This is a genomic window from Streptomyces sp. Da 82-17, assembly GCF_046098215.1.
Lineage (GTDB): Bacteria > Actinomycetota > Actinomycetes > Streptomycetales > Streptomycetaceae > Streptomyces.
The window spans coordinates 227,795-278,969 of the sequence record NZ_JBJURH010000010.1; the positions used below are offsets into that span (position 1 = coordinate 227,795).

The window sequence follows — 51,175 nt, forward strand, 5'->3', positions numbered from 1 at the left end:
GCCGCGCTCGCCCGCCGACAGCTTGCCGTGCAGCGTGAGCAGCCCGTCCAGCAGCAGCCCCTTGTCGGTGAAGCCGCTGAGCTGCTTGTACGCCGGGTCGCCCTCGGGGACCTTGACGTACTTGCCGTCCAGCTTGTCGGCCGCCACCTCGTCCGCCGAGTCGGGCGCGCCCTGCTCGCCGCGGCCGCCCTGCGAGGCCCAGAAGTCGGCGTCGGCCTTCAGATACAGCTGCCCGCCGACCCGCAGCAGCTCGAACGTCCGGTCCTTGGACCGCACTTCACCGCTGCCGCCGTCCTCGGTCAGCTTCATGTCCAGCTTGTACGTGGCGCCCTTGCTGACCACCGAGCCGGCGAGCCGTACGGAGTTCGCGCTCTTCGCCGCGGCCTGCGCCTTGCGCTGGATCTTCGCGGCGGACAGCTTGCCGACCCCGTTGGTCCCGGCGTCCGGGTCCTCCTCGGCGCCGCACCCGACGAGCCCCGTCATCCCCGCGACCAGGCCGATGCAGACGGCGCCGGCGAGTGCGGTGCGGCGGGCTCGGCCCAGGGCGGTAGCGGTCACGTGCGGGGCTGCCTCTCGTGTGGGGTTCGGAGCGACAGTACGGCAGAGTACCCGGGCCGTGAGCACCGCCCGGCAGAGAGCCTTCTGGACCGCCCACCAGGGCGCATCCGACCGGGACGGGCTAGCCTGAAGCCCGCAAACCGTCAGATGTGCGTACGAAAACCGACAGCGGCACCGGACATGCGGGCGAAGGAGGCGGGCGATGGCGGCGGCTTCCCGGATCTTCGTCTCCCATCTCTCCGGCACGGCCGTCTTCGACCCGAACGGCGACCAGGTGGGCCGGGTCCGCGACCTCGTCGCGATGCTCCGCGTCGGCCGGCGCCCGCCGCGGCTGCTCGGCCTGGTCGTCGAACTCTCCACGCGGCGCCGCATCTTCCTGCCCATGACCCGGGTCACCGGCATCGAGTCCGGCCAGGTCATCACCACCGGCGTGCTGAACGTGCGGCGGTTCGAGCAGCGGCCCACGGAGCGGCTCGTCCTCGGCGAGCTGCTCGACCGGCGCGTCACCCTCGTCGAGACCGGCGAGGAGGTCACCGTCCTCGACATCTCCGTGCAGCAGCTCCCGGCCCGCCGCGACTGGGAGATCGACCGGGTCTTCGTCCGCAAGGGCAAGGGCGGGGCGCTCCGACGCAAGGGGGAGACGCTGACCGTGGAGTGGTCGGCGGTCACCGGGTTCTCCCTGGAGGAGCACGGCCAGGGCGCCGAGTCCCTGCTCGCCTCGTTCGAGCAGCTGCGCCCGGCCGACCTCGCCAATGTGCTGCACCACTTCTCCCCCAAGCGCCGGGCCGAGGTCGCGGCCGCGCTCGACGACGACCGGCTCGCCGACGTACTCGAAGAGCTCCCCGAGGACGACCAGATCGAGATCCTCGGCAAGCTGAAGGAGGAGCGCGCCGCCGACGTCCTTGAGGCCATGGACCCGGACGACGCCGCCGACCTCCTCGCCGAGCTCCCCGAGGACGACCAGGAGCGCCTGCTCGGCCTGATGGAGCCCGCCGACGCGGCGGACATGCGGCGCCTCATGCAGTACGAGGAGTCCACCGCCGGCGGCATGATGACGACCGAGCCGATCGTGCTCCAGCCGGACGCCACGGTCGCCGACGCCCTCGCCCGCGTCCGCCAGCAGGACCTCTCCCCCGCCCTCGCCGCGCAGGTCTACGTCTGCCGCCCGCCCGACCAGACGCCCACCGGCAAGTACCTGGGCCTGGTGCACTTCCAACGACTGCTCCGCGACCCGCCGTTCACCCTCGTCGGCACCGTCATCGACCAGGACCTGCAGAGCCTCCGTCCGGACACCCCGCTGCCCGCGGTCACCAGCTTCTTCGCCACGTACGACATGGTCGCGGCGCCCGTCGTCGACGAGAGCGGCTCGCTGCTCGGCGCCGTCACCGTCGACGACGTACTGGACCACCTGCTGCCCGACGACTGGCGCGAGACCGAGTTCCATCTGGCCGGGGAGGTGAACCCGGGTGGTGAGTGACCGCGACCGGGAGCGCGAGCGGGAACGCGAACGCGAGCTGGCCAGGACCGAGCCGGGCCGCCCCCGGATCCGCCTCGACCAGCCGCGCCCGCCCCGCCGCCGGCTGCTGCCCGAGTACGACCCGGAGGCCTTCGGCCGGCTCTCCGAGAAGATCGCCCGCTTCCTCGGCACCGGCCGGTTCATCGTCTGGATGACGGTCCTGATCATCGTGTGGGTGCTGTGGAACGTGGCGGGCCCCACGCACCTGCGCTTCGACGAGTACCCGTTCATCTTCCTGACCCTGATGCTCTCCCTGCAGGCCTCGTACGCGGCCCCGCTGATCCTGCTCGCGCAGAACCGGCAGGACGACCGGGACCGGGTCAACCTGGAGCAGGACCGCAAGCAGAACGAGCGGTCCATGTCGGACACCGAGTACCTGACCCGGGAGATCGCCGCGCTGCGGATGGGCCTCGGGGAGGTCGCGACCCGGGACTGGATCCGCTCGGAACTCCAGGACCTGGTCAAGGACATGGACGAGCGGCTCGACGAACGATTCGACGTGGTCCCGGCCGAGAAAGCCCTGCTGCGTGACGAAGGCGACCGCCGATAGCCCTTCCCTCACCTGCACCGGCCCGCCGTACCATTCCCGTATGGCTACCGACACGTATCCGACCGAAGAAGCGATCCGCGAGGCGCTCGCCACGGTCAACGACCCCGAGATCAACCGGCCGATCACCGAGCTCGGCATGGTCAAATCGGTCGACATCGGGGCCGACGGAGCGGTGGCCGTCACCGTCTACCTCACGGTCTCCGGCTGCCCGATGCGCGACACCATCACGAACCGCGTGACCGAGGCGGTCTCCGCCGTCCAGGGCGTCACGTCCGTGGACGTCACGCTCGACGTGATGAGCGACGAGCAGCGCCGCGAGCTCGCCGAGGCCCTGCGCGGCGGCACCGCCGAGCGCGAGGTCCCCTTCGCCAAGCCCGGCTCCCTGACCCGGGTGTACGCGGTGGCCTCCGGCAAGGGCGGCGTCGGCAAGTCCTCGGTGACGGTGAACCTCGCCGCCGCGATGGCCGCCGACGGCCTGAAGGTCGGCGTGGTCGACGCGGACATCTACGGCCACAGCGTGCCCCGCATGCTCGGCGCGGACGGCCGCCCCACCCAGGTCGAGAACATGATCATGCCGCCCGCGGCGAACGGCGTGAAGGTCATCTCCATCGGGATGTTCACGCCGGGCAACGCCCCGGTGGTGTGGCGCGGCCCCATGCTGCACCGCGCCCTGCAGCAGTTCCTCGCCGACGTGTACTGGGGCGACCTGGACGTCCTGCTCCTGGACCTGCCGCCCGGCACCGGTGACATCGCGATCTCGGTGGCCCAGCTGGTGCCGAACGCCGAGATCCTCGTCGTGACGACCCCGCAGCAGGCCGCGGCCGAGGTCGCCGAGCGGGCCGGCTCCATCGCCGTGCAGACCCACCAGAAGATCGTCGGCGTCGTCGAGAACATGTCGGGCCTGCCCTGCCCGCACTGCGACGAGATGGTGGACGTCTTCGGCACCGGCGGCGGCGAGAAGGTCGCCGAGGGCCTCACGAAGACCACCGGCACCCAGGTGCCCGTCCTCGGCGCCATCCCGATCGACGTCCGCCTGCGCGAGGGCGGCGACGAGGGCAAGCCGGTCGTCCTCACGGACCCGGACTCCCCCGCGGGCTCGGCGCTCCGCGCCATCGCGGGCAAGCTGGGCGGCCGCCAGCGCGGCCTGTCGGGCATGTCGCTCGGCATCACGCCGAAGAACAAGTTCTGAGTTCTGCCTGTACGTAGAAGGGGGCGCCGTCATTCGCTGACGGCGCCCCCTTCCGCGTATCCGCGCTACCGGCCGTCGTACTCGGCGATGTCCTTGATCGCCGAGAAGCCCAGCCCGTACGCGCTCATGCCGCGGCCGTACGCGCCGAGGTGGGCGCCGCCCTGCGTGGAGCCCGCGAGGACCCAGCCGAACTCGGACTCGCGGTAGTGGAACGGGGTGGGCACGCCGTCGACCGGCAGCGTCAGCGTCGTCCACGGCTCGCTGTCCAGGTCGTCCGCGAGCACCCAGGCGGTCTCGGTCTGCTGGTCCAGCCAGTCGTCGCGCAGCGCGTGGTCGAGCTGCTGGGGCCAGGTGCGGGTGAGCAGGCCGACGCCCGCCAGCCAGGCCGCCGACGACACCGATGTGGCCTCCAGGACGCCCGTGCCGTCGCCGCTGCGGCGGACCGGGTTGGCCGCCACGGTCACGACCACGGCGAACCGCTCCTTGGCCCCGGCGTCCTCGGCGCGCGGCGTGGGCTCGTCGCCGTGCCCGATGGAGCCGTGCTCGACCGTCCCGTCCGCGCCCGCGCCGACCTGCATCAGCCAGCGCGGTCCCGTGAAGGCCTCGTCCAGGCCGTACCACGGGAACGACGCCAGCAAGTAGCCGTCGACCGCGCGCGCTCCTGTGTGACTCGTCGTCTCCATGTACCCGGCCGCCTCCTCGTTCTTCGCCGGTCCGGAGCGGCCCGCCCCCCTCGGGCGTCCTGAGTCCGGACAACAACAGAGGAGAATAGCCACCCCGCTTCGCCGAGCCGGACTTCACCGGGGCGCGCGGGTCGCACCCGGGCCGGGGCACCGGCGCACGCGTACGGGCGCGCCTGCTTCGTCGTACGCCCCGTCAGGTCGCGTCGGAGTCGAACGGCGGGCGCTCGTCCTTGGCCAGGCTCTGCGGCTTCTTCTGCAGGTCGGGGCTGCCGCCGCCCTTGCTCAGGTCCGGGCCGGAGCCGGACGCGACCGGCTCGGCCTCGTGGCCGTTCACGGCGTCGGTGACGTCGGTGATCTCCTTGCGGAGGTCGAAGCCGTTGCGGATCTCCTTGAGCCCCAGGTCGTCGTTGTCCAGCTGCTTGCGGATGAACGTCTTGGGGTTGAGGTCCTCGAACTCGAAGTCCTTGAACTCCGGGCCGAGCTCCTCGCGGATGTCCCGCTTGGCGCTGTCCGAGAACGCGCGGATCTTACGGATGAAGCCGGAGACGTCCTGGATGACCTTGGGCAGCTTGTCCGGGCCGAAGATGAGCACGGCAAGGACCACGAGCGTCACCAGCTCAAGTGCGCCTATGTCATTGAACACCTTGCAGCTCCTTGCGCTGTCCGCGGCCCGGGACAGGAGAGACGGAATCCGGGGTACGGGCCGCAACCACGGTACCCGGCGTTCCTGTACTGCCGGTACTGTCCCGGGGCGGTTCGGTGGCCGTTGCACGTGCACGGGATGAAGCGGCGCCCGCGCAGGGCGGGCCCGCCCGCGGCCCGGCGGGTCAGCCGCCCGCCGCGCCCAGTTCCAGTGACAGCGTGCGCTCCTCGCCGTCGCGTTCCAGGGTGAGCTCGAGACGGTCGCCGGGGCGGTGGGCGCGGATCTTGACGATCAACTCCTCGCCGGAGTGCACCCGTTGGCCGTCCACCTCGGTGATCACGTCGCCGGGCTCGATGCCTGCCTTGGCGCCGGGCCCGCCGGGGGCGACCGCCGGGCCGCCGTTCGCGCCCTGCTTGGCGACGCGCGCGCCGTCGCCCGTGTACCGCGTGTCCAGCGTGACCTCGATCACCGGATGCGTGGCCTTGCCGGTGTTGATCAGCTCCTCGGCGACCCGCTTCGCCTGGTTGATCGGGATGGCGAAGCCGAGGCCTATCGAGCCGGACTGCCCGCCGTCCAGCTCCGAGCCGCTGCCGGCCGAGCGGATCGCGCTGTTGATGCCGATGACGCGTGCCTTGTGGTCGACCAGCGGACCGCCCGAGTTGCCCGGGTTGATCGGGGCGTCGGTCTGCAGCGCGTCCACGTACGACACGTCGCTGCCGTCGCCCTCCTCGCCGCCCGCGGTGATCGGCCGCTCCTTGGCGCTGATGATCCCGGAGGTCACCGTGTTGGACAGGTCGAAGGGCGCGCCGATGGCCACCACCGGGTCGCCGACCTGCACGTCGTCGGAGTTGCCGAGCGGCAGCGGCTTGAGCCCGCTCACCCCGGACACCTTGACCACCGCGAGGTCGTACCCGGAGTCCCGTCCGACGACCCGGCCCTTGGCCACCTCGCCGCCGCTGAACGTCACGGACACCTCGCCGCCGTCGCCCGCGGGCTCCACGACGTGGTTGTTGGTGAGGATGTGGCCCTTGTCGTCGAGCACGAAGCCCGTGCCGGTGCCCTGCGCGCTGCCGCCGCTGACGTGCAGGGTGACCACGCTGGGCAGGGCGCTCGCCGCGATCCCGGCCACGCTGTCCGGCGGCCGCTGCTTCGCATCGGTGTCCGCCTGCGGGAGTTCCACGGTCGTGATGCCGCCGTGCCGCTCCAGGTACGCGCCGATGCCGCCGCCGACACCGCCCGCGACCAGCGCGAGCACGAGCGCGGCGACGAACAGCCGCCCCCGCCGCGGCGCCTTCGCGGGCGCGGGGCCGTCCGCCAACACCAACGGCTGCTGCCCCTGCGGCGCCCGCCACGGGTCGTACTGCTGCCACTGCCCCTGCGGGTGCGGCTGGGCTTGAGGCTGCGGGTGGGCCTGGGGCTGCGGCTGCGGCTGGTGCGGGGTGCCGTTGGCGGTCGTCCCGTGCGGGGGCGTTCCCTGCGCGGGTGCCGCGGCCGCCGCCGGTGCCGGGGTCGGTGCCGGGGTCGTCTGGGCGTGCTGCGTCGGCGGCACCGCGTACGCCGGTACGGAGGTGCCCTGCGCCGGCGTGCCCTGCGGGGCCGGAGGCTGAACTGCCGTTCCCTGCGCGGGAGTCGGGACGGGGCGCTGCACGGGCGGCGCGGGCGCCCAGGGCCCGGGCTCACCGTAGGGCGGCGTGCCGTACGGGTCGGGGTCGTGCAACGGCTTGGGCCGCGCCTCCTGCGTACCGGAAGCCGCGCCCTTGGCGATCGTCACCCCGGTCTTGGCCTTGGGCGCGGACGCGGGCGTCGCAGCGGCAGCGCCCTCGGAGGCGGCCCCGGAGTTCTCCGAGTCCTGCGAGCCCTCCGCCGCCTGGGCGGGCTGGGCGGACTGCGTGGTCTGCCCGGCCTGCGTGGTCTGCGAACTTGCCTCTGCGGAAGGGGACTTGGAGTCGTCCCCCGTCTCCTCCCGCGCGCCCCGGTCCTCGGATGTCTCGCCGTCCGGGACCCGCTCACGGTCCTCGGACGTGCGCTCGGCCGGGCGGCTCCACCACTTCGCCTTCGGTCCGGTGGGCTTGCCCTCGTCCATGCTCTCCCCACACCTGGTCCGCGGCAGGGCCCGCGGGCAGCCACGCGGCGCTGTGCCGCTCGATCAGAGTCCTCGGCGTCCGCCCGCCCGCGAGGGCGGTACGAACACCGAGGATTCAACCAGGTTTGCGAACGGTCGTGCAGGCGACCGCTTCAGCGCCGGGTGGAAAGCGCCGTACCGGATCCCGGCGGGGCCTCCGCCGAGGCGGTGGCGGTGGCCTCGCGGACCCCGTCCGCCTCCCGCGCCTGCTCCCGCTCCTGCCGCTCGCCCTGCTGTGTGCCGTTCGGCCTGGCCGGGTACTGCGGGAACCCGGAGGCCGGTCGGCGTATCAGCGGGGAGAGCGCCGAGGAGCCGGTGAGCATCGGTGTGGCCACCCAGTCCTGCAGGGCACGGGGCCGATGCGGCGCGAGCGGCACTCCCGGCACGTCCGGCGCGGCCACTCCCGTGGCGGCCATCGGCGCCGCGAGCGCCCCGGGTCTGCCGCCCTGCTGGGGGCCGGCGGGGTGGCTGCCGCGTCTGCGCTGGGTGTCGCGGGCGCTGTTGCCGTTCGCCCCCTGCGTACGCATCGGGCCGGCCTTGGAGCCGCGGGCCTCCGCCGACGTGTCGGTCGGGACGGGCGCGCCCGCGGACACCCCGCCGAGCGCGATCGCCGCGAGCGAGACGGCACCCGCCGCCGCGAAGGCGAACCGGCGCCCGCGCGAGGCGGCCGTACGCTCCTGCAGGGAACGGCCCACGTCATGGATCCGGAAGCCACGCTCCGCCGAACCGTCGGACAACGGCCCGTCGGACAACGGCCCGTCGGACAAGGGCCGGTCGGACAACGGCCCGTCCGTCCGCGGCCCGTCGGCCGGCGGGGGCCCGTCGGACAGCGGCCTCTCCGGCAGCGGCCCGCCCGGCCCCTCGTACCCGAAGGGGTCCGCGCCCGCGCCGAAGGCTCCGTCGGCGCGCATGCCGAAGAGCGGCCCGGTGACGGGGCCGCCGCCGAACCCGCCCCGGTCGCCGTCACCCCCCGCCGGTAGTCCCTGCAGGCGGGCCAGGAAGGTCTCGGAGGGGGGCGGGGGCGCCGTGGACGCGAAGTACGACTTCAGGCTGCGCTGGGCATCGGCCTCCGCCTTGCACTTGGCGCAGGTCGCGAGGTGCGCGAGGACGCGCTCGCGGCTGTCGTGTCCCAGCTCGCCGTCCACCAGGGCGGCCAGCCGGTCTCCCAGATGCTGCTCGGCGAGATGACGCTCGGCCGGGTTTCGCCGTGATCCGCTCACGCCGTCGCGCCCCCTCCTCCCAGCACGGGCACACCCGTGACCGCGAGCGAGCGGCGCTCGGCGCGGGCCTCGGGCGACCGGTGCTTGAGGGCCTTGCGGAGCTGGGACCGGCCGCGGTGGATCCGGCTGCGGACGGTGCCGAGCTTCACGCCGAGGGTCGCGGCGATCTCCTCGTACGACAGGCCCTCGATGTCGCAGAGGACGACCGCGGCGCGGAACTCGGGGGCGAGGGTGTCGAGCGCCTGCTGGACGTCGGCGTCGAAGTGCGTGTCGTTGAAGACCTGCTGCGGGGAGGGCTCGCGGCTGGGCAGGCGCTCCGCGGCGTCGTCCCCGAGGGCGTCGAAGCGGATGCGCTGCTTGCGGCGCACCATGTCGAGGAAGAGGTTCGTGGTGATGCGGTGCAGCCAGCCCTCGAACGTGCCCGGCGTGTACGTCGACAGCGAGCGGAAGACACGGACGAAGACCTCCTGCGTGAGGTCCTCGGCGTCGTGCTGGTTGCCGGTCAGGCGATACGCCAGGCGGTACACCCGGCCGCTGTGGGTGCTGACGATCTCCTCCCAGGTGGGCGGAGTCCACGCCTGCGATTCCGCTTCGGCGGCGAAGGTCGCGGTCTGCACGGAGTCGGCGGCGCGGGATCGGTCAGCGTTGTTGGTCACGGATTTCGGCTCGACCTCCGGTCTGAGGAAGCGGCGCCGCAGTCGCGACATCCTTCCCCTGCCCTCGGCCGCAGCCGCACCTCCCCTGTCGGCTCTGGTGGTGTCCAGTGGAGCCCCTACCATAGCCACCTCGCCCGTTAGCTCCGGATAAGCGTTTTTACGCGAATTTGGAAGTCGGGCCGCATGCCCCGGCTTTCCTCTTCACCCCCTCTTAACGCCCGGTCCCATCTGCGGGTTCCCGGCCCCAACGGATACAGTCACCGGCAGGCCGAAGGCCGTCGACAACGGGGACAGGAGAGGGCGATTACCGGCAACCGTCAGCCGACCTTGGCGTTCGTGGACGCCTTCGTCGTCGAGGACGAAGCGCTGCACTGGGCCCGCGAGCGGGCCCGGGAGACGGGGCTCCGCGCCGTGACGCCCGGCACCGGCACCGCGTTGCGGATGCTCGCCGCGACCGCGGGCGCCAAGGCGGTCGCCGAGATCGGCACCGGAACCGGAGTCTCCGGTATTCATCTGCTCCACGGCATGCGGCCCGACGGCGTCCTCACCACCGTCGACCCCGAGCCGGAGCGGCAGCAGTTCGCCCGCCAGGCCTTCCGCGCGGCCGGCTTCGCCAGCAACCGCGCCCGTTTCATCCCCGGCCGCGCCCTCGACGTACTGCCGCGGCTCGCGGACAGCGGATACGACCTGGTGTTCTGCGACGGCGATCGCACGGAGTACCTGGAGTACCTAGCTGAATCGTTGCGCCTGCTGCGGCCCGGCGGTCTGGTCTGCTTCGAGGGCGTCTTCGCCGACGGCCGCACGGTCGACTCCGGTCCGCAGCCCGCGGAGGTCGTGAAGCTGCGCGAACTGCTGCGCGCGGTGCGGGAGAGCAACGACCTGGTGCCCGCCGTGCTGCCGACGGGCGACGGCCTGCTGTGCGCCGTCCGACGCTGAGCCGCGCCCCGGTACGCGGCCGCTGACCTGCGCGTTCGGCCCCCGATACGACACCGCCCCGGCACGCTGTTAGTGTGCCGGGGCAGTTGAAAAGTGGTGAGCGCTTCCGCGTCAGCCGACGACCTTCGTCAGTTCGTCGCCGAGGGCTTGCGCCTCGTCGGGCGTCAGCTCGACCACGAGCCGACCGCCGCCTTCGAGCGGAACGCGCATGACGATGCCCCGCCCCTCCTTGGTCACCTCGAGCGGGCCGTCGCCCGTCCGCGGCTTCATGGCCGCCATGCTCGTTCCCCTTCCTGAAACCAGCTCATCGCAGCCGGCGGCCCCATGACAGGCGCTGTGTCACCGGCATCGAACACATTGCTTCCCGGCCATTATCCCGCATCGCAGGACCCGATGACCAACATCGGTAGGCATCGCTTGCGCAACGCACTTGGCCAAAACCACCCAATTCGGCGATGTGGCTGCGATACTGCGCCGCTTCGCGCGCCCCGCCGCTCGCCGATTGTTTGACGCAGGTCACATGCCGGGGCACATGTCGGGCCGAGATGATCTCCGCCATGCTGTGCTTGGACGACGACCGGCAGACCGCGCCCACGGCCGTGAACGCCCGCGGGCCGCACCGATGGAGGGGACCGACATGGCCGACACCGTGCTCTACGAGGTGAGCGACGGGCTCGCGACGATCACGCTGAACCGCCCGGACGCGATGAACGCCATGAACACGGACGCCAAGGTCGCCCTCCGGGACGCCCTCCAGGCGGCCGCCGCCGACACCGCCGTACGGGCCGTGCTGCTCACCGCGACCGGGCGGGCCTTCTGCGTCGGGCAGGACCTCAAGGAGCACATCGGCAAGCTCGCCGCGGACCGGGAGTCCGGCTCCGACGACACGATGAGCACGGTGCGCGAGCACTACAACCCGATCGTGCGCGCCCTCACCGGCATGCCCAAGCCGGTCGTCGCGGGAGTGAACGGCGTGGCCGCCGGCGCGGGCTTCGGCTTCGCGCTGGCCGCGGACTACCGCGTCGTCGCCGACACCGCCTCGTTCAACACGTCCTTCGCCGGGGTCGCCCTGACCGCCGACTCGGGCGTCTCGTGGACGCTGCCCCGCCTGATCGGCCAGAGCCGCGCCGCCGACCTGCTGTTCTTCCCGCGCAGCATCAAGGCGCAGGAGGCGTACGACCTGGGCATCGCCAACAAGCTGGTGCCGGCCGACGAGCTGGCCGCCGAGGCGGAGCGCACGGCCCGCGCCCTGGCCTCCGGCCCGACCCTGGCGTACGCGGCGCTGAAGGAGTCCCTCGCGTACGGGGCCGGGCACTCGCTCGACGAGGCGCTGGAGAAGGAGGACGAGCTGCAGTCGAAGGCGGGCTCGTCGGCGGACCACCACATCGCGGTGGAGGCGTTCATCGCCAAGGAGCAGCCGAAGTACCTGGGCCGCTGACCCCGGCGGCGCGTCACGCGCGGCGGGCCAGGCAGTCCTGCAGGTGGTCGTCGACCAGGCCGCAGGCCTGCATCAGGGCGTACGCCGTCGTGGGGCCGACGAAGCGGAGGCCGCGCTTCTTCAACTCCTTGGAGAGCGCGGTCGATTCGGGCGTGATCGCGGCCACGTCGGCGAGCGTGCGCGGCACCGGGCGGCCCGCCGGGTCCGGGGCGAACGACCAGATGAGCGCGTCCAGTTCGCCCGGCGACCAGGTGTCGAGGACCTTGGCGTTGGCGAGCGTCGCGGAGATCTTGGCGCGGTTGCGGATGATGCCCGGGTCGGCGAGGAGACGCTCGGCGTCGGCGTCCGTGAAGGCGGCGACCGCGGAGATCTTGAAGTCGGCGAACGCGCGCCGGAATCCCTCGCGGCGGCGCAGGATCGTGATCCACGACAGGCCGGACTGGAACGCCTCCAGGCAGAGGCGTTCGTACAGCGCGTCGTCCCCGTGGACCGGGCGGCCCCACTCCTCGTCGTGGTACGCCACGTAGTCCTCGGTGGAGAGGGCCCAGGGGCAGCGCAGCGCGCCGTCCGGGCCGGGCCTGGCGGTGCCTTCGGTCATCGCTGCGGCTCCTCGGGGGCGTCGGGTGAGGCGGTGGGCAGGGTCTTCGGCGGGCCGTCCTGAGGCTCGGGGCGCTCAGGGTGCTCGGGGCCTCCCGGGTGCTCGGCGCCGGTGGCGTCGGTGGCGTCCGGCGTCACCGGGGGCTGCTGCCCCGCCTCGTCGACGAGGCCGCGGCCCGCGCCGACCGCCATCGCCTGGGCGCCCGCGAGGGTGGCCTCCAGCTCGGCGATCCGGGCGTCCCGCTCGGCGAGTTCGGCGCCGAGGCGGCTCAGGGCGTCGTCGACGTCCAGCATCCGGTACCCCCGCAGGGCCAGGGGGAAGCGGAGCGCCTCGACGTCGGCGCGGTGCACGGGGCGCGTCACCGGCAGCGGGTCGGCGAGCCGCTCGGGCTCCGCATCGGGCAGCGCGGTGGACTCGCCGCCGCCCACGACGGCGAGGGTGACCGCGGCGACCACCACGACCAGCGCGATGAGCAGGAACCAGAACACGAACAACTCCCGGTGGGGGCGCGCCGGACGGGCCGTCGGGCGCGCGCAGAGTGCGGACTGACAGAGTCTTCCTGGGCAGGACGCCGGGGAGGCTCACCACGTCCGATCGTGCCATGCGGCACCGACAGTTAGGGTCGCAGGCGACCGATGCGAGGAGGAATCAGGGGATGGGCAGCCCGCTGCGGCTCGGACGGCGCGAGTTCGGCGCACACGAGCCAGTGATCATGGCGATCGTCAACAGGACTCCGGACTCCTTCTACGACCAGGGCGCCACGTTCCAGGACGAGCCCGCCCTCGCGCGCGTGGAGCAGGCCGTGGCCGACGGCGCCGCGATCATCGACATCGGCGGGGTCAAGGCCGGACCCGGCGAGGAGGTCACGGCCGCGGAGGAGGCCCGGCGCACCGTCGGCTTCGTGGCCGAGGTCCGCCGCCGCTTCCCGGACGTGGTGATCAGCGTCGACACCTGGCGCCACGAGGTCGGCGAGGCGGTCTGCGAGGCGGGCGCCGATCTGCTCAACGACGCCTGGGGCGGGGTCGACCCGAAGCTCGCCGAGGTCGCCGCGCGGTACGGCGCGGGCCTGGTCTGCACGCACGCGGGCGGCGCCGAACCGCGCACCCGCCCGCACCGGACCGCGTACGAGGACGTGATGGCGGACATCCTGCGGGTGACCGTCGAACTGGCCGAGCGGGCCGTGGAGTTGGGGGTGCCGAGGGAGTCGGTGCTGATCGACCCGGGGCACGACTTCGGCAAGAACACCCGGCACTCCCTGGAGGCCACCCGGCGGCTCGGGGAGATGGTGGACACGGGCTGGCCGGTGCTGGTCTCGCTGTCCAACAAGGACTTCGTGGGCGAGACCCTGGACCGCCCGGTGAAGGAGCGGGTCATCGGCACGCTGGCGACGACGGCGGTGTCGGCGTGGCTGGGCGCGCAGGTGTACCGGGTGCACGAAGTCGCCGAGACGCGGCAGGTGTTGGACATGGTGGCGACGATCGCGGGCCACCGGGCACCTGCGGTGGCTCGGCGGGGTCTGGCCTGAGCGGTCGGCACCGTCGTACGGTGCTCGGCGATCTGGGGCTGCCGCCCCGGACCCTGCTCCCACGCGCCCGCCCGGCTTCCCGCCGTCGTGGTCGCTCGCGCCGTTCCCCGCGCCCCTTTTCGGGGCGCGGGGGTGGAGCCCCTACCGCCCGACCTCCTTGCTCACCAGCGCCACCGCCTCCTCCACGTCGTCCGTGACGTGGAACAGCTGCAGGTCGTGCTCCGAGGCCTTGCCGCCGGCGATCATCGTCTTGCGGAGCCAGTCCACGAGGCCGTTCCAGTACTCCGAGCCGAACAGCACGATCGGGAAGCGGGTGACCTTGCGGGTCTGGACGAGGGTGAGGGCCTCGAACAGCTCGTCCAGGGTGCCGAAGCCGCCGGGCAGGACCACGAAGCCCTGCGCGTACTTCACGAACATCGTCTTGCGGACGAAGAAGTAGCGGAAGTTCACGCCGATGTCGACGTGCGGGTTGAGGCCCTGCTCGAAGGGCAGCTCGATGCCGAGGCCGACCGAGACGCCCTTGGCCTCGCGCGCGCCCTTGTTGGCCGCCTCCATCGCGCCCGGGCCGCCGCCGGTGATCACCGCGAAGCCGGCCTCGACCAGCGCCCGGCCGAGGCTCACCCCGGCCTCGTACTCGGGAGTGCCGACCGGGGTGCGGGCCGAGCCGAACACGCTGATCGCGGGCGGGAGTTCGGCCAGGGCGCCGAAGCCCTCGACGAACTCGGACTGGATGCGCATGACCCGCCAGGGGTCGGTGTGCACCCACTCCGAGTCGCCCTCGGAGTCGAGGAGCCGCTGGTCGGTGGTGCCGGGCGTGACCTGGCCACGGCGTCGCACGACCGGCCCGAGGTACTGCTCCTCCAGCGGACCCTGTGCTTCCGGATTGCTCATGAAGATCCCCTTCCACCGACGGCGTTGCTGCCTCAGCGTAGGCAGAGAGCTGTGACCGACAACGTCATAACGGGCAAGATCGATATGAACAGCCGCGACGTCAGGACGCCAGCCAGGCGCGCAGCCGCTCCTCCGCGTGCAGGATCTCGGCGGTCTGGACGCGCTCGTCGACCTTGTGCGCGAGCAGCTGCGCCCCGGGCCCGTAGTTGACGGCGGGCACGCCGAGCGCGCTGAACCGGGAGACGTCCGTCCAGCCGTACTTGGGCCGGGCCTCGCCGCCGACCGACGCCATGAACGCGGCCGCCGCCGGGTGGTCGAGCCCGGGCCTGGCCCCGCCGGTGTGGTCGTCGACGACGAACTCCTCGACGCCGCAGTCCGCGAAGTAGTCCCGTACGAACTGCTCGGCCTCCGCCATGCTGCGGTCCGGGGCGTAGCGGAAGTTGACGACCACGGTGCAGGCGTCGGGGATAACGTTGGTGGCGACGCCGCCCTCGATCCGGACGGCGTTGAGGCCCTCGTGGTACTGGAGGCCGTCCACGTACGGCTTGCGCGGCTCGTACTCCGCGAGGCGGGCCAGGATCGGGGCGGCCTTGTGGATCGCGTTGTCGCCCATCCAGGCGCGCGCGGAGTGCGCGCGCTCCCCCGACAGCTTCAGGAAGACCCGCAGCGTGCCCTGGCAGCCGCCCTCGACCTGGCCGTCGGTGGGCTCCAGGAGGATCGCGAAGTCGCCCTCCAGCCAGTCCGGGTGGGCGTCCGCCACATGTCCGAGGCCGTTGAGGTGGGCGGCGACCTCCTCGTTGTCGTAGAAGACGAACGTGAGGTCGCGGTTGGGCTCGGTGACCGTCTGCGCGATGCGCAGCTGGACGGCGACGCCGGACTTCATGTCGCAGGTGCCGCAGCCCCACAGGACGCCGTCCTCGTCGAGCCGGGACGGGACGTTGTCCGCGATCGGCACGGTGTCGATGTGCCCGGCGAGCACGACGCGTTCGGCGCGGCCGAGGTTCGTACGGGCCACCACGTTGTTGCCGTACCGGTCCACCGTGAGGTGCGGCAGGGCGCGCAGCGCGGTCTCGATGGCGTCGGCCAGGGGCTTCTCGGTGCCGCTCTCCGACGGGAAGTCGACGAGCTGCGCGGTCAGCTTCGCCGCGTCCAGGGTGAGGTCAAGTGCGGTTTCGGACATGCCATGGACCCTACGCTTTCCGTTCCCCAGGGCGTCGTGCGAGCCGCATCCCGGACTCCAGTACGGTTGGCGCGTGCCCGAGCAGCCCCCCACCCGATTCCGGCGCGGCCGCCTCCTACGCGCCGCCGCGGCCTTCGCCGTGCTGCTCGCCCTCGCCGGCTATCTGCTCCTGCAGTACGAGGGCGGCGGCAGGCCCGCCCCCGGCTGCCGGGTCGTCTCGGCGGCGGGTGACGGCGGTACGTACGAGCTGAGCACCGAGCAGGCCGTGAACGCCGCGACGATCTCGGCGGTCGGCACCTCGCGCGGCATGCCCGAGCGGGCCGTGACGATCGCGCTCGCGACGGCCCTGCAGGAGTCGGCCCTGCGCAACATCGACCACGGCGACCGGGACTCCCTCGGCCTGTTCCAGCAGCGCCCCTCGCAGGGCTGGGGGAACACCGAGCAGATCATGGACCCGGTGTACTCGGCGGGGAAGTTCTACGAGCACCTGGACAAGGTCCCCGGCTACTCGCGGCTGCCGCTCACCGTGGCCGCCCAGCGCGTGCAGCGCAGCGGCTTCCCGCAGGCGTACGCGAAGCACGAGCCGGACGCCGCGCTGCTCTCCGCGGCGCTGACCGGCCGGGCCGCGGCGACCCTGACGTGCGGCACGGAACCGGCGCGTGAGCCCGGCGACCCGGAGCGGGTGCGGCAGGCGCTGGTCCGGGACTTCGGCAAGGACGTGCTGCCGCGGCCCGAGTCCGCGGGCGCCACCCCGGCGCAGGACGGCAAGGCGAAGGACGGCAAGGCGAAGGCGGCCGGGACGACGCTGCGGGTGCCGGTGCCGAAGGCGGTGTCGGCGCGCGGCGGCGACGACAGGCGGGGCTGGGAGCTGGCGCACTGGGCGGTGGCCCAGGCGTCCGCGCTGCGCATCGAGCGGGTCTCGTACGCGGGCCGCGAGTGGAACGCCGCCGATCCCGGGCACGAGTGGCGCACGGCCTCCGGGGGCTCGGGCGGCACGTCCGGGCAGGCCGCGGGCGGCTCGGGCGGGGCGAGCGGTGCCGCGAACGAGGTAGTGATCATCACCGCCCAGTAGTGCGGGCCCTCACCCGATCGAGGGAGCCGGGTCAGTTCGCGGCGACGCCGCACGCCCCTCGGTGCGCGGCCTTGAGCGGGACCGCTGCGGGGCCCTCAAATCCCTTGCGCATCAAGCGAAGTGAGGATTCTGCAGGGCGGCCGCCGGAGACACCTTTTGCTCGTTGTTTGTCCGGTTTTAGCCGCAGCCGATAATGCGACGCATTACCAACTCTTTACGTTGCCGTCCCGCAACCTTCGAGGGCTTCGAGCGGTAGTCACGGCGTCCGCGGCCGGTCAGGCCGGAGTCACCACGCGGACACGCCAACTGTCTTCTGTCACACAAGGAGCACCATGTCCCTCCCCCTGACCCGCCGGATCGCCCGTGCCGCGCTGCTCAGCGCAGCGGGAGCAGTTTCCGTGGTCGGTGCGGCCGGCTCCGCGAGCGCCGCCGATCTGCCGGGCACGCCCGCTGTCGGCGCCCTGACCGCCCCGGACGGCGTGGGCGAGACCGTCGACGGTGCGACCGGCAAGGTCACCGGGCTCGCCGGCGACAAGGCCACGGGCAAGACCGTCAAGAAGGCGGGCAAGACCGTCGACCAGACGGGCAAGAAGGTCGGCAAGACCGGCAAGAGCACCGCCCCGAAGGCGAAGAAGGCGGCGGGCGGCCTGGTCGGCGGCGCGACGAAGGCGCTCGGCGACACCGCGGGCAGCGCGACCCAGAACAAGCTCCCGGTGGAGACCCTCCCGACGGGCGGCCTGCCGGCCCTCGGCTGAGCGACACACGGACACGGAAGGGCCCGGGGAGCGTCAACTCCCCGGGCCCTTCCGTGCGTTCACGGCCGTACGTACGTGGCCGAGTGGCGCTAGGCCAGCCGCTTGACCGCCTCCGCGACGCGTTCGTCCGTGGCCGTGAAGGCGACGCGGACGTGGCGTCCGCCGGCGCGGCCGTAGAAGTCGCCGGGGGCGACCAGGACGCCGAGGCCCGCGAGGTGGGCGACCGTCGACCAGCAGTCCTCGTCGCGGGTGGCCCACAGGTAGAGGCTCGCCTCGCTGTGCTCGATGCGGAAGCCGTGGCCGAGCAGGGCCTCGCGCAGGGCCGTGCGGCGGGCCGCGTACCGGGCGCGCTGCTCGGTGACGTGGGTGTCGTCGCCGAGCGCCGCGATCGTGGCCGCCTGGACCGGCGCGGGCGTCATCATGCCGCCGTGCTTGCGGATCTGCAGGAGCTCGCCGAGGACCGCCTCGTCACCGGCGAGGAACGCCGACCGGTAGCCCGCCAGGTTGGAGCGCTTGGAGAGCGAGTGGACGGCGACGAGGCCCTCGTGGGAGCCGCCGCACACGTCCGGGTGCAGGACCGAGACCGGCTCCGCCTCCCAGCCGAGTTCGAGGTAGCACTCGTCGGAGACGAGCAGCACGCCGTGCTCGCGCGCCCAGGCCACCGTGCGGGTCAGCTCGTCCTTGGTCAGGACCCGACCGGTCGGGTTGGAGGGCGAGTTGAGCCAGAGCAGCTTCAGGCCGGCCGGGTCGAGCTGCGTCGGGTCGTCGTACGCCACGTACTCGGCGCGGGCCAGGCGGGCGCCGACCTCGTACGTCGGGTAGGCGAGGCGCGGGTAGGCGACCTTGTCACCCGGGCCGAGGCCCAGCTGGGTGGGGAGCCAGGCGACGAGTTCCTTGGAGCCGACGACCGGCAGCACCCCGCGGTGCGTCATCCCGCGTGCGCCGAGGCGGCGTTCGCACCAGCCGGTGATCGCGTCGCGCAGCTCGGGGGTGCCCCAGACCGTCGGATAGCCCGGGCTGTCGCTGGCGGCCGTGAGGGCGCATCGGATCAGCTCGGGCACCGGGTCGACCGGCGTGCCGACGGACAGGTCGACGATGCCGCCCGGGTGCGCCGCGGCCGTCGCCTTGTACGGCTCCAGCTTGTCCCAGGGGAAGACGGGAAGGCGCGAAGAGACCGCGCCCACGCTTGGACTCACGGGGCTGCTCACTTTCTCGTACGTGCTGCGCGGCGCCGCGGCCGTACCGCGCAAACACCACGGTCCCGTGCGGCAGTCGAGGCCGTACGGGACCGGGGCGAGGCGCTGGACCGCGGGCCGCTTACTGGTTCTGCGGCGGCAGTGCGGCGATGAAGGGGTGGTCGCGCTCGATCAGGCCGAGCTTGCTGGCGCCGCCCGGCGAGCCGAGCTCGTCGAAGAACTCGACGTTCGCCTTGTAGTAGTCCTTCCACTCCTCCGGAGTGTCGTCCTCGTAGAAGATCGCCTCGACCGGGCACACCGGCTCGCAGGCTCCACAGTCGACGCATTCATCCGGGTGGATGTACAAGGACCGGGAGCCCTCGTAGATGCAGTCGACCGGGCACTCCTCGATGCACGCCTTGTCCTTGACGTCGACACAAGGCTGCGCGATGACGTAAGTCACGCTGTCGTTCCTCCTCGATAGGGCGCTGGCGGGCCTCCTCAGGCTCCGCCGCCTGGCGCGCGGGAGCGCGGCGTCGTCGATGCCCGCACCTAGTATCTCCGTTCCGGGTCATGATCCGAACAGGAGGGGCGGACTGAGCTGTGGAAATCATCGGAGGCGGGCTCCTCGAAGTCCACATCAAGCCTACTGACGTGGGAAAACGCGTGTCGGTACGGTGCTTGAGCGGGGCCGGAATCCCGGGTGAGAAGTTCACCGACACGGTCGGAGTTCTCACTTCGTGGACCGAGGGTGTGCTGCTCATCACACGGCGCGACGGGGAGTCTGTCCGCATCGCGGAATCCACGCTGGTCGCCGGAAAAGTCGTCCCGGCCGCCCCGGCGCGTCGCCGCGGCCCCGCCGCCTCCTTCGCCGAGCTGGCCCGGGTGACCGCCCGCGCCTGGGAGCCGGTCGAGAGCGAGCAGCTCGGCGACTGGACGCTCAGAGCGGCCTCCGGGTTCACGCGGCGGGCCAACTCCGTGCTGCCGCTCGGTGATCCGGGCCGCCCGCTCGACGAGGCGCTCGCGTACGTGCGGGACTGGTACGCGCGCCGCGGGCTGCCCGCGTACGCGCAGCTCGCGACCGGCGCCGAGGGCACGCAGGAGCTGCTCGCCGCGGAGTTGGAGCGGCGCGGCTGGGTGCGCGAGGTGAGCGCACAGGTGTGGACCGGCGGCCTGGCCCCGCTCGGCGACCTGGACGCGGACACCGCACGGGTGCGGCTCGACCGCGCGTACGACGAGGGCTGGCTGCGGCGCTATCAGCGGTTCGGGACGCCGGGGCCGCACGTGGCCCGGGTGCTGAGCAGCGGCCCGTCGACGTGGTTCGCGTCCGTGCCGGGTACGGGCGAGGTGCCGGCGGCGATCGGGCGGTGCGTGGTGGACGGGCGCTGGGCCGGGTTCCTGGCCGTGGAGGTCGACCCGGAGCAGCGGCGGCAGGGCCTCGCCACGGCCGTGATGGCGGCGCTCGCGCGGCGGGCCCTGGACGAGGGCGCGTCGGCGGCGTGGCTGCAGGTCGAGGACGACAACGAGGCGGCCCGGGCGATGTACACCGGCCTGGGCTTCGCCCCGCACCACAGCTACCACCACTACCGGGCGGCCGAGGGGGAAGCCCCCTGACCGGGGACGGGGCGGCCATGGAACCGGAGCCGACACAACGGCGGGCGCAGTTCGCGCGGGAGGCACGGGCGGAGCGGCCCGACCTGGCGCTGCTCTGCCTGCTGCTCGCGGCCGAGGCGGACCCGCAGCTCGACGAGGCGGGCGTCGACGCCGCGCAGATGGAGCTGGACCGGCTTGCCGGGCTGTTGCCGTACAAGCCGGGCGGTCCGCGCGCCTGGGCCGCCGCGGTCGCCGAACTCCTCGGCGGGCGCTGCGCGTTCCGCGGCTCGCAGGCCGACTACCGGCGTCTGGAGTCGTCGCTGCTGCACGAGGTGCTGCGGCGTAGGCGCGGGCTGCCGATCCTGCTGTCGGTGGTGTGGACGGAGGTCGCGCGCCGCGCGGGCGCCCCGGTGTACGGGGTGGCGCTGCCGGGGCACTTCGTGGTCGGCTTCGGGCCGCCCGAGGATCAGGTGCTCGCCGACCCGTTCGACGGCGGCCGGGTGCTGACGGGCACGGACGCCGAGCTGCTCGTGTCGGGTGCGACGGGCGGGCCGCTGGACCCGTCGATGCTGCGCCCGGCCGACCCGCTGGACATCGTCGTCCGCATCCTGAACAACATCCGCGCCTGGGCGGCCGTCCGGCCCGAGCGGTCCGACGTGGCGCTCTGGGCCCTCGACCTGTCCCTGCTGCTGCCCTCGCACCCGGCCAGGCTGCGCTACGAGCGGGCGCAACTCCTCGTGCAGCGGGGCGAGTTCCGTACGGGGGCTGCGGCGCTCGACGAGTACGCGGAGGTCGTGGAGGCCGTCGACGGGCAGGCCGCCGAACGGATCCGCCGCGACGCCCGCATCGCCCGCTCCCGCCTGAACTGACCCGCCCCCGCATACGCGTACGGCACGACCTTCGCGGGTCGTGCCGTACGCGAACTGCTGCTGCGGACCGGTCAGTTCTGCTGCTGCGGGCCGATCTGGACGATGCGCTCCGCCGGGGTCGCCCCGACGAGGGCGCGGTTGACGGCCTGCGCCACGAGCTGCGGCGTGACCGGCTTCTTCGTGCCGTCGGCCATGGTCAGCCGCACGTCGTCGAAGGCGCCGCCGTACAGCTCCTTGAGGGCCGCGAGGTCGTACTTCGGGACGAGCTTGCCCCGGGCGCCCGGCTGGACGCTCACGAACTTGTAGATCGACTTCTCCGGGCTGAACGACACCGTGTGGGCCGCGTCCGTGCGGACCGTGATGAGTCCGGACATCGCCGGGGTGGCGAACTCCTTCATCATGCGGTCGACTTCGGCCTTCGGGATGTTCGGGTCGGCCGCGGAGACCGGCAGCTGGACCGGGGTCTTCGAGCCGGTCTCGATCTGCGTGCGGTAGGCCGCCTCGACGGCCGCGACCGAGCCCTCCGGGTTGAGCGTCTTGCCGGACTTGCCGTACGACGGGACGGCCTTGCCGGGCAGGAACTTGATGGTCGCCTCGGCGGCCGAGCCGGAGGTGCCCGCGACCCGCTCCAGGGCGTCCCGCAGCTTCTCCTTGTCGGTCGGCATCACCGGGTCGACGACGCGCTCGGCGCCGAAGAGGGAGCCGATGACGGTGACCGGGTTGTAGTCGCTGCCGGAGGCCTGGCGGACCGTCTCCTGGGTGTCGACGGTCAGTCCGGCGCGGGCAGGGTCGAGGGTGGCCTTGTCGCCGTCGATGGCGAGCTGCAGGGGCTGCGTGGCGCGCTCGGCCATCGCCGCGTCCAGCTTCTTCACGGCCTCGTCGCTGGTGCCGCCGCCGATGTCGACGCCGAGCACCGTGGTGCCCTTCGGGACGTCGGAGTGGTTCATCAACAGGCCCGCGCCGTACGCGACTCCGACGAGCACGACCACGCCGGCGCCGATCAGGACCAGCTTGTTGCGGCCCTTCTTGGCCCTCTTCGCCTTCTTGCCGGACACGGCGGTCGGCTCGTCCGCGTAGTCGTCGTACGCGTCCCGGTCGTCGTCCGTCTGGCGGCCGCGCGGGGCGGGCGGGTCCGGGAGCACCGGCGGGGTGTGCCGGGACTGCGGGGCGGACGGGCCGGGGAAACCGGCGCCGGCCTGCGGGCTCGACGGCACGACGGGGATGCCGCTGGTCAGCGTGTCACCGGAGACGTGCCGGCCGCCGGGCGGGGGCCCGTCGCCGGTCTGCGGGGTGAGCAGGGCGGTGTCGTCGGCGGCGGGGCCGGACGGGCCGGCGCTGATGCCGTTGCCGACGCCGCCGCTCTTCTGGAACGCGGCGGGCAGCACGGGGCCGTCGCCCGTGGCGGGGCCGCCGGTCGGGCCGGACGGGGCGGCGAGGCCGGAGGGCGTCGGCCCGCTCTGGCCGGGGCCGAACAGGCTGTTGCGCGCGAGGGGGTTGTCGGTGCCCTGGTCGCCCGCGGCGACGGCGCCGCCGATGCCGGGCGCACCGCCAATCCCCGGAGCGCTTCCGCCGCCGGGGCCACGACCGGCGCCGGGAGCGCCGCCCGGGCCGCCGGAGGGGGCGCCGGAACCGCCGCGTCCGCCCGGGCCGCCACCAGGACCGCCTTGGCCGCCCTGGCCACCCTGGCCGCCCGGTGCGGACTGGCCGCGTCCCGGGCCGCCGTCGCCGGACTCCGCGAAGAACGGCAGGTCTCCGCGCGTACCGCTCTGCGCGCCCGGGCCTCCGGGACCACCCGGTCCGCCGGGGGCACCCTGGGCGCCCTGAGCGCCGGGCCCGCCCGGGCCGCCGGAAACGCCCGGTGCGCCCGAACTGCCGGGTGCGCCCGAACTGCTCGTCGGCTGCGAGGGCTTGCGCGGGGCGAACCAGTCGCTGGTCTTCTCTGCGGGCGCGTCCGCGCCGGATGCGCCCTGCTGCGCGGCCGTACCGCCCGCACCGGCGCCGGAAGCCGCAGCACCGGCACCGGCGGGTCCGCGGCTGGCGGCTCCCGTACCGGACTGCTTGCGGCCGCCGATCGGCGACGAGGGGCCGGCGGCGTCCGCGCTGTCGCCGTCGCCCACCGGCGTACGCATCACGACGGGCGGGATGGGCCGCGAACCGGGGATGTTGATCCGGACGCGGGTGGTCAGCGTGGTCTGCGTCTCCGGTCCGTCCGCTGCGGGCTCCTCGGCCTCGGGCTCGGCGCCCTGCTGCCAGGGCGCGCCCTGCGGAGTGCGGTCGGCGCCTCCGCTGCGGTCGCCGCCGGGCGGTCCGTACGGCGGGGTCCCCGAGGGGTACGCGGCTCCACCGCGCCCCTGGGGCCCGGAGGACGAACTGTCAGTTTCACGACTCAAGGCAGGTTCTCCCGATCGGCTCCGCCGCCCGCCGATCCTCTAGCGGAATAAGCACGGTGCCAGCGCGGGCAGCTCGGCGGCGCGCACCACCATACTGGCCGCGCCCGCCGGCCAGCGGGCGACCGCAGCCAATCCCATGCGCCCGGGGGTTCATACGGGGACTCACTTGCCAAGTCGGCCGCTGGATGGCATGGGTTGCGAAGGCACCGCTACCGTGGCGCACATCACAGCGACGGCCATACCGCCCAACAAGTAGACATACGAGCCAAGTCCGGCACCGAACACGAAGTCACCTTCGGGCCTGCTCGACGTCAGCAGGATCACGGCGACCAGCCAGCCGGCGCCCGCCGCGAAGCCGCCGCCCCTGCTGCCCGTGGCCCGCCCCCCGCCGTAGCAGACGCCGGCCGCGCCGAGCAGCGCGAGCAGCAACCCGCCCGGGAACCAGGCGGCTTGGATGAGCGCGCCCGCCGCGCCCGCGACCGCGCCGATGGCGAGCAGCAGCACGTACGCGACGAGCCGGGCGGGCCTCAGCGGCTGGGCCATGAAGCCGCCGGGGGCGTTCCCCTGCGCTCGTGCGCGTGGCGTGCCTGGAGTGCCTTGCGTGCTCACGTGCCGGTCACCGTTCCTCGGTCGTGCTGTGGGGTCGTGCCGTCGTCCTGCGGCCGGGTCGTGCCGTCGTCCTGCCGTCGCGTGGTGGGCAGGCCCGCGAAAAGGTCGGTCTCGCGCTCGCCGGGTGCGGCGCCGGAGCGGCCGCGGACCAGCTCGTAGAACTCGGTGTCGAACAGCGGCTGCGCCAGGTCGTTGGAGAGCGCGAACCAGGGTTCGGAGACGGCGATCTGGGTCGCGTGGGCGCGCATCGCGGCGGCCTTGCGGGCGACTTGGGGGCGGCCGTCGATCACGGTCGTGATGCGGTCGTCGTCCACCACGCCCGGCACGTCCGCCAGCTGCGCGGCCGCCCACGGCAGTTCGGCGACGGCGTGCTCGCGCAGCTCGGCGAAGAGGCGCTCGCCGAGGGAGCGCGGGACCCGGTTCCAGTAGATCTTGGCGATCTCGTGGGCGGGCCCGAGGTCCGGGCGGAAGCCGGGCTCGGCGGCGAGGTCGGCGGCGCGCATGGCGACGCGGTGCGCCTGGATGTGGTCCGGGTGCCCGTACCCCCCGTCCGGGTCGTACGTGACGAGGACCTGGGGGCGCACCTCCCGGATCACCTCGACGAGGAACGCGGCCGCCTCGTCCACGTCGGCGGACCAGAAGGCGCCGGGGCGGTGGTTCTGCTCGACGCCCATCATCCCGGAGTCGCGGAACCGGCCGGGCCCGCCGAGGAAGCGGTGGTCCGTGACGCCGAGCTCCTTCATCGCCGCGGCCAGTTCCTCGGCGCGGTGGGCGCCGAGGCTGTCCTCGTGCTCGGCCGCGAGGTGGGCGAGGGCAGGCGGAATCACCTCGCCCTCCTCGCCGAGGGTGCAGGTCACGAGCGCGACATGGGCGCCTTGCGCGGCATAGGTGGCCATGGTCGCGCCGTTGTTGATCGACTCGTCATCGGGGTGCGCGTGCACCAGGAGCAGACGCCGATCCGCCAGTTCCGTCATGCCCCCAGCCTACGAGGGGGCGCCGGGCAGGCACCCCCTCGCCCGCCGCGCCCCGTCCTCAGAACTTCAGGTCGCCCAGCATGCCCGCCACATTGGTCGTGACCTCGCTGATCGTGGGAGCGATCGAGGAGCTGGCCAGATAGAAACCGAGCAGCACACAGACGAGCGCGTGCCCCGCCTTCAACCCTGACTTCTTGATCAGAAGTACGACGATGATCGCGAACAGCACCACCGCCGAAATCGACAGGGCCACGGCGGTTCACCTCCATAGGACGACGGGACGTCGGGACGTCGGACAGCAAGCGGGCGGCCCGCTCGGACCGCCTCAACACCGGGGCGGCGTACGCCAGTTCGGCACACGCCAGGGGTATACCCACCCAGTGCTACGGATCATAACTTTCCGTGTGACGGCATGGATCGGTGCATGGCAGCACGAGGGGCGCATGGCGGCGGCGCGATCAGTAGCCTCGGGGCATGACGTCCCCACAGCCCCCACAGACTCCGCCGCCGTCGTTCCCTCGTCGCCACGCGCGGACCCAGCGCTTCACGCTCGGTGCGCCCCGCGCATTCACCGTCTCACCTGATGGATCCCGGGTCGTTTTCCTGCGGTCCCGCTCCGGCACGGACCGGGAGACCGTGCTGTGGGTCCTCGATGTCGACTCCGCCGGGCGGCAGGAGCCGGCCGAGCGGGTCGCCGCCGACCCGGTGGCCCTGCTGCACGGCGCCACCGAGCAGTTGTCCGCCCAGGAGCGCGCCCGCCGCGAGCGCAGCCGCGAGAGCGGCGCGGGCATCGTGGGCTACGCCACGGACGCCGCCGTGGAGTTGGCGGCCTTCGCGCTCTCCGGCCGCCTCTTCACCGCCGAGCTGCGCGCGGGCACGGCCCGTGAACTGCCCGTCCCCGGCCCGGTGATCGACCCCCGGCCCGCACCCGACGGCCGCCACGTCGCGTACGTCAGCGGCGGCGCCCTGCGCGTGGTGGGCGCCGAGGGCGCGGACGACCGGGCGCTCGCCGAACCGGACCCGGAGCCGGGCGCGGACCCGGCGACGGTGACGTACGGCCTCGCGGAGTTCATCGCGGCCGAGGAGATGGGGCGTTCGCGCGGCTTCTGGTGGTCGCCGGACTCGGACCGGCTCCTGGTCGCGCGGGTGGACGACGCGCCGGTGCGCCGCTGGTGGATCGCCGACCCGGCGCACCCGGACCGGGAGCCCGCCCCGGTCGCGTACCCGGCGGCGGGCACGCCCAACGCGGACGTACGGCTCTTCGTGCTCGGCCTGGACGGCTCGCGGACCGAGGTCGAGTGGGACCGGGCCAAGTACCCGTATCTGGCGCGCGTGCACTGGTCGTCGGCCGGGGCGCCGCTGCTGCTCGTGCAGGCGCGGAGTCAGCGCGACCAGCTGTACCTGGCCGTGGACCCGGACACCGGGTCGACCCGGATGGTGCACGCCGACGACGACCCGGACTGGCTGGAGCTGCTGCCCGGCGTGCCCGCGTGGACGCCGTCGGGGCAGCTGGTGCGGATCGCGGACGAGGGCGGCGCGCGGGTCCTCTCGGTCGGCGAACGGCCGCTGACGGGGCCGCAGTTGCAGGTGCGGGCGGTCCTCGACATCGCGGACGAGGACGTCCTGATCGCGGCGTCGGCGGGCGAGGCCGCCAAGTCCCCGGAGATCGGCGAGACGCATGTGTACCGGGTCAACGAGCTGGGCGTGGAGCGCGTCTCGCAGGAGCCCGGCGTGCACTCGGCGGTGCGCTCCGGCGGGGTGACCGTGCTCGTCTCGGCGCGCCCCGAGCACCCCGGTGCGCAGGTCCAAGTGCTGTGGGACGGCAAGCAGTTGGTGCAGATCGCCTCGTACGCGGAGCAGCCGGGCATCACGCCGCGGCTCACGCTCACCGAGGCGGGCGCACGCCGGATTCCGTGCGCCGTCCTGCTCCCCACGGACTACCGCGAGAGCGACGGTCCGCTCCCCGTGCTCCTCGACCCGTACGGCGGGCCGCACCACGCGCGCGTGGCGGCGGCGCACAACCCGTACCTCACGTCGCAGTGGTTCGCCGACCAGGGCTTCGCCGTCCTCGTCGCGGACGGCCGCGGCACCCCGGGGCGAACTCCCGCCTGGGAGAAGGAGATCCGGGACAACATGGCAGCCGCGGTCCTGCAGGACCAGGTCGACGCGCTGCAGTCGCTCGCCGACCGCTTCCCCTTCGACCTCTCGCGGGTCGCCATCCGCGGCTGGTCCTTCGGCGGCTACCTCGCCGGCCTCGCCGCCCTGCGCCGCCCCGACGTCTTCCACGCGGCGATCGTCGGCGCCCCGGTCACGGACCAGCGGCTGTACGACACGCACTACACGGAGCGGTACCTGGGCGACCCGAACACGCAGCCCGAGGTGTACGCGGAGAACTCCCTCGTGACCGACGAAGGGCTGTCGGGGGCGGTGGAGCCGGCCCGGCCGATGATGATCGTGCACGGCCTCGCCGACGACAACGTGGTGATGGCGCACACCCTGCGCCTCTCCTCCGCGCTGCTCGCGGCCGGGCGTCCGCACGAGGTGCTGCCGCTGTCCGGGGTCACGCACATGACGCCGCAGGAGCAGGTGGCGGAGAACCTGCTGTTGCTCCAGGTGGACTTCCTGAAGCGGTCGTTGGGGCTGTAGCGGTCTGCCGTACGGCGGTCGGCCGGGGTGACATGGCGCACCCCGGCCGACCTACGGCACCCGCACGGCCGCACGTGTTCCAGGGTGGCGGTGCCTCGTGTCGCGGCTGCGTCGGCGTGGTTGCCGGTTTGTTTCCCCACCCCGCCCCTTCCCGAAAGCCTCCGGCGGTGTCCGTTCGGCTGCCGCGCCGTCGTGGTCGCTCGCGCAGTTCCCCGCGCCCCTGTCGGGGCACGTCGTCCCCCTGCCCACGGCGGGAAAGCCGACGACGAACGACCGACCCCGGGTCAGCCGGCCGTCGACGGGACCACCTGGCGCTCCTCCGCGAAATGGCACGCCGACGCATGATCCGCCGGCCCCTCCGTCCCACGGAACACCTCGGGGGAGGCGAGGAGGGGCACCTCCGCCTCGCACCGCGGCTGCGCCTTCCAGCACCGGGTACGAAACCTGCACCCCGAAGGGGGATCAGCGGGGGACGGCACGTCCCCCGCGAGCAGAATCCGTTCCCGGTGCGCCCGAGCCCCCGGATCCGGCACCGGCGCAGCCGACAGCAGCGCCTGCGTGTACGGGTGCGTCGGATGCTCGTAGATCTCCTCGCCCGTGCCCGTCTCCACGATCCGCCCGAGGTACATGACGCCGACCCGGTCGGAGATGTGCCGGACGATCGACAGGTCGTGGGCGATGAACACGTACGAGAGGGAGAACTCCGACTGCAGCCGGTCGAGCAGGTTGACCACCTGTGCCTGGACGGACACGTCGAGCGCGGACACCGGCTCGTCGGCGACGATGATCTCCGGCCGGAGCGCCAACCCGCGGGCGATGCCGATGCGTTGGCGCTGCCCGCCGGAGAACTGGTGCGGGTAGCGGTTGACGTAGTCCGGGTCGAGCCCGACCACGTCGAGGAGTTCCCGGACCCGCCGGCGCCGGTCCCCCTTCGGGGCGGCCTCGGGGTGGATCTCGTACGGCTCCCCGACGATGTCGCCGACGGTCATCCGCGGGTTCAGGGACGTGTACGGGTCCTGGAACACCATCTGGATGTTGCGGCGTACGGATTTCAGCGCGCGGCCGGACAGGCGGGTGATGTCCTCGCCCTTGTACCGGATCGAGCCGGCCGTCGGGCGCTCCAGGTTCATGAGGAGCTTCGCGACCGTGGACTTGCCGCAGCCGGACTCCCCCACGATGCCGAGGGTCTCGCCCCGGCCCAGGTCGAGGTCGACGCCGTCGACGGCCTGCACGGCGCCGACCTTCTTCTTGAGGACGACGCCCCGGGTGAGCGGGAAGTGCTTGACGAGGCCGCGTACTTCGAGGAGCGGTTCGACGGGTTCAGGCGTCACGCAGCGTCTCCCTCCAGAAGTGGCAGGCGCTGGCCCGCCCCGCGTCCTCGTCGACGGCGTACAGCGGCGGCTCGTCCGTGCGGCACACGTCCCGGGCGCGCGGGCAGCGCGGGTGGAAGGCGCAGCCGGACGGGATCGCCATCAGGTTGGGCGGCAGACCCTTGATCGCATACAGCTCGTGGCCCTTGTGGTCCAGGCGCGGGATCGAGTCGAGCAGGCCGCGGGTGTACGGGTGGGCCGGGGCCTTGTAGAGGTCGTGGACGGGGGCGGTCTCGACGATGCGGCCCGCGTACATCACCGCGATCCGGTCGGCGACGTCCGCGACCACCCCCAGGTCGTGGGTGATGAGGATCAGGCCCATGCGGTACTCCTGCTGCAACTCGGCCAGGAGGTCCATGACTTGGGCCTGCACGGTGACGTCGAGGGCCGTCGTGGGCTCGTCGGCGATGATCAGCGCGGGTTCGAGGGCGAGCGCCATCGCGATCATGATGCGCTGGCGCATGCCGCCGGAGAACTGGTGCGGGTACTGCCCGACCCGCTCCTTCGCCGCCGGGATGCGCACCCGGTCCATCAGCTCGATCGCCTTGAGCTTCGCGTCCTTCTTGGACATCCCGCGGTGCACCACGAACATCTCGCCGAGCTGCTCGCCGACGGTGAGCACGGGGTTGAGGGAGCTCAGCGCGTCCTGGAAGATCATCGCCATCTCGGCGCCGCGCACCTTGCGCCGTTCGTCCTCCTTGAGCTGGAGCAGGTCCCGGCCCTGGAAGAGGATCTCGCCGCCGGTGATCCGCCCGGGCGGCACGTCGAGGATGCCCATGATCGCCTGCGCGGTGACCGACTTCCCGGAGCCGGACTCGCCGAGGACGGCAAGCGTCTCCCCCGCGTCGACCGCGTACGAGACCCCGTTGACGGCCTGGGCGATGCCGTCGCGGGTCCTGAACTCCACGTGCAGGTCGCGTACTTCGAGCAGCATGGCGACATCACCTCAGCTTCGGGTCGAGGGCGTCGCGGACCGCGTCGCCGAGCATGATGAACGCCAGGACGGTGACGCTCAGGGCGCCCGCGGGCCAGAGCAGCATGTGCGGGGCGTTGCGGATGGACTGGGCGGCGTTGGAGATGTCGATGCCCCAGGACACGGTGGGCGGCCGGAGTCCGACGCCGAGGAACGACAGGGTGGCCTCCAGGGCGATGTACGTGCCGAGGGCGATGGTCGCGACGACGATGACCGGCGCGACCGCGTTCGGCGCGACATGCCTCAGCAGCATCCGCCCGTTGCTCGCGCCGAGGGCCCGCGCGGCCTGCACGTAGTCGTGCTGCTTGGCGGTGATCACCGAGCCGCGGGCGATACGGGAGACCTGCGGCCAGCCGAGCAGCACGATGAACCCGACCACCGGCCACACCGTCGAGCTGGTGACCACGGAGAGCAGCACGAGGCCGCCGAGGATCACCGGGATGCCGAAGAAGATGTCGGCGATCCGGGAGAGCAGCGCGTCCCACCAGCCGCCGAAGAACCCGGCGAGCCCGCCGAGGAGGCTGCCGAGCAGCGCGGCGCCGAGGGTGGCGCAGACGCCGACGGTGATGGAGGCGCGGGCCCCGTACACGGTCCGGGTGTAGACGTCGCAGCCCTGGCTGTCGAAGCCGAAGGGGTGGCCGGGCTGCGAGCCCTCCTGGGCCTTGGCGAGATGGCACTCCAGGGGGTCGCCGCTCGCGATCAGGCTCGGCCAGAGCGAGATGGTGACGAGGAAGAGGATCAGCAGGCCGGAGACCAGGAAGACGGGGTTGCGGCGCAGCTGGAACCAGGCGTCGGACCAGAGGCTGCGCGGCTTGCCGGGCCGCGGCCCGGCGCCGGGCGGCCCGCCGGGCGGCGGCTCGCGCTCGGCGGTTTCGGCTTCGCTCACGGCCAGGTCCATGGCGCCTCCCGAGCCGTGCGGGGCGATCGCCTGCTGGGGGTCGTAGGGCTCAGGCATAACGGATCCTCGGGTCCAGGACCGCGTACAGAAGGTCGACGAGCAGGTTGGCGAGCAGGAAGACGATCACCAGGATCGTCACGAAGCCGACGACCGTGGGGGCGTTGTTGCGGAGGATGCCCTGGTAGATCTGGTAGCCGACGCCGTGGATGTTGAAGATCTTCTCCGTGACGATGGCGCCGCCCATCAGCGCCCCGATGTCCGTGCCGATGAAGGTGACCACCGGGATCAGCGAGTTGCGCAGCAGGTGCCGGGTGATGATCCGGCGCCGCGGCAGCCCCTTGGCGACGGCGGTCCGCAGATAGTCGGCGCGCACGTTCTCCGCGATGGACGTACGGGTCAGCCGCGTCACGTACGCGAGGGACACCAGGGCGAGCACGACGCCCGGCAGGATCAGCTCGTCGAACGGCGCGTCCGGCGACACCGTCGGCCGGATCACGCCCCACTTGACGCCGAACAGGAACTGCAGGACGTACCCGCTGACGAACGTCGGCACGGAGATGACGATCAGCGTGAGCACGAGCACCGAGGTGTCCACGGACCGGCCGCGCCTGAGCCCGCTGATCACCCCGAGGGAGATGCCGACGATCAGCTCGATGACGATCGCGACGAGGGTCAGACGCAGCGTCACCGGATAGGCGCTGGCGAGGAGTTCGGTGACCTTCTGGCCGTTGAACGCGGTGCCGAAGTCGCCCTGGAAGATCTGCCCCATGTAGTGCAGGTACTGCTTCCACAGCGGCTGGTCGAGGTACAGCTCGTGCCGGATGCGGGCCGCGGTCGCCGGGTCGGGCGCCTTGTCCCCGAAGAGCGCGGCGACGGGGTCGCCGAGCGCGTACACCATGACGAAGATCAGGAAGGTGCTGCCGATGAAGACCGGGATCATCTGGAGCAGGCGTCGGATCACATAGCGGCCCATGAGGGTGCCCCCTGCCTCGGTTGCTGCTCAGCCGACCTTGATCTGGTCGTAGACCGGGACGCTGAACTGGTTGAGCTGGACGTCGGAGATCAGGTCCGACCAGCCCGCGGAGCCGTTCTGGTACCAGAGCGGGATGGCGGGCATCTGCTCGGCGAGGATCTTCTGCGCGTCCTGGAACTTCTTCACGGCCGCGGCCAGGTCGCTCTCCCGGTTGGCCGCGGCGATCAGCGCGTCGAACTGCTTGTTCTCGAACTTGCCGTAGTTCGAGGAGCCGCCGGTCGCGTACAGCGGCTGCAGGAAGTTCTGGATCAGCGGGTAGTCCGCCTGCCAGCCGGAGCGGAACGGGCCGGTCATCTTGAAGGTGGACTGCTGGTTCTTGAAGTCGGCGAACGTGCCGACCGGGTTGACCGTGCACACCGCGCCCTTGCCGAGCGCGTTGTTGATGCTGTTGCAGACCGCGTCCATCCACTCGCGGTGCGAGCCGGTGTCCACGTTCGACGTCAACTGCACCTTCCCGCCGGGCAGTCCACCGCCTTCCTCGATCAGCTTCTTGGCCCGCTTCGGGTCGTAGGTGCAGGCCTCGCCGCACAAGCCGGCCTTGTAGCCGCCCTGTTCGCGCAGGGCGGGCGAGGTCCAGTCGCTGGCGGGGGTGCGGGTCTTCTGGAAGATCTGCCGGGTGATCTCGTCCCGGTCGATCGCCATGGACAGCCCCTTGCGGACCTTCTCCATGCCGGGCTTGGACCAGTTCTTGTCGTACGTCGGGAAGACCATCGTCTGGATGATCAGCGCGGGCTGGTTGATGTACCGGTCGGCGAGGTCGGCCTTGACGTTCTTCAGCTGCTTGGCCGGCACGTCGTCGACGAGGTCGAGGTTGCCCGCCATCAGGTCGGTGTACGCGGTGTTGTTGTCCGTGTAGACGACCAGGTCGACGCCGCCGTTCTGCGCCTTGTCCGGGCCCTTGTAGCCGTCCCAGGCGCGCAGCTTCATCGACGAGCCCTTGGTGTACGAGTCCACCGTGTACGGGCCGTTGCCCACCGGCTTCTTCAGCCAGGCCTCGTGGTCCTTGAAGAACGACTGGGGCAGCGGCAGGAACGCCTGGTAGCCGAGGGTCTCCGGCCAGGTGGAGAACTTCTCCTTCAGCTTGACCGTGAACGTCCGCTCGTCCTTCACGACCAGGCCCGACATCGTCTTGGCCTTGGCGGCCCCGGACTCCGGGTGGACGTCTTCGTACCCCTGGATGTTCGAGAAGAACGGGGAGTTGTTCTGCTTGCTGTCGACGTGCGCGCCGTAGTTCCAGGCGTCCACGAAGGACTTGGCGGTGACCTTCTCGCCGTTGCTGAACGTCCAGCCGGGCTTCAGGGTGACCGTGAAGTTCTGCTGGTCGGTGGTGTCGATCTTCTCGGCGACCATGTCCTGGGCCTCGCCGGTCTTCGGGTCGTACCGCTTCAGGCCCCGGAAGACCATGTCGAGGACCTTGCCGCCCTGCACCTCGTTGGTGTTGGCCGGCTCGATCGGGTTCTGCGGGTCGCCCCAGGAGGAGCGCACGATCCCGGCCCCGTCGCCGGCGCTGCTGCTTCCGCCGCCGCAGGCCGTCGCCGCGAGGACGACGAAGGCCGCGCACACGGCCCACTTGGCGTGGGTGGCTCCGCGCATGGAGTGCCTCCTAGATGCGATACGCACAGGTAGGCCCCAATACACCCCAGCCCCGGACGGGCCGCATGTGCACGGCCCCCTTCCGTGCACTCCGTCAAGCAGAAACCCCCCGGATGCCCGAGCGGGCGCTTCCGGGGGGTTTCCCTGTGACGTGACGCGGGGTCAGGCGGCGTGCACGACGTCCTTCTCCTCGGCGAAGTGGCAGGCCGACTCGTGCGCGGCCGGCGTGTCCGAGCTCTTGAACCGCTCGGGCACCGCGAGCAGCGGCACCTCGTTGGCGCACTTGTCCTGCGCCTTCCAGCAGCGGGTGCGGAACCGGCAGCCGGAGGGCGGGTTGGCCGGCGAGGGCACGTCGCCGGTGAGGATGATCCGCTCCCGGCCCTCGCGCGCCTCCGGGTCCGGCACCGGCACCGCGGAGAGCAGCGCCTGCGTGTACGGGTGCGTCGGGTGGTCGTAGATCTGGGCGTCCGTGCCGATCTCGGCCATCTTGCCCAGGTACATCACGCCGACGCGGTCGGAGATGTGCCGCACGATGGACAGGTCGTGCGCGATGAAGAGGTAGGACAGGTTGAACTCGTCCTGCAGCTTCTCCATCAGGTTGATGACCTGCGCCTGCACCGACACGTCGAGCGCGGACACCGGCTCGTCGCAGATGATGATCTCCGGGTTGAGCGCGAGGCCGCGGGCGATGCCGATGCGCTGGCGCTGGCCGCCGGAGAACTGGTGCGGATAGCGGTTGATGTACTCCGGGTTGAGCCCGACGACGTCCAGGAGCTCCTGCACCTTGCGGCGCCGGTCGCCCTTGGGAGCCACCTCGGGGTGGATGTCGTACGGCTCCCCGATGATGTCGCCGACCGTCATGCGCGGGTTCAGCGAGGTGTACGGGTCCTGGAACACCATCTGGATGTTGCGGCGCACGGCCTTGAGGGCGCGGCCGGACAGCTTGGTGATGTCCTGGCCCTTGTAGAACACCTCGCCCGCGGTGGCCTTCTCGAGCAGCATCAGCAGCTTGGCGACGGTCGACTTGCCGCAGCCGGACTCGCCCACGATGCCCAGGGTCTCGCCCTGGTACAGGTCGAAGGAGATCCCGTCGACGGCCTTGACCGCGCCGATCTGCCGCTTGAAGAGGATGCCCTGGGTCAGCGGGAAGTGCTTGACCAGGTTCCGCACCTGCAGGATCGGCTCGCCGCGCTCGACCGGGGCCTCGATGGCCTCGACTGCGGCGTCCTCGGTGGCCGCGTCGGCCGCTTCCACCGCGGAGACGTTGGGTGTGGCGTCCACCGGCTCTTCGCCCTTGTTCAGCTCAGCCATGGATCGTCTCCTTCCAGAAGTGGCAGGCGCTGCCGCGGCCCGCGATGTCGCCACCGCCCTGCTCGGTCACCTGGTGCAGGACGGGGACGTCCGTACGGCAGATGTCCTCGGCCTTCGGGCAGCGCGGGTTGAAGGCGCAACCCTGGGGAATCCGGGTCAGGTTGGGCGGCAGACCCTTGATCGCGTACAGCTCCTGGCCCTTCTGGTCCAGGCGCGGGATCGAGTCGAGCAGACCCCGGGTGTACGGGTGCGCGGGGCGCTTGTAGAGCTCGTGCACCGGGGCGGTCTCGACGATCCGGCCCGCGTACATCACCGCGATCTTGTCGGCGACGTCCGCGACCACACCCAGGTCGTGGGTGATGAGGATCAGGCCCATGTTGTACTCCTGCTGCAGTTCAGCGAGGAGGTCCATGACCTGGGCCTGCACGGTCACGTCGAGCGCGGTGGTCGGCTCGTCCGCGATGATCAGGTCCGGTTCGAGGGCGAGCGCCATGGCGATCATGATGCGCTGACGCATACCGCCGGAGAACTGGTGCGGGTAGTCGTTCACCCGCTCCTTGGCGGCCGGGATGCGCACCCGGTCCATCAGCTCGATCGCCTTGGCCTTGGCCTCCTTCTTGCCGAGGCCCTGGTGCACGCGGAACATCTCGCCGAGCTGGTAGCCCACCGAGAGCACCGGGTTGAGGGCGGAGAGCGCGTCCTGGAAGATCATGGCGATCTTCTGGCCGCGGATCTTGCGCCGCTCCTCGTTGGACATGGTGAGCATGTCCTGGCCGCGGAAGCGGATCTCGCCCTGCGGGATCTTCCCGGGCGGCATGTCGAGGATGCCCATGATCGCCTGCGCGGTCACGGACTTGCCGGAGCCGGACTCGCCGAGGACGGCGAGCGTCTCGCCCGCGTCCACGGTGTAGTTGACGCCGTTGACCGCCTTGGCCACACCGTCACGGGTGTGGAACTCGACGTGCAGATCGCGCACTTCGAGCAGCGGGGCGTCGGCCTCGGACCCGTCGCGCGGGCCCGGGACGCTCATGGTCTTGTCGATGGTGGTCACGTACGCCCTCCTCAGCGCAGCTTCGGGTCGAGGGCGTCGCGGACCGCGTCGCCGAGCATGATGAACGCGAAGACGGTCAGCGTCAGCATTCCGGCCGGGAACATCAGCGCGTGCGGGTTGTCGCGGATCTGCTTGGACGCCTCGGAGATGTCGATGCCCCAGGAGATCGCGGGCTCGGACAGGCCGAGGCCGAGGTAGGAGAGCGTCGCCTCCGCCGAGATGTAACCGCCGAGGGCGATCGTGGCGACCACGATGGTCGGCGCGACGGCGTTGGGCAGCACATGCCGGAACAGCATCCGCGTGGTGCTCGCGCCGAGGGCGCGGGCGGCCGTCACGTAGTCCGCCTGCTTGGCGCTGATCACCGAGCTGCGGGTGACGCGGGCGATCGACGTCCAGCCGAGGAAGGCCAGGGCGAGGATCACCACGTACACCTTGCGCTCGGTGAAGGCGTTCAGGACGACCATCGCGCCGAGCAGGAACGGGATGCCGAAGAAGATGTCCGTGAGGCGGGAGATGATCGAGTCGAGCAGCCCGCCGAAGTAGCCCGCGAGCAGGCCGAACAGTCCGCCGACGAGAGTCACGACCGCGGTGACGCCGACGCCCACGAGGATCGAGGCGCGGGTGCCGTGGATGACGCGGGCGTAGATGGAGCGGCCCTGGCCGTCGTATCCGAACCAGTCGGGCTGGAAGAAGTGGGTCAGCTCCGGCTTGCTCAGGAAGTGGTTCGTCAGGTCGCCCTTGGTGGGGTCGGCGCTGGTGAACATTCCCGGGAAGGCCGCGATCGCCAGGAGCAGCACGAGCAGCGTCGCCGACACCCAGAACATGGGGCGGTGCCGCAGCTCGAACCAGGCGTCGCCCCAGAGGGAACGGGGCTTGCCCTGCTTGGACTTGGTCTCGCCGCCCGCGACGGCGGCCGGCTCGGCCGCCGTCTTGTCGGTTGCCGTGAGCGTGGTCTGTGAGGTGGTGTCAGGCATACCGGATCCTCGGGTCCAGGACCGCGTACAGCAGGTCGATGACGAGATTGATCACGAGAATGACGAGGACGAGGACCGTCACCACACCGACGATCGTGGTGCCCTCGCTCGTCTGGATCGCCCGGAACAACAGGTTGCCGACGCCCTGCACGTTGAAGATGCCCTCGGTGATGACGGCGCCGCCGATGAAGCCGCCGACGTCCGTGCCGATGAAGGTGATCACCGGGATCAGCGAGTTGCGCAGCAGGTGCACGCCCACGATGCGGCGCCGCGGCAGGCCCTTGGCGAGCGCGGTGCGCATGTAGTCGGCGCGCAGGTTCTCCGCGAAGGTGGTGCGCGTCAGGCGGGCCACGTACGCCATGGACAGCATCGCGAGGACGAAGGCCGGCAGGAACAACTGGCCCCAGTTCTCGGAGTCCTGGACGTTCGGGGCGACCCAGCCGAGCTCGTCCGCGAGGACGAAGCGGGCGAGGTAGCCGAGCACGAACACCGGGATGGAGATCACCAGCAGGGTGAAGATCAGCACGCCGGTGTCGGCGGACTTGCCCGCCTTGAGGCCGGCCCAGGCGCCGAGGCTGATGCCGACGACGATCTCGATCATGATCGCGAAGAGGGTGAGCCGGAGCGTCACGGGGAACGCCTCCGACATCACGTCGATGACCTGCCGGCCACCGAAGGTCTTGCCGAAATCTCCCTGGAAGAGATTCAGCATGTAGTCGATGTACTGCTTCCATACGGGCTGATCGAGCCCGAACTCATGGCGCAGCGCGGCGACCTGAGCGGGGTCGGCCGCCTTGTCGCCCCACATCGCCCGGATGGGGTCTCCGGGAAGGATGTGGACCATGAGGAAAATCAACAGAGTCGTCCCGAGGAAGATCGGGATCATCTGGAGCAGTCGCCTGGCGGCGTAGCGCCCCATCATGCCTCCATGCCGTGAGGGGTCCGGCGATGGCCAGCACTCTTCATCAACCGCTCGTGGGGGGTGGAGAGTTACGGGCCTACGCCTGCGGCCCGAGGCCGCCGCGCCCTGTCGTCGAGGGCGCGGCGGCTCGGGTCTGCGGTCCCGGAACTTACTTCTTCTTCACCTGGACGTCGGTGAAGATCGGGTCGCCGTCCTGGCCGTAGGGGATCTTGCCGAAGACGTTGGTGGACTGGCCGCTGTTGACCTTGTAGAACCACAGCGGGATGCCCGGCATGTCCTTGACGAGGAGCTGCTCGGCCTCCTGGTACAGCTTCACCGTCTCCTCGAGGGTCGGAGCCTTGTCCGCCTTGGCGGCGAGCTCGTCGAACTCCTTGTTGGAGTAACCGCTGGTGTTACCGGCGGCGGTGGTGCCGTACAGGTCCCTCATGAAGTTCGAGTTGACCGGGTAGTCGAGCACCCAGCCGGACCGGTAGAAGGACTTGACCTGCTTCTTGTCACGCGCGTTGAGGTCGGCCTGGAAGGTCGGCTTGGAGGCGCCGACGCACTCGACCCCGGTGGCCTGCTTGATGGAGTTGCAGACCGCGTCGACCCAGGGCTTGTGGTCCTGGTCGGCGTTGTACTGGATGGAGATCTTGTTGCCCGGAACGCCGCCGCCCTGCTTGATGAGGGACTTGGCCTTCTTCGGGTCGAACTTGACGATGTCCCCGGCGGCGCCGGCCTTGTACCCGAGGACGCCGCGGGCGACGAACGAGTCGGCGGGCGTACGGGAGTTGTGCAGCACCGTCTTGGTGATCTGCTCACGGTCGATCGCCATGGACAGACCCTGGATGACCTTCGGGTCGATGTCCTTGAACTGCTTGCCGTAGAACGCCGGGACGATCGTCTGGATCGAGGAGTACTCCTCGTCGATCGCGCGCTTGCCCAGGTCGTCCTTGTAGCTGGTGAGCGCGGTGGTCGGAACCTGCTCGATCCAGTCCAGGTTGTCCGAGCGCAGGTCCGAGTAGGCGGCGTCCGCGGTCGTGTAGTTCTTGAAGTCGATGCCGCCGTTCTTCGCGGCGTTCGGGCCCTTGTAGTCCTCGTACTTGCGGACCTTGATGAGCTTGTTGTGGTCCCACGAGACGAACTTGTAGGGGCCGTTGCCGATCGGCTTCTCGCCCGCGGCCTTCGGGTCCTTGAAGAAGGACTTCGGCAGCGGGGCCCAGACGTCGTAGCCGAGCTTGTACGCGAAGTACGAGACCGGGCCGCTGAGCGTGATGGTGAAGGTGTGCTCGTCGACGACCTTCAGGCCGGACATCTTGTCGCTCTTGGGGTCACCCTTCTCCGGGTGGACGTCCTCGTAGCCCTTGATGTCCTGGAACCAGCTGGAGTTGGTCTGGTTGTTCTTGACGTTGGCCGACCAGTTCCACGAGTCCACGTAGGACTGCGCGGTGACCGGGGTGCCGTCGTGGAACTTCCAGCCCTTCTTGAGCTTCACGGTCCAGACCGAGGAGTCCTTGTTGGGCTCCACGGACTCGGCGTTGATGTACTCGAGCTTGCCGGTGCCGGGCTCGTAGTCGACGAGCGTGCTGAACACCGTGCGCAGCACACGAGAGCCCTGGCTCTCCTTGGCGTTGGCGGGCTGCAGCGGGTTCTGCGGCTCGCTCAGCTGGGCGGTGAGAATGCCCTTGGGGTCGGCCGACCCCTTGTTCATGTCGTCACTGCCCGTGTTGCCCCCGCCGCCACAGGCGGTCGCACCCAAGACGACGACGCCGGCTATCGCGACCCATTTGGCGCTCTTGGCACCGCGCATGGGTTCCTCCTCATGAGTCCACTTGTTCACTACAAGAGAGGGCACGCGACGTCTCACCGACACCCCTGACGGCGAGAGTTGAGTGCCCCAGTGTGCTCGTGAGTCGGCGCTCCCCACAGCGCGTGACCCATTGACCCGAGCTCTTCGCGCTCAACTATTAGCCATGGGCACCTACCCGGCCACACCCTTTTGGTCTCGGTTCGATCACACCTGACGCGTACATCTTCCGAAATCTGGACAAACCGATCCGAGATAGATGGTCGCGAAACGGACTCGTTACACATCTATCGGTCAACGACGTCCGGATTCCGGACGCTTCGTGAGACAAAACCAGTTGCGCGTACGGACTGACCCGCCGCAGCGTTCAAGGCGCGTAGACATGAGGCCGGACCGCTCCCCCGCAAACGCCGACTGGCCCGACTCTACGCCCAGTTGGGGCGCGGAGTCGGGCCAGTCGCAGGAACCGGTCAGACGTGCGGTTCTCAGTTGTGCTTGGCGCGCGAGGCGGCGCGGGCACGCTCGCGGGCGTCCAGGTTCACCTTGCGGATGCGCACGGCCTCCGGGGTGACCTCGACGCACTCGTCGTCGCGGCAGAACTCCAGGGACTGCTCCAGGGACAGCTTGCGCGGCGGCACGATCGACTCGGTCACATCGGCCGTGGACGACCGCATGTTGGTGAGCTTCTTCTCCTTGGTGATGTTCACGTCCATGTCGTCGGAGCGCGAGTTCTCACCGACGATCATGCCCTCGTACACCTCGGTGCCCGGCTCCGTGAAGAGCACGCCGCGCTCCTGCAGGTTGGTCATCGCGAACGCGGTGACGGCACCGGCCCGGTCGGCCACCAGCGAACCGTTGTTACGGGTCGTCAGCGTGCCGAACCACGGCTCGTGGCCCTCGTGGATGGAGTGCGCGATGCCCGTGCCGCGGGTCTGCGTGAGGAACTCCGTACGGAAGCCGATGAGGCCGCGGGACGGGACGACGAACTCCATGCGCACCCAGCCGGAGCCGTGGTTGGACATGTTGTCCATGCGGCCCTTGCGGACGCCCATGAGCTGGGTGACGGCGCCCATGTGCTCCTCGGGCACGTCGATCGTCATGCGCTCGACGGGCTCGTACGTCTTGCCGTCGACCTCCTTGGTGACGACCTGGGGCTTGCCGATGGTCAGCTCGAAGCCTTCCCGGCGCATGGTCTCGACGAGGATCGCGAGCGCGAGCTCACCGCGGCCCTGGACCTCCCAGGCGTCGGGGCGCTCGGTGTCGAGGACGCGCAGCGAGACGTTACCGATCAGCTCGCGGTCCAGGCGGTCCTTCACCTGACGGGCGGTCACCTTGCGGTCCTTGACGGCCGCCTTCGCGTCGGCGCCCTTGCCGGTGCCGCCGCGGCCGACGAGCGGCGAGGTGTTCGTGCCGATCGTCATGGAGATCGCGGGCTCGTCGACCGTGATCAGCGGCAGCGCGACCGGGTTCTCCGGGTCGGCCAGCGTCTCGCCGATCATGATGTCCGGGATACCGGCGACGGCGCAGATGTCACCCGGGCCGGCCACCTCGGCGGGCTTGCGGGTGAGCGCCTCGGTCATCATCAGCTCGGAGATGCGGACGTTGGAGACCGAGCCGTCGCGCTTCATCCAGGCCACGGTCTGGCCCTTGCGCAGCTCGCCCTGCTCGACACGGAGCAGCGCGATACGGCCGAGGAAGTTGTCGGCGTCGAGGTTGGTGACGTGCGCCTGCAGCGGGGCGGACTCGTCGTACTCGGGCGCGGGGACGTGCTCCAGGAGCGTCGAGAAGAACGGCTCCAGGTTGGTGCTGTCCGCGGGGACGGTGCCGTCCTCCGGCTTGGTCAGCGAGGCGACGCCGTCACGGCCGCAGGCGTAGACGATCGGGAACTCGATCTGGTCCTCGTCGGCGTCCAGGTCGAGGAACAGGTCGTACGTCTCGTTGACGACCTCGTCGATCCGGGAGTCCGGGCGGTCCGTCTTGTTGATGCAGAGGATGACGGGCAGGCGCTGCTGCAGGGCCTTGCGCAGCACGAAGCGGGTCTGCGGCAGCGGGCCCTCGGAGGCGTCGACGAGCAGCACGACCGCGTCCACCATCGACAGACCGCGCTCGACCTCGCCGCCGAAGTCGGCGTGGCCGGGGGTGTCGATGATGTTGATCGTGATCGGGTCGCCACCGTCCTTGGGGTGGTACTTGACCGCGGTGTTCTTCGCGAGAATGGTGATGCCCTTCTCGCGCTCCAGGTCGTTGGAGTCCATGACCCGGTCGTCGACGGAGTCGAGCTGGTGAGCGGCGAAAGCCCCCGCCTGCTTGAGCATGGCGTCGACGATGGTCGTCTTGCCGTGGTCGACGTGGGCGACGATGGCGACGTTACGAATGTCGTGGCGCGTGGGCATACGAGCTGCGCTTCTCCCGGGAAGAGTGGTCGGCTGGCGCGTACGGTCCGGTACGCGAGCCCTGCCGGGCTGGACACGCCACGGCCTTACCCCATCCTACGTTGACCTGGCGGACACGGCGCGGCCGGGTGCCGCGGGAGCGGCCCCGGCCGGGGGTGGGGTGAGGAAGGACACACGGGTCAACGGGTGCGGAACGCAGCTTGCCCGCCGGACGGACCGGCGGGCAAGCCACTTGAGCCTCTTCTGAGCTGAACGCTCCCCTATTCCTGCTTCTCGGCCTCGTTACTTCTTCTTCTCGGCCCCGTTGGCCCCTGCCCCCTTCTTCAGGTAGCCGATGTCCTCGTAGTGCGGCGTCTCGAACCCGAACGCGCCCGCGTTGGCCAGGTTCGGCCGGGCCGCGACCAGCTGCGGCCGCTGGTAGAGCGGGACGGAACCGGCCGCGGCCCAGATCCGGGCGTCGGCCTTCCGCACCAGCTCCCGCGCCTTCGCCTCGTCCAGCTCCGCGGCGGCCTGCTCGAAGAGCTGGTCGATGTGGTCGGTGCCGACGCGGGTGTAGTTCTGCTCGACGGTCAGCGAGCCGTCGGCCGCGGGCTCCGGCTTGGCGAAGATCGGCCGGCCGTCAGTGGCCGGGTAGGCGGAGGCGGGCCAGGAGTAGAGCGCCAGGTCGTACTGGCCGGACGCGATGTGGTCCTTGAAGTAGCTGTCGTCCTCGACCTTCTCGATCTCCGTGCGGACGCCGATCTTCGACAGCATCGCGGAGATCTTGTCGCCGACGGTGCGCAGCTGCTCGGAGCCGGGTCCGGAGGGCAGGACGAAGCGGAGGGTCAGGGACTTGCCGTCCTTGGCGAGCGGCCCGGCGGCCCCCTCGGCACCGCCCTTGCCCTTGCCCTTCCCCTTCTCCTTGCCTTCGCCCTTGCCCTTCCCCTTGTCCCCCTTGTCCTCGCCCTTCTCCTTGCCCTTGTCCTTCGAGCGCTCCCCCTCGCTCTCCTCCTTCGGCGCCGCCGTGCCCTTCGGGGCGTACGCGCCGGGGACGCTGCCGTTGCCCTTGGCCTGCTGGGTGGCCTGCTTGCGCTCCTTGTTCTCCTCGCGGCTGGCGTCCGGCTTGTCGGCGGGCTTGTCGTCCTGGCCGACGATGTACGTGCCGTCGCCGTCGCCCGACTCGGCGTCCTTCTCCGACTTGGCCTTCTTCTCGGCCTCGGCGCCCGCGCTCTTCTCCGCGACCGCGCCGCCCCGCTCCCAGCCCGCGTCGGCGAGGAGCGTGCGGGCCTCGGCGATGTCCTGCTTGCCGAGCGCCTTGCTGTTGTCGGCGTACGCGTACTGCCCGGCGAGCGCCAGGTGGCTGCCGACCGGCTTCGCGGGCAGGCCGAGCGGCTTGAGCACGGTCTCGGCGATCTCGGTGCGGTCGATGGCGCGGGCCACGGCGCGGCGCACCCGCTCGTCGGCGAGCGGCCCCTCGGCGCCGTTCAGGGCGAGCTGGGTGTAGGCGGGCTCCAGGGACTTGCGGACCCGGAAGGCGCGCAGGCCGCTCTGCTGCTCGGCGTACTGCGCGATCGCCTTGCGGTTCTTCTTGCGGGCCTCGATCTCCGCCTCGGCCTCCTCCTCGCCCTTCGCGCCGTTGGCGATGGCCCAGGAGCGCAGGGCCTGCGCGGGCGTCAGGTCGGCGCCGGGGCCGTGGGCGAGCGGGCCCTTCGCCCCGGAGTCGCGGGCGGCGAGGGAGATCCGCTCGGCGTCGGCGGGGCCGATCTCGGCGAGGTCGACCTTCCCGGCGGCGAGTGCGGCGGCCCGCTGGGTGCGGGGCACGGCACGGAAGACCAGCTTCTGCAGCTTGGCGGGCTCGCCCCACCAGCGCGGGTTGCGGACCAGCGTCATCTCGCCGGCCTTGCGGTCGGTGCCGGCGACGGTGAACGGCCCGGCGGAGACCTTCAGCTTGCCGCGCGCCCCGTCGTTGAAGGTGTCCGGCGTCCCCATGACCTCCTTGGGGTACAGCGGCGAGAACAGCGAGCGCCAGTCCGCGTACGGCTTGGCGAAGGTGACCCGCACCTCCAGGTCGTTGGCGCCGCGCTCGACCTTCTCGATGCGGTCGTAGCCGGCGTTGCGGGCCGTCCAGTACGCGCTGTCCTTGCCGGAGAGGGCGCGCCACTGGGCGGCGAAGTCGGCGGCGCCGATCTCCCGGCCGTCGCTCCAGACCGCCTGCTGGTTGAGCTTGTAGAGCACGACCTGCTTCGGCTCGCGCTCGATGATCTCCGCCTTCTCCAGGAAGTCGGGGTTGGTCTGCGGGCGGCCCTTCGCGTCGAGCGTGAACATCGACGGGAGTACGGCGCCGGCGACCCGGCTCGTGGCCGGATCGGCGTCCGCCTGGAAGGAGTTGAGGGTCTGCGGCAGCCCGTCCACGGCCCAGGTGACCTTGCCGCCGTCGACGAGCAGGTCGCGTGCGGCGGGCGCGATGTCCTGGCCGGCGGCGGGCGCGCCGGACTCGTCGCCCCCGCTGCAGCCGGCCAGGGCGGGCACGGCGAGGACTCCCGTGGTGAGGAGGGCGGCAGCTCTGCGGACATGGCGCTTTCTGGCGCCGGCCGAATCGAGACGGGCCATGGCTTGGTACCTCCGGGGCTCGCCCGGCCGCCCGATACCGGTGTGGGCCGGGTTTGATCACGTTTGGCGGTATAAGGAGTTGATCACACCTATCGCCCCCACTGAAGGTGACCGGTGCGCGCCCGCGCCACTGACACGGCGACCCGCCGCCCGAACCCCACCCATTGGGCTCAACGCCGCCCCGCGGCCCGCCGGGCGCCCCGCCTCCCGCGGCGTACCGTCGGGAGTGGACGGCGGAACGTGCGGCGGGTGCGGGCAGCCGGAGGTCGTTCGCGGGCGCCGGACGCAAGGGACCGGCCAGTCGGCGTACCGAACCGTTCAATCCGCGCGTGACCCTTCCCAACCCCAGATGTGACGCGCGACACTCGCAGGCGCATGAGCGTGCCACCGCACCACCGCGGAAGTGAGGGCGACCATGTCTCTTCAAGAAGATCTGAAGGCGGCCCAGCGCTGCCTCGACGAACTCGGCCGCAGCGTCGACAGCCTGGAGAAACAGCTCGGCGCCACGCTCGACGTGCGTCGCGTGCGCGCCGACGCCGACCATCTGCGGGCCAGCCTCGCCCAGCTCCGCGAGGCCGCCCCCGACCAGGGCTCCGGCACCCGCCCCGAGGTGATCCGGATCCCCGACAAGCCGTACGACGACTCCCTGTGGTCGGACGCCGACGACGAGGGGCTCGGCGCGCGCGACCGGCACGCGCCCTGACCCGACCGCCCCGCCCGCCCGCCACCACCCGGAAGCTCTCCCCCTGGAGATCCCGTTGGCCACTGGCACCGAACCCGACCTCGATCCCACGGGCGGTGTGCGCGGCGCCTCGCGTGCCGCGATCGCCGCCCCGCATCTGCGCACCGACCGCTGGTGGCTGGCGCCCGCCCTGACCGCCGCCGGACTGCTCGCCTTCGTCGTCTACTCGACCTGGCGGGCCTTCGCGAACGCGGACTACTACGCGGCGCCCTATGTCTCGCCGTTCTACTCGCCGTGCCTGGCGGAGAACTGCGTACCGATGAAGGGCGGGCCCAACTGGGAGATCTTCGGCAGCTGGTGGGGTCTTTCGCCCGCGCTGCTGATCCTGGTCTTCCCGCTCGGCTTCCGGCTGACCTGCTACTACTACCGCAAGGCGTACTACCGGGGCTTCTGGGCCTCGCCGCCCGCCTGCGCGGTGGCCGAGCCGCACAAGTCGTACAGCGGCGAGACGCGCTTCCCGCTGATTCTGCAGAACGTCCACCGGTACTTCTTCTACGCGGCCGTGCCCGTCGCCGGGATCCTCACGTACGACACCGTGCTCGCCTTCCGGGACGAGCACTACGACTGGGGGCACATGGGGCTGGGGACGCTGGTGTTCCTGGTCAACATCGTGCTGATCTGGGCGTACACGCTGTCCTGCCACTCCTGCCGGCACATCGTCGGCGGCAAGCTGAAGCACTTCTCGAAGCACCCGGTGCGGTACCGGATGTGGCAGTGGGTCGGAAAGCTGAACGCCCGTCATATGCAGCTCGCCTGGGCGTCGTTGCTGAGCGTGGCGGTCGCCGACTTCTACGTGTACCTGGTCGCGTCCGGCGTCTTCGAGGATCCGAGGTTCTTCTGATGGCTCAAGTGGAGCGGCAGCAGTGGGACGTGGTCGTGGTCGGCGCGGGCGGCGCCGGGCTGCGGGCCGCGATCGAGGCGCGCGAGCAGGGGGCTCGTACGGCGGTGATCTGCAAGTCGCTGTTCGGCAAGGCGCACACGGTGATGGCCGAGGGCGGCATCGCGGCGGCCATGGCCAACGCCAACGAGCACGACACCTGGCAGGTGCACTTCCGGGACACGATGCGCGGCGGCAAGTTCCTCAACCAGTGGCGGATGGCGGAGCTGCACGCGCGCGAAGCACCCGACCGGGTCTGGGAGTTGGAGACGTGGGGCGCGCTCTTCGACCGCACCGCGGACGGCCGGATCTCGCAGCGGAACTTCGGCGGGCACGAGTACCCGCGCCTCGCCCACGTCGGCGACCGTACGGGCCTGGAGCTGATCCGCACGCTGCAGCAGAAGGTCGTGGCGCTGCAGCAGCAGGACTTCCGGGAGACCGGCGACTACGAAAGCGGGTTGAAGGTCTTCCAGGAGTGCACCGTCACCCGCATCCTGCAGGACGCCGACGGCCGGGTGTGCGGGGTGTTCTGCTACGAGCGGGAGTCCGGGCGGTTCTTCGTGATCGAGGCGCCCGCCGTGGTGATCGCGACCGGCGGCATCGGCAAGTCCTTCAAGGTGACGTCCAACTCGTGGGAGTACACGGGCGACGGGCACGCGCTGGCGCTGCTCGCCGGGGCGCCGCTGCTCAACATGGAGTTCGTGCAGTTCCACCCGACGGGCATGGTCTGGCCGCCGTCGGTGAAGGGCATCCTCGTCACCGAGTCGGTGCGCGGCGACGGCGGGGTGCTCAGGAACTCCGAGGGCAAGCGGTTCATGTTCGACTACATCCCGGACGTCTTCAAGGAGAAGTACGCCGAGTCCGAGGCCGAGGGCGATCGCTGGTACGACGCCCCGGAGAACAACCGCCGCCCGCCCGAACTCCTCCCCCGGGACGAGGTCGCCCGGGCCATCAACGCCGAGGTGAAGGCCGGCCGGGGCTCGCCGCACGGCGGGGTGTTCCTGGACGTGTCGACGCGGATGTCCGCCGACGTGATCAGACGCCGACTGCCGTCCATGTACCACCAGTTCAAGGAGCTCGCCGACGTCGACATCACGGCCGAGGCGATGGAGGTCGGCCCGACCTGCCACTACGTGATGGGCGGCATCGCGGTCGACTCGGACTCGGCGGCGGCGCGCGGCGTGCCCGGACTGTACGCGGCCGGGGAGGTGGCCGGCGGTATGCACGGCTCCAACCGGCTCGGCGGCAACTCGCTGTCCGACCTGCTGGTGTTCGGGCGGCGGGCCGGGCTGCACGCGGCGCAGTACGCGACCGGGCTCGGCGCGGACGGCCGGCCCGCCGTCGCCGAGGCCGGGGTCGACGCGGCGGCGGCCGAGGCGCTCCGGCCGTTCAGCGCCGAGGGGGAGGCGGACGACGCGCCGCCGGAGAACCCGTACACCCTGCACCAGGAGCTGCAGCAGACCATGAACGACCTGGTCGGGATCATCCGCCGGGAGGCCGAGATGGCCGAGGCCCTGCAGAAGCTGGCCGGGCTGCGGGAGCGGGCGCGGCGGGCCGGGGTCGAGGGGCACCGGCAGTTCAACCCCGGCTGGCATCTCGCGCTCGACCTGCGGAACATGCTGCTCGTCTCGGAGTGCATCGCGCGCGCCGCCCTGGAGCGCACCGAGTCGCGCGGCGGCCACACCCGCGAGGACTGGCCGGCCATGGACGCGCGGTGGCGGCGCGTCAACCTGCTCTGCCGGCTCGCCGACCCGACCGGGTCCCTCGCGGCCACCGACCCGGTGCGCGGCCAGATCCGCCTCGCCCGGGAGGAGACCGAGCCCGTCCGCCCCGACCTGCTCGCCCTGTTCGAGAAGGAGGAGCTGGTCAAGTACCTCACCGAAGAGGAGCTCCACGAGTGAGCGCGTACGAAGCGAGTTTCCGGGTCTGGCGCGGGGACGCCGAAGGCGGCGGCCTGAAGGACTTCCGGGTCGAGGTGCACGACGGCGAGGTCGTCCTCGACATCATCCACCGGCTGCAGGCCACGCAGGCCCCCGATCTGGCGGTGCGCTGGAACTGCAAGGCGGGCAAGTGCGGTTCGTGCTCGGCGGAGATCAACGGGCGGCCGCGGCTGATGTGCATGACGCGGATGTCGACGTTCACCCGGGACGAGGTGATCACGGTGACGCCGCTGCGGGCCTTTCCCGTCGTACGGGACCTGGTGACGGACGTCGGCTTCAACTACACGAAGGCCCGCGAGGTCCCGGCGTTCGTGCCGCCGGCGGGGCTCGGGCCGGGCGAGTACCGGATGAAGCAGGAGGACGTGGACCGCTCGCAGGAGTTCCGCAAGTGCATCGAGTGCTTCCTCTGCCAGGACACCTGCCATGTGGTGCGCGACCACGAGGAGAACAAGGCGGCGTTCGCCGGTCCGCGGTTCCTGATGCGGGTCGCCGAGCTGGACATGCACCCGCTGGACTCCGCCGACGCCGAGGGCCTGGACCGGGGGGCCGCGGCCCAGGACGAGCACGGCCTCGGCTACTGCAACATCACCAAGTGCTGCACGGAGGTGTGCCCGGAGGGCATCCGGATCACCGACAACGCCCTGATCCCGCTGAAGGAACGGGCCGTGGACCGGAAGTACGACCCGCTGGTGTGGCTGGGCGACACGATCCGGCGGCGGGGGCGCTGACACCCGTACGGGGCATGTCCGCGGGGTGGACGTCGCCCGGTCGCGACCGGGCATAACGGGACATACGATCCCCCATGTGACGCCATCCCGCTCGCAGCCCTGCATAGCCGGGCCGCCCTCGCCCCTCGGGCCCGCACGGCGCGGGCTCGTACGACTCGGGCCCGCACGGCTCGGGCTCGTCGGCCGGGTGGCGTTCGCCGTGGTCGCCGCGCTCGGGCTGCTGCTCCTGCCGCCGCAGCGGCCCGCACACGCCGACGACCCGCTGAAGCTCTCCGGCGAGGGCCAGGTCACCGACGAGGTCGGGGCGGTCGAGGACCGCGGCGACACGGTCGAGAAGGCACTCGACCGGCTCTACGACGACCGCGGGGTCCAGCTCTTCGTCGTGTACGTCGACGACTTCTCCGGCCGGCCCGCCCGCGCCTGGGCCGACGAGACCGCCCGGATCAACGGCTTCGGCGCGGACGACGTGCTGCTCGCCGTCGCCACCCGGGACCGGCAGTACGCCACCTCCGTGGACCAGGACTCCCCGCTCTCCGACGGCCAGCTGCGGCAGGTGGCCCGTACCGCGATCGTGCCCGCGCTGCGGCAGAACGACTGGGCGGGCGCCGCGATCGGGGCCGCCGACGGGTACCGGGCCGTGCTCGCCGGGCAGCCCGTGCCCACCCCGCGGATCACGCCCGGCGTCTCCGATCCGGGCACGGGCTCGGTGACCGGTGACCTGGTGCTGCCGATCGTCGCGGTGGGCGGTGCGGGCGCGCTCGCGGCGTACGCGTACAGCCGGCGCAGGCAGCGGGCCAGGACCCGGACCACGCCGCACGGCGGACGGCAGGGACCGCCGGTCGCGCCGCTCGACGAGCTGGACGCGGAGGCGAAGCGGACGCTCGTCGCCACCGACGACGCGGTCCGCACCAGCACCGAGGAACTCGGCTTCGCCCGCGCCCAGTTCGGGGACGAGGCGGTCGCGCCGTTCGCGGCGGCCGTGGAGTACGCGACGGCCGAGCTGACCGCCGCGTTCCGACTCCGGCAGCGGCTCGACGACGAGACGCCGGAGAACGACACGACCCGGCGGCGGATGCTTGAGGAGATCGTCAGCCGCTGCACGGCGGCCGACCGGCGGCTCGACGACGAGTCCGCGCCCTTCGACCGGCTGCGCGACCTGGAGGCGCACGCCGCGGAGGCGCTCGACCGGGCCGAGGAGACGTACCGGCAGGTCAGCGCCCGTGCGGACACGGCGGCGGCGACGCTCACCGCGCTCACCAGCCGGTACGCGGACTCGGCGGCCGCGCCCGTCGCCGGGCACGTCGACGAGGCACGCGAACGGCTGCTGTTCGCCGACGCCCAGCTCGCGCCCGCCCGGGAGTGCCTGACCGCGGGCGACAACAGCCGGGCGGCGGTCCGTCTGCGGGCCGCCGAGGGCGCGTTGGACCAGGCGGGCACGCTCGTCGACGCGGTGGACCGGCTCGCCGTGGAGATCGCCGAGGCCAGCGGGAAACTGCCCGGCGCGCTCACCGAGACCGACACGGACCTGGCCGAGGCGCGCGGGCTGCTCAAGGGCACGCCGGCCGGCACGCCCACGGCCGAGCTGCAGGGGCGGATCGCCCGCGCCGAATCGGTCGTACGCGAGGTGCGGGGCGCGCTGGACTCCGGACGGTTCGACCCGATCGACGCGCTGCGCCGGGTCGAGGAGGCGGACGCCGGGCTCGACGAGGCGCTCAAGGGGGCACGGGAGCGCGAGACAGCGGACCGGCGGGCCCGCACGCTCCTCGACCAGGCCGCGCTCACCGCGCGCAGCGCGATCGGGGCGGCGGCGGACTACGTGACGACGCATCGCGGGGCGGTCGGCAGCACCGCACGCACCCGACTGGCCGCGGCCGAGCGGGAGTTGGCGCAGGCGGAGACGTTGCGGGCGCACGACGCGCAGGCCGCGCTCGCCGCCGCCCGGCGCGCGGACGCCCTCGCGGTGGAGGCCCGGCGGCTCGCGGAGGACGACGTGGCCGGCTTCCGCAGCTCGTACGGCGGCGGGTACGGCCCGGTCGGCTCGCGCGGCGGCATGGGCGGGAGCGGGATGGGCGGGGCGGTGCTCGGCGGGATCATCCTCGGCGAACTGTTCGGCGGCCGCTCGCGCGGAGGCGGGTCCGGCGGAGGGTTCGGCGGTTTCGGCGGGGGCTTCGGCGGGGGCGGGCCGGGGAGTTTCGGCGGCGGGGGGA

The 51,175-nt window shown here is 71.7% G+C and carries 45 protein-coding genes (1 of these 45 only partly in view); 16 read left to right on the top strand and 29 right to left on the bottom strand.

The genetic code is table 11. The features are described from left to right. Positions 1-558, bottom strand: the 5' portion of a protein-coding gene (locus ACIDOF_RS19735; protein ID WP_409007248.1) for a hypothetical protein. It extends 216 nt beyond the left edge of the window; 558 of the gene's 774 nt are visible here — the first part of the coding sequence; it begins with the start codon at positions 556-558; its stop codon lies beyond the left edge, outside the window. A 202-nt stretch (positions 559-760) separates the two neighbouring features. Here ACIDOF_RS19735 and ACIDOF_RS19740 point away from each other — a divergent pair, with 202 nt between their 5' ends. Genes ACIDOF_RS19740 through ACIDOF_RS19750 form a run of 3 tightly spaced genes read left to right on the top strand, consistent with a single transcriptional unit; the run spans position 761 to position 3,813 of the window. Next, positions 761-2,035 (top strand): magnesium transporter MgtE N-terminal domain-containing protein, encoded by a 1,275-nt coding sequence (locus tag ACIDOF_RS19740; protein ID WP_409007249.1) that lies wholly within the window; start codon positions 761-763, stop codon positions 2,033-2,035. Then, positions 2,028-2,624 carry a DUF1003 domain-containing protein gene (locus ACIDOF_RS19745; protein ID WP_409007250.1) on the top strand — a complete coding sequence of 199 codons (597 nt, stop codon included), beginning with the start codon at positions 2,028-2,030 and terminating at the stop codon, positions 2,622-2,624. The genes ACIDOF_RS19740 and ACIDOF_RS19745 overlap by 8 nt, the downstream gene beginning before the upstream one ends. 40 nt (positions 2,625-2,664) lie before the next feature. Continuing rightward, complete coding sequence (locus ACIDOF_RS19750; RefSeq protein ID WP_409007251.1) at positions 2,665-3,813, top strand: Mrp/NBP35 family ATP-binding protein; 1,149 nt, start codon at positions 2,665-2,667, stop codon at positions 3,811-3,813. A 65-nt stretch (positions 3,814-3,878) separates the two neighbouring features. Here ACIDOF_RS19750 and ACIDOF_RS19755 read toward each other — a convergent pair whose 3' ends face one another. The 5 genes from ACIDOF_RS19755 to sigE form a co-directional block, all read right to left on the bottom strand. Further along, positions 3,879-4,496, bottom strand: coding sequence for a hypothetical protein (locus ACIDOF_RS19755; protein ID WP_409007252.1), 618 nt, complete (start codon positions 4,494-4,496; stop codon positions 3,879-3,881). Positions 4,497-4,689: 193 nt separating this feature from the next. Continuing rightward, a complete protein-coding gene (locus ACIDOF_RS19760; protein WP_409007253.1) occupies positions 4,690-5,139 on the bottom strand; it encodes a sec-independent translocase in 450 nt (149 codons plus the stop codon). A gap of 184 nt (positions 5,140-5,323) precedes the next feature. After that, the gene (locus ACIDOF_RS19765) at positions 5,324-7,222 is read right to left on the bottom strand and encodes a S1C family serine protease (protein ID WP_409007254.1); all 1,899 of its coding nucleotides are present in this window, start codon (positions 7,220-7,222) and stop codon (positions 5,324-5,326) included. 152 nt (positions 7,223-7,374) lie between these two features. Then, complete coding sequence (locus ACIDOF_RS19770) at positions 7,375-8,481, bottom strand: zf-HC2 domain-containing protein (protein ID WP_409007255.1); 1,107 nt, start codon at positions 8,479-8,481, stop codon at positions 7,375-7,377. Further along, positions 8,478-9,260 (bottom strand): RNA polymerase sigma factor SigE, encoded by a 783-nt coding sequence (gene sigE, locus ACIDOF_RS19775; RefSeq protein WP_409007256.1) that lies wholly within the window; start codon positions 9,258-9,260, stop codon positions 8,478-8,480. The genes ACIDOF_RS19770 and sigE overlap by 4 nt, the downstream gene beginning before the upstream one ends. 60 nt (positions 9,261-9,320) lie before the next feature. Between sigE and ACIDOF_RS19780 the strand changes: the two genes are divergently transcribed. Then, positions 9,321-10,073, top strand: a complete 753-nt coding sequence (locus ACIDOF_RS19780) for an O-methyltransferase (protein WP_409007257.1) — start codon at positions 9,321-9,323, stop codon at positions 10,071-10,073. 111 nt (positions 10,074-10,184) lie between these two features. Here ACIDOF_RS19780 and ACIDOF_RS19785 read toward each other — a convergent pair whose 3' ends face one another. Further along, complete coding sequence (locus ACIDOF_RS19785) at positions 10,185-10,352, bottom strand: DUF3117 domain-containing protein (protein ID WP_282515747.1); 168 nt, start codon at positions 10,350-10,352, stop codon at positions 10,185-10,187. Between the two features lie 358 nt (positions 10,353-10,710). Here ACIDOF_RS19785 and ACIDOF_RS19790 point away from each other — a divergent pair, with 358 nt between their 5' ends. Beyond that, positions 10,711-11,511, top strand: a complete 801-nt coding sequence (locus tag ACIDOF_RS19790) for an enoyl-CoA hydratase/isomerase family protein (RefSeq protein WP_409007258.1) — start codon at positions 10,711-10,713, stop codon at positions 11,509-11,511. 13 nt (positions 11,512-11,524) lie between these two features. On the opposite strand, the gene ACIDOF_RS19795 is transcribed toward ACIDOF_RS19790, so the two are convergent. Both ACIDOF_RS19795 and ACIDOF_RS19800 read right to left on the bottom strand, forming a co-directional pair. Continuing rightward, positions 11,525-12,109, bottom strand: coding sequence for a DNA-3-methyladenine glycosylase I (locus tag ACIDOF_RS19795; protein WP_409007259.1), 585 nt, complete (start codon positions 12,107-12,109; stop codon positions 11,525-11,527). Then, the gene (locus ACIDOF_RS19800; protein WP_409007260.1) at positions 12,106-12,597 is read right to left on the bottom strand and encodes a DivIVA domain-containing protein; all 492 of its coding nucleotides are present in this window, start codon (positions 12,595-12,597) and stop codon (positions 12,106-12,108) included. The genes ACIDOF_RS19795 and ACIDOF_RS19800 overlap by 4 nt, the downstream gene beginning before the upstream one ends. Positions 12,598-12,764: 167 nt before the next feature. Here ACIDOF_RS19800 and folP point away from each other — a divergent pair, with 167 nt between their 5' ends. After that, positions 12,765-13,634, top strand: a complete 870-nt coding sequence (gene folP / locus ACIDOF_RS19805) for a dihydropteroate synthase (protein ID WP_409007261.1) — start codon at positions 12,765-12,767, stop codon at positions 13,632-13,634. Between the two features lie 141 nt (positions 13,635-13,775). On the opposite strand, the gene ACIDOF_RS19810 is transcribed toward folP, so the two are convergent. Together ACIDOF_RS19810 and dapE are read right to left on the bottom strand one after the other, a co-directional pair. Continuing rightward, positions 13,776-14,525, bottom strand: coding sequence for a TIGR00730 family Rossman fold protein (locus tag ACIDOF_RS19810; RefSeq protein WP_409007262.1), 750 nt, complete (start codon positions 14,523-14,525; stop codon positions 13,776-13,778). A gap of 100 nt (positions 14,526-14,625) precedes the next feature. Further along, positions 14,626-15,705 (bottom strand): succinyl-diaminopimelate desuccinylase, encoded by a 1,080-nt coding sequence (gene dapE, locus ACIDOF_RS19815; protein WP_409007263.1) that lies wholly within the window; start codon positions 15,703-15,705, stop codon positions 14,626-14,628. A 73-nt stretch (positions 15,706-15,778) separates the two neighbouring features. Here dapE and ACIDOF_RS19820 point away from each other — a divergent pair, with 73 nt between their 5' ends. Both ACIDOF_RS19820 and ACIDOF_RS19825 read left to right on the top strand, forming a co-directional pair. Continuing rightward, on the top strand, positions 15,779-16,777 hold the full coding sequence (locus tag ACIDOF_RS19820) for a heavy metal transporter (protein ID WP_409007264.1): 999 nt from the start codon (positions 15,779-15,781) through the stop codon (positions 16,775-16,777). 332 nt (positions 16,778-17,109) lie between these two features. Beyond that, the gene (locus ACIDOF_RS19825) at positions 17,110-17,532 is read left to right on the top strand and encodes an ATP-binding protein (protein WP_409007265.1); all 423 of its coding nucleotides are present in this window, start codon (positions 17,110-17,112) and stop codon (positions 17,530-17,532) included. 89 nt (positions 17,533-17,621) lie between these two features. On the opposite strand, the gene dapC is transcribed toward ACIDOF_RS19825, so the two are convergent. Both dapC and fdxA read right to left on the bottom strand, forming a co-directional pair. Further along, the gene (dapC, locus tag ACIDOF_RS19830; RefSeq protein ID WP_409007297.1) at positions 17,622-18,716 is read right to left on the bottom strand and encodes a succinyldiaminopimelate transaminase; all 1,095 of its coding nucleotides are present in this window, start codon (positions 18,714-18,716) and stop codon (positions 17,622-17,624) included. Between the two features lie 133 nt (positions 18,717-18,849). Beyond that, positions 18,850-19,170: a ferredoxin gene (gene fdxA / locus ACIDOF_RS19835; protein ID WP_018089397.1), complete on the bottom strand. Its 321-nt coding sequence runs from the start codon at positions 19,168-19,170 to the stop codon at positions 18,850-18,852. Positions 19,171-19,310: 140 nt separating this feature from the next. Here fdxA and ACIDOF_RS19840 point away from each other — a divergent pair, with 140 nt between their 5' ends. Next, positions 19,311-20,321 (top strand): GNAT family N-acetyltransferase, encoded by a 1,011-nt coding sequence (locus ACIDOF_RS19840; protein ID WP_409007266.1) that lies wholly within the window; start codon positions 19,311-19,313, stop codon positions 20,319-20,321. Positions 20,322-20,338: 17 nt separating this feature from the next. Then, entirely contained in the window at positions 20,339-21,169 is an 831-nt protein-coding gene (locus tag ACIDOF_RS19845; protein ID WP_409007267.1) for a transglutaminase-like domain-containing protein, read from the top strand. A 71-nt stretch (positions 21,170-21,240) separates the two neighbouring features. Here ACIDOF_RS19845 and ACIDOF_RS19850 read toward each other — a convergent pair whose 3' ends face one another. The 4 genes from ACIDOF_RS19850 to ACIDOF_RS19865 all read right to left on the bottom strand — a co-directional run bounded on the left by ACIDOF_RS19850 (position 21,241) and on the right by ACIDOF_RS19865 (position 25,395). Beyond that, positions 21,241-23,559 (bottom strand): hypothetical protein, encoded by a 2,319-nt coding sequence (locus ACIDOF_RS19850; RefSeq protein ID WP_409007268.1) that lies wholly within the window; start codon positions 23,557-23,559, stop codon positions 21,241-21,243. Between the two features lie 162 nt (positions 23,560-23,721). Continuing rightward, positions 23,722-24,102: a DUF6113 family protein gene (locus ACIDOF_RS19855; protein WP_409007269.1), complete on the bottom strand. Its 381-nt coding sequence runs from the start codon at positions 24,100-24,102 to the stop codon at positions 23,722-23,724. A gap of 62 nt (positions 24,103-24,164) precedes the next feature. After that, positions 24,165-25,142 carry an N-acetyl-1-D-myo-inositol-2-amino-2-deoxy-alpha-D-glucopyranoside deacetylase gene (mshB, locus tag ACIDOF_RS19860; RefSeq protein WP_409007270.1) on the bottom strand — a complete coding sequence of 326 codons (978 nt, stop codon included), beginning with the start codon at positions 25,140-25,142 and terminating at the stop codon, positions 24,165-24,167. Positions 25,143-25,200: 58 nt separating this feature from the next. Beyond that, positions 25,201-25,395, bottom strand: a complete 195-nt coding sequence (locus ACIDOF_RS19865) for a DUF2304 family protein (protein WP_282539368.1) — start codon at positions 25,393-25,395, stop codon at positions 25,201-25,203. Between the two features lie 221 nt (positions 25,396-25,616). Between ACIDOF_RS19865 and ACIDOF_RS19870 the strand changes: the two genes are divergently transcribed. Then, entirely contained in the window at positions 25,617-27,788 is a 2,172-nt protein-coding gene (locus ACIDOF_RS19870; RefSeq protein WP_409007271.1) for a prolyl oligopeptidase family serine peptidase, read from the top strand. A gap of 284 nt (positions 27,789-28,072) precedes the next feature. Here the strand turns inward: ACIDOF_RS19870 and ACIDOF_RS19875 are convergent, their stop codons facing one another. From ACIDOF_RS19875 to ACIDOF_RS19930, 12 genes are all read right to left on the bottom strand, one after another. Further along, entirely contained in the window at positions 28,073-29,119 is a 1,047-nt protein-coding gene (locus tag ACIDOF_RS19875; RefSeq protein ID WP_409007272.1) for an ABC transporter ATP-binding protein, read from the bottom strand. Beyond that, a complete protein-coding gene (locus ACIDOF_RS19880; protein ID WP_409007273.1) occupies positions 29,109-30,092 on the bottom strand; it encodes an ABC transporter ATP-binding protein in 984 nt (327 codons plus the stop codon). Before ACIDOF_RS19880 ends, ACIDOF_RS19875 begins: the two co-directional genes overlap by 11 nt. 7 nt (positions 30,093-30,099) lie before the next feature. Then, positions 30,100-31,086 (bottom strand): ABC transporter permease, encoded by a 987-nt coding sequence (locus ACIDOF_RS19885; RefSeq protein ID WP_409007274.1) that lies wholly within the window; start codon positions 31,084-31,086, stop codon positions 30,100-30,102. After that, a complete protein-coding gene (locus ACIDOF_RS19890) occupies positions 31,079-32,002 on the bottom strand; it encodes an ABC transporter permease (RefSeq protein ID WP_409007275.1) in 924 nt (307 codons plus the stop codon). Before ACIDOF_RS19890 ends, ACIDOF_RS19885 begins: the two co-directional genes overlap by 8 nt. 27 nt (positions 32,003-32,029) lie before the next feature. Continuing rightward, positions 32,030-33,655, bottom strand: a complete 1,626-nt coding sequence (locus tag ACIDOF_RS19895; protein ID WP_409007276.1) for an ABC transporter substrate-binding protein — start codon at positions 33,653-33,655, stop codon at positions 32,030-32,032. 162 nt (positions 33,656-33,817) lie between these two features. Further along, the gene (locus ACIDOF_RS19900) at positions 33,818-34,966 is read right to left on the bottom strand and encodes an ABC transporter ATP-binding protein (protein WP_409007277.1); all 1,149 of its coding nucleotides are present in this window, start codon (positions 34,964-34,966) and stop codon (positions 33,818-33,820) included. Then, on the bottom strand, positions 34,959-36,017 hold the full coding sequence (locus ACIDOF_RS19905; protein WP_409007278.1) for an ABC transporter ATP-binding protein: 1,059 nt from the start codon (positions 36,015-36,017) through the stop codon (positions 34,959-34,961). Before ACIDOF_RS19905 ends, ACIDOF_RS19900 begins: the two co-directional genes overlap by 8 nt. A gap of 11 nt (positions 36,018-36,028) precedes the next feature. Next, positions 36,029-36,991 carry an ABC transporter permease gene (locus tag ACIDOF_RS19910; protein WP_409007279.1) on the bottom strand — a complete coding sequence of 321 codons (963 nt, stop codon included), beginning with the start codon at positions 36,989-36,991 and terminating at the stop codon, positions 36,029-36,031. After that, the gene (locus ACIDOF_RS19915) at positions 36,984-37,910 is read right to left on the bottom strand and encodes an ABC transporter permease (protein ID WP_409007280.1); all 927 of its coding nucleotides are present in this window, start codon (positions 37,908-37,910) and stop codon (positions 36,984-36,986) included. The genes ACIDOF_RS19910 and ACIDOF_RS19915 overlap by 8 nt, the downstream gene beginning before the upstream one ends. A gap of 151 nt (positions 37,911-38,061) precedes the next feature. Continuing rightward, the gene (locus ACIDOF_RS19920; RefSeq protein ID WP_409007281.1) at positions 38,062-39,702 is read right to left on the bottom strand and encodes an ABC transporter substrate-binding protein; all 1,641 of its coding nucleotides are present in this window, start codon (positions 39,700-39,702) and stop codon (positions 38,062-38,064) included. 482 nt (positions 39,703-40,184) lie between these two features. Beyond that, positions 40,185-42,092, bottom strand: coding sequence for a translational GTPase TypA (typA, locus tag ACIDOF_RS19925; RefSeq protein ID WP_409007282.1), 1,908 nt, complete (start codon positions 42,090-42,092; stop codon positions 40,185-40,187). A 282-nt stretch (positions 42,093-42,374) separates the two neighbouring features. Continuing rightward, positions 42,375-44,681 carry an ABC transporter family substrate-binding protein gene (locus tag ACIDOF_RS19930; RefSeq protein ID WP_409007283.1) on the bottom strand — a complete coding sequence of 769 codons (2,307 nt, stop codon included), beginning with the start codon at positions 44,679-44,681 and terminating at the stop codon, positions 42,375-42,377. Between the two features lie 415 nt (positions 44,682-45,096). On the opposite strand from ACIDOF_RS19930, the gene ACIDOF_RS19935 reads away from it, so the two are divergent. The 5 genes from ACIDOF_RS19935 to ACIDOF_RS19955 all read left to right on the top strand — a co-directional run. Beyond that, complete coding sequence (locus ACIDOF_RS19935) at positions 45,097-45,384, top strand: hypothetical protein (RefSeq protein ID WP_409007284.1); 288 nt, start codon at positions 45,097-45,099, stop codon at positions 45,382-45,384. 55 nt (positions 45,385-45,439) lie between these two features. Beyond that, positions 45,440-46,264, top strand: coding sequence for a hypothetical protein (locus ACIDOF_RS19940; RefSeq protein WP_409007285.1), 825 nt, complete (start codon positions 45,440-45,442; stop codon positions 46,262-46,264). Continuing rightward, positions 46,264-48,201: a fumarate reductase/succinate dehydrogenase flavoprotein subunit gene (locus ACIDOF_RS19945; protein WP_409007286.1), complete on the top strand. Its 1,938-nt coding sequence runs from the start codon at positions 46,264-46,266 to the stop codon at positions 48,199-48,201. Before ACIDOF_RS19940 ends, ACIDOF_RS19945 begins: the two co-directional genes overlap by 1 nt. Further along, positions 48,198-48,968, top strand: a complete 771-nt coding sequence (locus ACIDOF_RS19950; protein WP_409007287.1) for a succinate dehydrogenase/fumarate reductase iron-sulfur subunit — start codon at positions 48,198-48,200, stop codon at positions 48,966-48,968. Before ACIDOF_RS19945 ends, ACIDOF_RS19950 begins: the two co-directional genes overlap by 4 nt. A gap of 199 nt (positions 48,969-49,167) precedes the next feature. After that, a partial coding sequence (locus ACIDOF_RS19955; RefSeq protein ID WP_409007298.1) for a TPM domain-containing protein occupies positions 49,168-51,175 on the top strand: 2,008 nt, incomplete at its 3' end.

Excerpts from the sequence above, each read along its gene's own strand:
- ACIDOF_RS19785 (WP_282515747.1), bottom strand. The coding sequence starts at position 10,352 with ATGGCGGCCATGAAGCCGCGGACGGGCGACGGCCCGCTCGAGGTGACC.
- ACIDOF_RS19920 (WP_409007281.1), bottom strand. The coding sequence starts at position 39,702 with ATGCGCGGTGCCAAGAGCGCCAAATGGGTCGCGATAGCCGGCGTCGTC.
- ACIDOF_RS19915 (WP_409007280.1), bottom strand. The coding sequence starts at position 37,910 with ATGGGGCGCTACGCCGCCAGGCGACTGCTCCAGATGATCCCGATCTTC.
- ACIDOF_RS19910 (WP_409007279.1), bottom strand. The coding sequence starts at position 36,991 with ATGCCTGACACCACCTCACAGACCACGCTCACGGCAACCGACAAGACG.
- ACIDOF_RS19945 (WP_409007286.1), top strand. The coding sequence starts at position 46,264 with ATGGCTCAAGTGGAGCGGCAGCAGTGGGACGTGGTCGTGGTCGGCGCG.
- ACIDOF_RS19930 (WP_409007283.1), bottom strand. The coding sequence starts at position 44,681 with ATGGCCCGTCTCGATTCGGCCGGCGCCAGAAAGCGCCATGTCCGCAGA.
- typA (WP_409007282.1), bottom strand. The coding sequence starts at position 42,092 with ATGCCCACGCGCCACGACATTCGTAACGTCGCCATCGTCGCCCACGTC.
- ACIDOF_RS19765 (WP_409007254.1), bottom strand. The coding sequence starts at position 7,222 with ATGGACGAGGGCAAGCCCACCGGACCGAAGGCGAAGTGGTGGAGCCGC.
- ACIDOF_RS19755 (WP_409007252.1), bottom strand. The coding sequence starts at position 4,496 with ATGGAGACGACGAGTCACACAGGAGCGCGCGCGGTCGACGGCTACTTG.
- ACIDOF_RS19845 (WP_409007267.1), top strand. The coding sequence starts at position 20,339 with ATGGAACCGGAGCCGACACAACGGCGGGCGCAGTTCGCGCGGGAGGCA.
- ACIDOF_RS19740 (WP_409007249.1), top strand. The coding sequence starts at position 761 with ATGGCGGCGGCTTCCCGGATCTTCGTCTCCCATCTCTCCGGCACGGCC.
- ACIDOF_RS19870 (WP_409007271.1), top strand. The coding sequence starts at position 25,617 with ATGACGTCCCCACAGCCCCCACAGACTCCGCCGCCGTCGTTCCCTCGT.
- dapE (WP_409007263.1), bottom strand. The coding sequence starts at position 15,705 with ATGTCCGAAACCGCACTTGACCTCACCCTGGACGCGGCGAAGCTGACC.
- ACIDOF_RS19895 (WP_409007276.1), bottom strand. The coding sequence starts at position 33,655 with ATGCGCGGAGCCACCCACGCCAAGTGGGCCGTGTGCGCGGCCTTCGTC.
- ACIDOF_RS19935 (WP_409007284.1), top strand. The coding sequence starts at position 45,097 with ATGTCTCTTCAAGAAGATCTGAAGGCGGCCCAGCGCTGCCTCGACGAA.
- ACIDOF_RS19795 (WP_409007259.1), bottom strand. The coding sequence starts at position 12,109 with ATGACCGAAGGCACCGCCAGGCCCGGCCCGGACGGCGCGCTGCGCTGC.
- folP (WP_409007261.1), top strand. The coding sequence starts at position 12,765 with ATGGGCAGCCCGCTGCGGCTCGGACGGCGCGAGTTCGGCGCACACGAG.
- ACIDOF_RS19900 (WP_409007277.1), bottom strand. The coding sequence starts at position 34,966 with ATGGCTGAGCTGAACAAGGGCGAAGAGCCGGTGGACGCCACACCCAAC.
- ACIDOF_RS19880 (WP_409007273.1), bottom strand. The coding sequence starts at position 30,092 with ATGCTGCTCGAAGTACGCGACCTGCACGTGGAGTTCAGGACCCGCGAC.
- ACIDOF_RS19855 (WP_409007269.1), bottom strand. The coding sequence starts at position 24,102 with ATGGCCCAGCCGCTGAGGCCCGCCCGGCTCGTCGCGTACGTGCTGCTG.
- ACIDOF_RS19810 (WP_409007262.1), bottom strand. The coding sequence starts at position 14,525 with ATGAGCAATCCGGAAGCACAGGGTCCGCTGGAGGAGCAGTACCTCGGG.
- ACIDOF_RS19825 (WP_409007265.1), top strand. The coding sequence starts at position 17,110 with ATGTCCCTCCCCCTGACCCGCCGGATCGCCCGTGCCGCGCTGCTCAGC.
- mshB (WP_409007270.1), bottom strand. The coding sequence starts at position 25,142 with ATGACGGAACTGGCGGATCGGCGTCTGCTCCTGGTGCACGCGCACCCC.
- ACIDOF_RS19890 (WP_409007275.1), bottom strand. The coding sequence starts at position 32,002 with ATGGGCCGCTATGTGATCCGACGCCTGCTCCAGATGATCCCGGTCTTC.
- ACIDOF_RS19750 (WP_409007251.1), top strand. The coding sequence starts at position 2,665 with ATGGCTACCGACACGTATCCGACCGAAGAAGCGATCCGCGAGGCGCTC.
- ACIDOF_RS19780 (WP_409007257.1), top strand. The coding sequence starts at position 9,321 with ATGCCCCGGCTTTCCTCTTCACCCCCTCTTAACGCCCGGTCCCATCTG.
- ACIDOF_RS19790 (WP_409007258.1), top strand. The coding sequence starts at position 10,711 with ATGGCCGACACCGTGCTCTACGAGGTGAGCGACGGGCTCGCGACGATC.
- sigE (WP_409007256.1), bottom strand. The coding sequence starts at position 9,260 with ATGGTAGGGGCTCCACTGGACACCACCAGAGCCGACAGGGGAGGTGCG.
- ACIDOF_RS19885 (WP_409007274.1), bottom strand. The coding sequence starts at position 31,086 with ATGCCTGAGCCCTACGACCCCCAGCAGGCGATCGCCCCGCACGGCTCG.